Annotated in this window: 65 protein-coding genes and 3 tRNA genes (1 of these 68 only partly in view); 27 read left to right on the top strand and 41 right to left on the bottom strand. The window is 30.6% G+C overall.

The genetic code is table 11. The annotated features are described in order from the left end of the window. The 9 genes from KA468_RS03660 to def form a co-directional block, all read right to left on the bottom strand. A protein-coding gene (locus KA468_RS03660) for a hypothetical protein (RefSeq protein ID WP_291241583.1) crosses the window boundary here: on the bottom strand, positions 1–616 show its 5' portion. It extends 182 nt beyond the left edge of the window; 616 of the gene's 798 nt are visible here — the first part of the coding sequence; it begins with the start codon at positions 614–616; its stop codon lies beyond the left edge, outside the window. 115 nt (positions 617–731) lie between these two features. Beyond that, complete coding sequence (locus KA468_RS03655; protein ID WP_291241582.1) at positions 732–1,619, bottom strand: hypothetical protein; 888 nt, start codon at positions 1,617–1,619, stop codon at positions 732–734. A gap of 636 nt (positions 1,620–2,255) precedes the next feature. Beyond that, positions 2,256–2,735: a hypothetical protein gene (locus KA468_RS03650; protein ID WP_291241581.1), complete on the bottom strand. Its 480-nt coding sequence runs from the start codon at positions 2,733–2,735 to the stop codon at positions 2,256–2,258. A gap of 268 nt (positions 2,736–3,003) precedes the next feature. Further along, positions 3,004–3,309, bottom strand: a complete 306-nt coding sequence (locus tag KA468_RS03645) for a helix-turn-helix transcriptional regulator (protein ID WP_291241580.1) — start codon at positions 3,307–3,309, stop codon at positions 3,004–3,006. Beyond that, positions 3,290–3,640, bottom strand: coding sequence for a type II toxin-antitoxin system RelE/ParE family toxin (locus tag KA468_RS03640; RefSeq protein ID WP_291241579.1), 351 nt, complete (start codon positions 3,638–3,640; stop codon positions 3,290–3,292). Before KA468_RS03640 ends, KA468_RS03645 begins: the two co-directional genes overlap by 20 nt. Before the next feature lie 323 nt (positions 3,641–3,963). Then, entirely contained in the window at positions 3,964–5,052 is a 1,089-nt protein-coding gene (locus KA468_RS03635; protein ID WP_291241578.1) for a serine hydrolase, read from the bottom strand. A gap of 77 nt (positions 5,053–5,129) precedes the next feature. Continuing rightward, on the bottom strand, positions 5,130–5,903 hold the full coding sequence (gene mazG / locus KA468_RS03630; protein ID WP_291241577.1) for a nucleoside triphosphate pyrophosphohydrolase: 774 nt from the start codon (positions 5,901–5,903) through the stop codon (positions 5,130–5,132). A gap of 287 nt (positions 5,904–6,190) precedes the next feature. Next, on the bottom strand, positions 6,191–6,613 hold the full coding sequence (locus KA468_RS03625; RefSeq protein WP_291241576.1) for a DUF5606 domain-containing protein: 423 nt from the start codon (positions 6,611–6,613) through the stop codon (positions 6,191–6,193). Positions 6,614–6,708: 95 nt separating this feature from the next. Continuing rightward, a complete protein-coding gene (def, locus tag KA468_RS03620) occupies positions 6,709–7,296 on the bottom strand; it encodes a peptide deformylase (protein WP_291241575.1) in 588 nt (195 codons plus the stop codon). A gap of 173 nt (positions 7,297–7,469) precedes the next feature. On the opposite strand from def, the gene KA468_RS03615 reads away from it, so the two are divergent. From KA468_RS03615 to KA468_RS03600, 4 genes are read left to right on the top strand one after another with little or no spacing between them, the layout of a single operon-like run. Further along, positions 7,470–7,904, top strand: a complete 435-nt coding sequence (locus tag KA468_RS03615) for a thioredoxin family protein (RefSeq protein WP_291241574.1) — start codon at positions 7,470–7,472, stop codon at positions 7,902–7,904. Further along, entirely contained in the window at positions 7,904–8,887 is a 984-nt protein-coding gene (locus tag KA468_RS03610; protein ID WP_291241573.1) for an FAD:protein FMN transferase, read from the top strand. Before KA468_RS03615 ends, KA468_RS03610 begins: the two co-directional genes overlap by 1 nt. A 35-nt stretch (positions 8,888–8,922) precedes the next feature. Beyond that, the gene (locus KA468_RS03605; protein ID WP_291241572.1) at positions 8,923–9,132 is read left to right on the top strand and encodes a DUF4266 domain-containing protein; all 210 of its coding nucleotides are present in this window, start codon (positions 8,923–8,925) and stop codon (positions 9,130–9,132) included. 9 nt (positions 9,133–9,141) lie between these two features. Beyond that, entirely contained in the window at positions 9,142–10,587 is a 1,446-nt protein-coding gene (locus KA468_RS03600) for a DUF3570 domain-containing protein (protein WP_291241571.1), read from the top strand. Between the two features lie 3 nt (positions 10,588–10,590). Here the strand turns inward: KA468_RS03600 and KA468_RS03595 are convergent, their stop codons facing one another. Beyond that, positions 10,591–11,781, bottom strand: coding sequence for a serine hydrolase (locus KA468_RS03595; RefSeq protein ID WP_291241570.1), 1,191 nt, complete (start codon positions 11,779–11,781; stop codon positions 10,591–10,593). Beyond that, complete coding sequence (locus KA468_RS03590) at positions 11,781–12,209, bottom strand: PH domain-containing protein (protein ID WP_291241569.1); 429 nt, start codon at positions 12,207–12,209, stop codon at positions 11,781–11,783. Before KA468_RS03590 ends, KA468_RS03595 begins: the two co-directional genes overlap by 1 nt. A gap of 130 nt (positions 12,210–12,339) precedes the next feature. Between KA468_RS03590 and KA468_RS03585 the strand changes: the two genes are divergently transcribed. From KA468_RS03585 to KA468_RS03555, 7 genes are all read left to right on the top strand, one after another. Then, on the top strand, positions 12,340–13,179 hold the full coding sequence (locus tag KA468_RS03585) for a 1,4-dihydroxy-2-naphthoyl-CoA synthase (RefSeq protein ID WP_291241568.1): 840 nt from the start codon (positions 12,340–12,342) through the stop codon (positions 13,177–13,179). 87 nt (positions 13,180–13,266) lie between these two features. Beyond that, complete coding sequence (locus KA468_RS03580; protein ID WP_291241567.1) at positions 13,267–13,524, top strand: hypothetical protein; 258 nt, start codon at positions 13,267–13,269, stop codon at positions 13,522–13,524. Beyond that, positions 13,524–14,420, top strand: coding sequence for a 1,4-dihydroxy-2-naphthoate octaprenyltransferase (menA, locus tag KA468_RS03575; protein ID WP_291241566.1), 897 nt, complete (start codon positions 13,524–13,526; stop codon positions 14,418–14,420). The genes KA468_RS03580 and menA overlap by 1 nt, the downstream gene beginning before the upstream one ends. Before the next feature lie 17 nt (positions 14,421–14,437). Continuing rightward, complete coding sequence (locus KA468_RS03570) at positions 14,438–15,115, top strand: metal-dependent hydrolase (RefSeq protein WP_291241565.1); 678 nt, start codon at positions 14,438–14,440, stop codon at positions 15,113–15,115. 41 nt (positions 15,116–15,156) lie between these two features. Beyond that, complete coding sequence (locus tag KA468_RS03565) at positions 15,157–16,347, top strand: hypothetical protein (protein WP_291241564.1); 1,191 nt, start codon at positions 15,157–15,159, stop codon at positions 16,345–16,347. Between the two features lie 77 nt (positions 16,348–16,424). Next, positions 16,425–17,459 (top strand): o-succinylbenzoate synthase, encoded by a 1,035-nt coding sequence (locus KA468_RS03560; protein WP_291241563.1) that lies wholly within the window; start codon positions 16,425–16,427, stop codon positions 17,457–17,459. Positions 17,460–17,528: 69 nt separating this feature from the next. Then, positions 17,529–18,020 carry a CIA30 family protein gene (locus tag KA468_RS03555; protein ID WP_291241562.1) on the top strand — a complete coding sequence of 164 codons (492 nt, stop codon included), beginning with the start codon at positions 17,529–17,531 and terminating at the stop codon, positions 18,018–18,020. Positions 18,021–18,092: 72 nt separating this feature from the next. Here KA468_RS03555 and KA468_RS03550 read toward each other — a convergent pair whose 3' ends face one another. The 13 genes from KA468_RS03550 to meaB form a co-directional block, all read right to left on the bottom strand. Further along, a complete protein-coding gene (locus KA468_RS03550) occupies positions 18,093–18,956 on the bottom strand; it encodes a hypothetical protein (protein WP_291241561.1) in 864 nt (287 codons plus the stop codon). 2 nt (positions 18,957–18,958) lie between these two features. Further along, the gene (locus KA468_RS03545; RefSeq protein WP_291241560.1) at positions 18,959–19,351 is read right to left on the bottom strand and encodes an SRPBCC family protein; all 393 of its coding nucleotides are present in this window, start codon (positions 19,349–19,351) and stop codon (positions 18,959–18,961) included. Positions 19,352–19,424: 73 nt separating this feature from the next. Beyond that, complete coding sequence (ruvX, locus tag KA468_RS03540) at positions 19,425–19,838, bottom strand: Holliday junction resolvase RuvX (RefSeq protein WP_291241559.1); 414 nt, start codon at positions 19,836–19,838, stop codon at positions 19,425–19,427. A gap of 115 nt (positions 19,839–19,953) precedes the next feature. Continuing rightward, positions 19,954–21,162, bottom strand: a complete 1,209-nt coding sequence (locus KA468_RS03535) for a peptidylprolyl isomerase (protein WP_291241558.1) — start codon at positions 21,160–21,162, stop codon at positions 19,954–19,956. 6 nt (positions 21,163–21,168) lie between these two features. Next, positions 21,169–22,245 carry a peptidylprolyl isomerase gene (locus tag KA468_RS03530; RefSeq protein ID WP_291241557.1) on the bottom strand — a complete coding sequence of 359 codons (1,077 nt, stop codon included), beginning with the start codon at positions 22,243–22,245 and terminating at the stop codon, positions 21,169–21,171. Positions 22,246–22,251: 6 nt separating this feature from the next. Further along, positions 22,252–22,800 (bottom strand): gliding motility-associated peptidyl-prolyl isomerase GldI, encoded by a 549-nt coding sequence (gene gldI / locus KA468_RS03525; RefSeq protein ID WP_291241556.1) that lies wholly within the window; start codon positions 22,798–22,800, stop codon positions 22,252–22,254. Between the two features lie 10 nt (positions 22,801–22,810). Further along, positions 22,811–23,833 (bottom strand): bifunctional oligoribonuclease/PAP phosphatase NrnA, encoded by a 1,023-nt coding sequence (locus KA468_RS03520; RefSeq protein ID WP_291241555.1) that lies wholly within the window; start codon positions 23,831–23,833, stop codon positions 22,811–22,813. After that, positions 23,833–24,204 (bottom strand): fluoride efflux transporter CrcB, encoded by a 372-nt coding sequence (gene crcB, locus KA468_RS03515; RefSeq protein WP_291241554.1) that lies wholly within the window; start codon positions 24,202–24,204, stop codon positions 23,833–23,835. The genes KA468_RS03520 and crcB overlap by 1 nt, the downstream gene beginning before the upstream one ends. Then, positions 24,201–26,189, bottom strand: a complete 1,989-nt coding sequence (locus KA468_RS03510; protein ID WP_291241553.1) for a T9SS type B sorting domain-containing protein — start codon at positions 26,187–26,189, stop codon at positions 24,201–24,203. Before KA468_RS03510 ends, crcB begins: the two co-directional genes overlap by 4 nt. Positions 26,190–26,205: 16 nt before the next feature. Then, on the bottom strand, positions 26,206–27,060 hold the full coding sequence (locus tag KA468_RS03505) for an ABC transporter permease subunit (RefSeq protein WP_291241552.1): 855 nt from the start codon (positions 27,058–27,060) through the stop codon (positions 26,206–26,208). Between the two features lie 93 nt (positions 27,061–27,153). After that, positions 27,154–28,047: an ATP-binding cassette domain-containing protein gene (locus KA468_RS03500; protein ID WP_291241551.1), complete on the bottom strand. Its 894-nt coding sequence runs from the start codon at positions 28,045–28,047 to the stop codon at positions 27,154–27,156. Positions 28,048–28,096: 49 nt separating this feature from the next. Continuing rightward, positions 28,097–28,561, bottom strand: a complete 465-nt coding sequence (locus tag KA468_RS03495; protein ID WP_291241550.1) for a DUF4375 domain-containing protein — start codon at positions 28,559–28,561, stop codon at positions 28,097–28,099. 62 nt (positions 28,562–28,623) lie between these two features. Beyond that, a complete protein-coding gene (gene meaB, locus KA468_RS03490; RefSeq protein WP_291241549.1) occupies positions 28,624–29,706 on the bottom strand; it encodes a methylmalonyl Co-A mutase-associated GTPase MeaB in 1,083 nt (360 codons plus the stop codon). A 235-nt stretch (positions 29,707–29,941) separates the two neighbouring features. On the opposite strand from meaB, the gene KA468_RS03485 reads away from it, so the two are divergent. Beyond that, positions 29,942–31,345, top strand: coding sequence for an FAD-linked oxidase C-terminal domain-containing protein (locus KA468_RS03485; protein WP_291241548.1), 1,404 nt, complete (start codon positions 29,942–29,944; stop codon positions 31,343–31,345). A gap of 10 nt (positions 31,346–31,355) precedes the next feature. On the opposite strand, the gene KA468_RS03480 is transcribed toward KA468_RS03485, so the two are convergent. After that, positions 31,356–31,745, bottom strand: a complete 390-nt coding sequence (locus tag KA468_RS03480) for a hypothetical protein (protein WP_291241547.1) — start codon at positions 31,743–31,745, stop codon at positions 31,356–31,358. A gap of 384 nt (positions 31,746–32,129) precedes the next feature. Between KA468_RS03480 and KA468_RS03475 the strand changes: the two genes are divergently transcribed. Together KA468_RS03475 and KA468_RS03470 are read left to right on the top strand one after the other, a co-directional pair. After that, positions 32,130–32,330, top strand: a complete 201-nt coding sequence (locus KA468_RS03475) for a DUF2007 domain-containing protein (RefSeq protein WP_291241546.1) — start codon at positions 32,130–32,132, stop codon at positions 32,328–32,330. A 79-nt stretch (positions 32,331–32,409) separates the two neighbouring features. Continuing rightward, on the top strand, positions 32,410–34,041 hold the full coding sequence (locus KA468_RS03470; RefSeq protein ID WP_291241545.1) for an ABC-F family ATP-binding cassette domain-containing protein: 1,632 nt from the start codon (positions 32,410–32,412) through the stop codon (positions 34,039–34,041). 42 nt (positions 34,042–34,083) lie between these two features. On the opposite strand, the gene KA468_RS03465 is transcribed toward KA468_RS03470, so the two are convergent. The 7 genes from KA468_RS03465 to KA468_RS03435 form a co-directional block, all read right to left on the bottom strand. Further along, entirely contained in the window at positions 34,084–34,530 is a 447-nt protein-coding gene (locus tag KA468_RS03465) for a sterol desaturase family protein (protein ID WP_291241544.1), read from the bottom strand. Positions 34,531–34,582: 52 nt separating this feature from the next. Then, positions 34,583–35,422, bottom strand: coding sequence for a phytoene/squalene synthase family protein (locus tag KA468_RS03460; protein WP_291241543.1), 840 nt, complete (start codon positions 35,420–35,422; stop codon positions 34,583–34,585). Between the two features lies 1 nt (position 35,423). After that, positions 35,424–36,884 carry an oleate hydratase gene (locus tag KA468_RS03455; RefSeq protein WP_291241542.1) on the bottom strand — a complete coding sequence of 487 codons (1,461 nt, stop codon included), beginning with the start codon at positions 36,882–36,884 and terminating at the stop codon, positions 35,424–35,426. A 21-nt stretch (positions 36,885–36,905) separates the two neighbouring features. Continuing rightward, positions 36,906–37,805: a MerR family transcriptional regulator gene (locus tag KA468_RS03450; RefSeq protein ID WP_291241541.1), complete on the bottom strand. Its 900-nt coding sequence runs from the start codon at positions 37,803–37,805 to the stop codon at positions 36,906–36,908. 93 nt (positions 37,806–37,898) lie between these two features. Beyond that, positions 37,899–37,980, bottom strand: a tRNA-Leu gene (locus tag KA468_RS03445). Positions 37,981–38,023: 43 nt separating this feature from the next. Then, a tRNA-Lys gene (locus KA468_RS03440) sits at positions 38,024–38,096 on the bottom strand. 43 nt (positions 38,097–38,139) lie between these two features. Continuing rightward, positions 38,140–38,212 (bottom strand) — tRNA-Lys (locus KA468_RS03435). 200 nt (positions 38,213–38,412) lie between these two features. Between KA468_RS03435 and KA468_RS03430 the strand changes: the two genes are divergently transcribed. Then, on the top strand, positions 38,413–38,928 hold the full coding sequence (locus tag KA468_RS03430) for a shikimate kinase (protein WP_291241540.1): 516 nt from the start codon (positions 38,413–38,415) through the stop codon (positions 38,926–38,928). On the opposite strand, the gene KA468_RS03425 is transcribed toward KA468_RS03430, so the two are convergent. The 3 genes from KA468_RS03425 to KA468_RS03415 are packed head-to-tail and all read right to left on the bottom strand — an operon-like array spanning position 38,920 to position 40,362. Next, entirely contained in the window at positions 38,920–39,414 is a 495-nt protein-coding gene (locus KA468_RS03425) for a phosphoribosyltransferase family protein (protein WP_291241539.1), read from the bottom strand. The two genes, KA468_RS03430 and KA468_RS03425, sit on opposite strands and share 9 nt — an antisense overlap. 3 nt (positions 39,415–39,417) lie before the next feature. Further along, the gene (locus tag KA468_RS03420) at positions 39,418–39,996 is read right to left on the bottom strand and encodes an SAM-dependent methyltransferase (protein ID WP_291241538.1); all 579 of its coding nucleotides are present in this window, start codon (positions 39,994–39,996) and stop codon (positions 39,418–39,420) included. 3 nt (positions 39,997–39,999) lie between these two features. Continuing rightward, positions 40,000–40,362, bottom strand: coding sequence for a S4 domain-containing protein (locus tag KA468_RS03415; protein ID WP_291241537.1), 363 nt, complete (start codon positions 40,360–40,362; stop codon positions 40,000–40,002). A gap of 87 nt (positions 40,363–40,449) precedes the next feature. Between KA468_RS03415 and KA468_RS03410 the strand changes: the two genes are divergently transcribed. The 4 genes from KA468_RS03410 (at position 40,450) to KA468_RS03395 (ending at position 44,438) form a co-directional block, all read left to right on the top strand. Continuing rightward, positions 40,450–41,382, top strand: a complete 933-nt coding sequence (locus KA468_RS03410; protein WP_291241536.1) for a hypothetical protein — start codon at positions 40,450–40,452, stop codon at positions 41,380–41,382. Between the two features lie 78 nt (positions 41,383–41,460). Next, positions 41,461–42,276 carry a 2,3,4,5-tetrahydropyridine-2,6-dicarboxylate N-succinyltransferase gene (locus KA468_RS03405; protein WP_291241535.1) on the top strand — a complete coding sequence of 272 codons (816 nt, stop codon included), beginning with the start codon at positions 41,461–41,463 and terminating at the stop codon, positions 42,274–42,276. Further along, the gene (locus tag KA468_RS03400; RefSeq protein WP_291241534.1) at positions 42,276–43,316 is read left to right on the top strand and encodes a glycosyltransferase family 9 protein; all 1,041 of its coding nucleotides are present in this window, start codon (positions 42,276–42,278) and stop codon (positions 43,314–43,316) included. The genes KA468_RS03405 and KA468_RS03400 overlap by 1 nt, the downstream gene beginning before the upstream one ends. Continuing rightward, positions 43,317–44,438 (top strand): glycosyltransferase family 1 protein, encoded by a 1,122-nt coding sequence (locus KA468_RS03395; RefSeq protein ID WP_291241533.1) that lies wholly within the window; start codon positions 43,317–43,319, stop codon positions 44,436–44,438. On the opposite strand, the gene KA468_RS03390 is transcribed toward KA468_RS03395, so the two are convergent. From KA468_RS03390 to KA468_RS03365, 6 genes are read right to left on the bottom strand one after another with little or no spacing between them, the layout of a single operon-like run. Next, positions 44,404–45,156: a glycosyltransferase family 2 protein gene (locus tag KA468_RS03390; RefSeq protein ID WP_291241532.1), complete on the bottom strand. Its 753-nt coding sequence runs from the start codon at positions 45,154–45,156 to the stop codon at positions 44,404–44,406. The genes KA468_RS03395 and KA468_RS03390 overlap by 35 nt on opposite strands. Continuing rightward, the gene (locus KA468_RS03385) at positions 45,146–45,976 is read right to left on the bottom strand and encodes a glycosyltransferase family 2 protein (protein WP_291241531.1); all 831 of its coding nucleotides are present in this window, start codon (positions 45,974–45,976) and stop codon (positions 45,146–45,148) included. Before KA468_RS03385 ends, KA468_RS03390 begins: the two co-directional genes overlap by 11 nt. A gap of 6 nt (positions 45,977–45,982) precedes the next feature. Beyond that, on the bottom strand, positions 45,983–46,765 hold the full coding sequence (locus KA468_RS03380; protein WP_291241530.1) for a polysaccharide deacetylase family protein: 783 nt from the start codon (positions 46,763–46,765) through the stop codon (positions 45,983–45,985). After that, positions 46,762–47,697, bottom strand: a complete 936-nt coding sequence (locus tag KA468_RS03375) for a glycosyltransferase family 2 protein (protein WP_291241529.1) — start codon at positions 47,695–47,697, stop codon at positions 46,762–46,764. Before KA468_RS03375 ends, KA468_RS03380 begins: the two co-directional genes overlap by 4 nt. After that, positions 47,690–48,850 carry a glycosyltransferase family 87 protein gene (locus KA468_RS03370; RefSeq protein ID WP_291241528.1) on the bottom strand — a complete coding sequence of 387 codons (1,161 nt, stop codon included), beginning with the start codon at positions 48,848–48,850 and terminating at the stop codon, positions 47,690–47,692. Before KA468_RS03370 ends, KA468_RS03375 begins: the two co-directional genes overlap by 8 nt. Further along, positions 48,847–49,569, bottom strand: a complete 723-nt coding sequence (locus KA468_RS03365) for a lipopolysaccharide kinase InaA family protein (protein WP_291241527.1) — start codon at positions 49,567–49,569, stop codon at positions 48,847–48,849. The genes KA468_RS03370 and KA468_RS03365 overlap by 4 nt, the downstream gene beginning before the upstream one ends. A gap of 75 nt (positions 49,570–49,644) precedes the next feature. Here KA468_RS03365 and KA468_RS03360 point away from each other — a divergent pair, with 75 nt between their 5' ends. From KA468_RS03360 to KA468_RS03325, 8 genes are all read left to right on the top strand, one after another. Beyond that, positions 49,645–50,613, top strand: a complete 969-nt coding sequence (locus KA468_RS03360) for a hypothetical protein (protein ID WP_291241526.1) — start codon at positions 49,645–49,647, stop codon at positions 50,611–50,613. A 29-nt stretch (positions 50,614–50,642) separates the two neighbouring features. Then, positions 50,643–51,644, top strand: a complete 1,002-nt coding sequence (locus KA468_RS03355) for a hypothetical protein (protein WP_291241525.1) — start codon at positions 50,643–50,645, stop codon at positions 51,642–51,644. 43 nt (positions 51,645–51,687) lie between these two features. After that, positions 51,688–52,656: a glycosyltransferase family 2 protein gene (locus tag KA468_RS03350; RefSeq protein ID WP_291241524.1), complete on the top strand. Its 969-nt coding sequence runs from the start codon at positions 51,688–51,690 to the stop codon at positions 52,654–52,656. Positions 52,657–52,681: 25 nt separating this feature from the next. Next, positions 52,682–53,440, top strand: coding sequence for an FkbM family methyltransferase (locus tag KA468_RS03345; RefSeq protein WP_291241523.1), 759 nt, complete (start codon positions 52,682–52,684; stop codon positions 53,438–53,440). Beyond that, positions 53,440–54,009: an L-threonylcarbamoyladenylate synthase gene (locus tag KA468_RS03340; RefSeq protein WP_291241522.1), complete on the top strand. Its 570-nt coding sequence runs from the start codon at positions 53,440–53,442 to the stop codon at positions 54,007–54,009. Before KA468_RS03345 ends, KA468_RS03340 begins: the two co-directional genes overlap by 1 nt. Positions 54,010–54,102: 93 nt before the next feature. Next, positions 54,103–55,524 (top strand): HD domain-containing protein, encoded by a 1,422-nt coding sequence (locus tag KA468_RS03335; protein ID WP_291241521.1) that lies wholly within the window; start codon positions 54,103–54,105, stop codon positions 55,522–55,524. Between the two features lie 65 nt (positions 55,525–55,589). Then, complete coding sequence (locus KA468_RS03330; protein WP_291241520.1) at positions 55,590–55,949, top strand: four helix bundle protein; 360 nt, start codon at positions 55,590–55,592, stop codon at positions 55,947–55,949. A gap of 45 nt (positions 55,950–55,994) precedes the next feature. Next, the gene (locus KA468_RS03325; RefSeq protein WP_291241519.1) at positions 55,995–57,011 is read left to right on the top strand and encodes a COX15/CtaA family protein; all 1,017 of its coding nucleotides are present in this window, start codon (positions 55,995–55,997) and stop codon (positions 57,009–57,011) included. Positions 57,012–57,039 lie beyond the last annotated feature (28 nt).

The following is a 57,039-nucleotide window of genomic DNA, read 5'->3' as shown; positions in this document are numbered from 1 at the left end:
TTGACTCAGTTGAAATTAAGCTATCATCAACATTATAAGTTTCTATTTTTATTACATAACCTTTATCATCGTATGAGTTTTTAGAATAATTGAATAAAATTTCATCTTGGTATCTTTTTTCTAATTCAATATTTCCTTTTGAATCATAATAGAATACATTTTTTTGTATACCATCTGAATCAAATCTAAAATGTTCTGTTTTTTGACCTTTATCATTATATATGAATGTCCATTTCGTATTTAGACTACCATCACTCTTATATAAAATATATTCAATTTCATTTCCGTTTTTATCGTATTTAAAAATGGTTTTTTCAATTAATGAACCATCTAAATTATAAAGATTTCTTTCTACAGGATGATTAGCAATATTAAACTTTGTAGTTTCTTTAACGTTTAAATAAGTATCATAGGGATTTTCTGATTTTGATAAATAAGAAATAGCATTACCTTTTTTGTCATAGTAAATAGTACTCTTAAAAGTTAATTCACCTTTTTCAATTTTTCCAAATTTATTTAAACCTTTATATGTTTCCGTAGTTTCTTTCTTAACTATATTCTGTCCCACACAATATTGAAATGAATATAGTATTATAGTTAATATTATCTTATACATAGTAAATGTTTTTATTTATTGTTAATACAAATTTTAATATATTTTGTGCAGCGTGGTACAAATCTTCAACAAAGTAATAATACCCAGCTTGCAAAACGGCTGTTGCCGGTAGTTTTTATTTTTTCTGATTTTTCGAATAATATCGACTTAATTCAATATCTATTTCCTTGAGCATTTGTTGACTTTTCCTTCTTATCATTATGCTATTTGAACGTTCCATCGATTCGTATAATTTTCTCTGAATTCTATCAGAAAAATCTCTTACAATTTGTTCTGGAGCATCGTTATTTATTAGGTGATTTAATTCTTGAAATTCCATTCTAGCTCTATCATACTCAAATGAAACTTCTTCCTTTTCTCTGAGTAATAACTCATTTCTTTCGTCAAATCGCCTTAATGTTTTCCTGAAATCACCTCTTAAATCATTCATTTCAGCCATTACAATTTGAAGCATTTTTGCAGTATCTTTTTCACCAATATCTTTTAATGAAGCAGGACTTGATAGAGATAATAAGTTTATCAAACTATTTATTCCTTCTCCTGCATCTGTTGCTTTTTTTGTTGCTACAATAGCATCTTCAAGTGCTTTTTGGTCTTCAAGAACATCACGATAACTTAATTCTTTTCTATATTCAGTATAACGTAAAGGTGATATGTCAAAAATTTTGGGAGTTCCGCATTCTTGAACTAAAACAGTCGGTTTGTCGAAAGCCTGTCTTAAACCAAGTTCAAATAAAACATTTGGATTTCTATTCGAAAGGTCGCAAACCGCCATTGGTGATTCAATTAGTTTTTTCAAAATATCCAAATGAATTAAATTAGTCTGTTTTACTTCATCCGCCCTTACAGGATTAAATCCTGCATTCACACAAGAAACACTAATTATATCTTCATATACTTTTTTAAAATGTCCTTTTTCATAACCTTCAGGGTCAGCAATCGGCATAATAATAAAACAATCTAATTGTTTTTTGTTATCGATGATTTCTTCTTTTTTTGTCATTTTTCTAAAATTACTTTCAACTTGTATATTGTCTATTAAAATCAGACATAGCTACCCAATTTCGGATGGATATGTCTGACAAATATTTTATATTTCATAAAACTAACTACTTTGTTTTACACTAAGTAATCGAATATTGACATTACCTATCGAATAGTCGCATTAGTTTTATTGTGTGCAAAAACCTTATGTTTTACAAAGTAATATTATGTTGTATTGCTATTTTCAAATCTATGATTTATAATTTGTACTTTAAGTCAAATCAATGTAGAATGATTCCTACAAAATAGGTGTGGGGTTATGGGTAAAAGTTTTAGGATGAAGGGTTTGGGGTTATATGTATCTTATTTTTTGTAGAACTTTTATTTAGGTTGCGACTTCAATTTTACTACAAATAGTGGATAACCTGAAATTTCACGTTCCGAACGTGAAAATTTAGGTTGTCTAACGTAAAATTTCACGTCCTGAACGTAAAAATTGGGGTGGTATAACGTAAAATTTCACGTCCTGAACGTAAAAATTGGGGTGGTATAACGTAAAATTTCACGTCTCGAACGTAAAATTTCAGGTATTTAACAAAAAAAACCTTTGGCAGTACACCAAAGGTTTTCAAAATGTAAGAGGGTTTGCTTATTCTTATTCGGTTTTAGCTGCACTACTCGAATTAGTTGCTGAAAAAAACTGCCCAATTTCGGCTACTTTTTGGCTAAACCCCTGCGCATTAGCGTTCGATTTGTATTTGGCATAATCATAGTCTGTTAGTGATGCCTGGTAATTGTCAAAATCTTGTAAAATTTTCGAATTTGAAATTCCATCAATAACGGTTTGCAATCGGATTATAATGTTTTGTTTAAAATTTCGGTCATCAAAATCGGCTAAAAATTCTACCCAATCCACCTCTGGACTTGATAAAGCAGGCTGATTATCTCTAAAGTCTTTTACTTTATTAATAATTAGCTTGTTTTGTTCGTTTACACTACCATACTTTTGGCGCTCTTCTGGGGTTAGGTTAGCGGTTTTGTTTACCAATGCACCCTCTACTTGCGTAAGTAATGTGCTTAACGCTGTTTTTTCAGCAGTAGTAAAATGTCTGTTTTCTAAATTGTTAAATGGCATAATTAAAAAAGTTAAGGTTACTAAATAAATTTTTAGGTAGCATTGAGGGCTGATGTTCTCGTTATTGTACCTAATTTCAAATTTAAATAATAAACTTTAAATTTTTGTGTAGAATGTTTCCGACAAAAAGGGGGAAGGGTGTTTGGTATTTGGTGTTGGGTAAAGGGTAAAGGGTAAAGGGTGAAGGGTAAAGGGTGTAAGGCATAAGTCCATACTTTGCCACTTTGCTACTCTGCCACTTTGAAACTCTTTACTGCAGCGTCTTTATTTACAACTTTATCGCAAGTTCTAATTTTCCGCCCAATCCTAATTCTACTATTTTTTGCAAAGTGGAAAATCGTACTTCTTTTACGTTGTTCTCAATTCTTGAAATATAGGATTTTGTGGTTCCGCTTTTATGAGCAAGTTCTTCTTGAGTCAACCCTTTTTCAATTCGAGCTTCGTGTATTAATGCGCCAAGTTTGAACTGTTCATACCCTTTTTCTAATTTATCACGTTTTTCAGTTCCTGATTTGCCATAAAACTCATCTTTGAATTCGGCAAGCGTTTTTAAATTATTTGTTTTCGTTTTCATATTCTTTTTTTATTTTTAATGCTTTTTCTATTTCTTTTTTTGGTGTTTTCTGTTCTTTCTTTTGAAATCCATTCGCAAGAACGATTAATTTTCCTTTGTCAAAAAAACAGAATATTCTAAAAATATCACTTCCTTGTTTCACTCTTATTTCATATAATCCATCTGTGTTTTCTATATGTTTTAAATACGTTTCTGGAATTTTCTCTAAATGTTCAATTAATTGCAACGTCCAAGTTATCTTATCTTGAACCTTTTCTCTTTGTTTTATAAAAAATTCGGTAAAGTACTCTTTGTAAAAGGTTACTGTTCTTATTTTCTTTTCTTTATCCAAAATACAAAATTAATAAAGTTGCTCTAAAGGACAACATTTTAAATCAATTATTTTCAATATAAATTGATAAGTTTCTATTTTACTTGATTTTTCGGTGTTTTCAACCACTCATTTATATATTACAAAACATTATATAACCAATAAGCTGTAGAGGTCAGATAATCGTAAGTTTTGTTTTATCAAATGTATTAAATCAATTCCAAACTTATTTGTAGAATGATTCCGACAAAAGGGTATTGGGTGAAGGGTAAAGGGTAAAGGGTAAAGGGTGTTAGTCTATACTTTGCCACTTTGCCACTTTGCTACTTTGCCACTCAGAAACTCTAATTCACCACCGCATTAATCTTCTGCCAAAGTACTTCGTCAAAATCAGATAAGGCTGGATTACTGTTGTCTGCGGCATTGCCCATTCTGATAATAACTAATTTGCGGCTAGGCACTATGTATATTTTTTGGTCGTCCATGCCTAATGCGCAATACATATCTGCTGGGGCGGTAGTGATGATACTACCATTAAATTGCAATTGACTTTGAGGAAGATGAAAGCTGCTTTTTCCGTTTAGCCACCACAAATAGCCGTACGCTAAATTAATTTGTTGAGAAGTTGTTGTGGCAGCATTCATATAATTTGAATTGATAATTTGTGTACCATTCCAATTGCCATTGGCTAAAGCCAGTAAGCCAAAACGCGCCATACTTCGGCTGTTACTCCAATAGACACTTAATGCCGTTGGATCGGTAACCCAAGCGCCAGTCATCCCAATTGGGTTGCGTAATTTGTTGTTAAAGTAAGTGTCCCACGTTTGATTGGTGGCAGTGGCTACCACATCTTGTAATTTTACATATACATTATGATACGCCCATCGGGTGCCTGCATCGGCTACGTATTGTAAATTATTGGGTGTTACTGTATCGCCTAAAGCATCGTTTAACCCAGAATTCATACTTAATAAATTCTTACAAGTAATTAAGTTTTCCTTAGCTAAAGGCGCACTCGTCCAGCCCGTTCCTATATAATCGGATACTTTGTTGTTAATATTTATTAGTCCTTCTTGCGCTGCAATCCCTGTAACGGTTGAAGTTAGCGTTTTTCCTGCACTTGCCCAATACCATGGGGTAGTAGCGGTATGTCCGTTGTAATACTTTTCTAAAACTATTTTTCCGTTGTGTAAAACAATAAAACTTTTTGAGTGTTTTTCAATTAGGTAGGCGTCAAGTGCCGCAATGTTTGCCGTATTCCAACCTAAATTTTCAGGTGCTATGGTTTCCCAAGTAGTACCAGAATTTGGTGGAAAATACATAGGTTCCACTGGTGGAGTAGTACAACCACAATCCGTTTCACCACAAGAAATGAATAGAATACTTAATAATAGACTACTTAGACGGATTAGATTTCTTAGATTTTTAGACATATTAGACATATTAGACTTCTTAGATTGTTAGATTGTTAGACTTCTTAGATTTTTCCCTTAACCTTTAACCCTTCACCTTAAACCCTCTTCGCTTCCTCCCAAAACACATCCATTTCGGCTAATGTCATATCAGATAACGATTTGCCTAATGTGCTGGCTTTACTTTCTAAATACTTAAAGCGTTTGATGAATTTTTTGTTGGTGCGTTCTAAGGCGTCTTCTGGGTTGATGTTTAAAAAGCGGGCGTAGTTAATCATAGAGAATAACACATCGCCAAATTCGGCTTCCATTTTATCTTGATTGTTAGCGGCTATTTCCACTTGTAATTCGGCAATTTCTTCTTCTACTTTTTCCCAAACCTGTTGCGTTTCTTCCCAATCGAATCCTACACCTTTAACTTTATCTTGAATTCTGCTGGCTTTTACTAATGCTGGTAAACTTTTTGGTACACCTTCTAACACCGAAGTTCTGCCTTCTTTTAATTTCAGCTTTTCCCAATTTTGTTTTACTTGTTCTTCGTTTTCCACCACCACATCGCCATAAATATGTGGATGACGGTCTATTAACTTCTCGCAAATGCTATTGGCCACATCGGCAATGTCAAAATCATTTGTTTCTGAACCTATTTTGGAATAAAACACAATATGTAGTAACAAATCGCCCAGTTCTTTTTTAATTTCAGGTAAATCATTATCTAAAATAGCATCACCTAATTCATAGGTTTCTTCTATGGTAAGATGACGCAAGCTTTCTAACGTTTGCTTTTTATCCCACGGACATTTCTCACGTAAATCGTCCATAATATCCAGTAATCTTTCAAAGGCTTGTAGTTGTTGGGCTCTTGTGTTCATTCTTTTATTTCAAAATTCAAAATTCGTTGTTGGTTATTCAAAATTTAATGGCTTTCAGCTTTTAGCGATTAGCTTTTAGATTGTTAGAGTTTTAGACTTGTTATAGTATCAAAGTTGCAGAGTGGCAAAGTTTCAAAGTATTGACTTTCGACCTTAGACTTATGCCTTATACTTATCTCTTAACCCTTCACCCTTTACCCAATACCCAAAACCCTTGTGTCAAAGATAAAAAAATATCCCAAACTAAATTAAGAATGGGATATACTATATTTCTTTATGGAAAAAGCTTATTCAGCGGTTTCTTCTTTTACTTCTGCATTTAAAGCATCTAAAGTCACATAGCCCTTAGGTTGTAAAATATTATACCAATTGAATATTTTTTTAATATCCGAAGTGTATACACGGTCTTCGTCATATTCTGGTAAAATTTCACGGAAATAGCTTTTTAATTTGTCGTCTGTTTCTTTGTGCGAAATAGTAGCTTCTCCGTTTTCTTTGGTAGCTATTGATTTAAAAATATCAATTAGTTTTACTTCTTCATTATAAGTAAACACGGCAATTTCAGATAATAAACTTACGTTACTTCTTAATCCTACAGTAATTTTTTTACCATCTAATAAGGATTCTGCCACAAATCCTGAACGGGTTTGTACTTTTAATTCGTATAATCCTGGCTTTCCAGAAATGGCTAATATTTTTTGAAAACTCATAGTTTTTTGTTTTTTTATGGTCGCAAATATATATTTTAAAAAATGAATTTCCAATTTGAAAATCCAAAATAAAACATAAAATTTTTAGGTCCGATTTATTTGATTTTTAAGTTGGCAAATTTCATTCTATAATCGGGTCTGGCTTTGCCTTCCATAATATTTTGAAGTTTCTTACCTACTAATTTTTTCTTTAACATAGATAAATGGTCGGTAAATAAAACGCCTTCAATATGATCGTATTCGTGTTGTATTACTCTAGCAATCAATCCGTTGTAAACTTCTGTTTTTTTTTCGAAGTTTTCATCGTAATATTCAATAGTAACGGTTTCATGACGCAAAACGTCTTCACGCACATCGGGAATACTTAAACAACCTTCATTAAATGCCCAAATTTCACCTTCTTCTTTTAAAATTTTAGCATTAATAAACGTTTGTTTGAACCCTTTTAATTGTTCGGATTCCTCTTTAGTAACTTCGTCGCTATCTGCAAATGGGGTAGTGTCAATTACAAATAATCGGATGGCTAAACCTACTTGAGGTGCTGCCAAACCTACGCCATAAGCATTGTACATGGTTTCATACATATTGCTTAATGTTTCGGTTAAGTTTGGATACTCTGGTGTAATGTCTTCGCAAACTTTTCTTAAAACAGCTTCGCCATATCCGTATATAGGTAAAATCATGGTTTCTTTTTTTTGCAAAATTAGCAAATTTTCTTTTATTCTTGCTTATTAATTTTCTGAACCCTTTTATAATGTAATTACATAACAAAAAAATAACATTAGAATAAAGCAGTCAAACAATAAAATTCGTATATTTGTGTTATAAATAAAACATTAAACAATTCTTAAAAGCCATGAAAAAAATAATTCTATTTGCATTTATATTTTCAGCTTCACTGTCTTTTGCTCAAAATTGGACTACTTCTTTAGATTCGGCCAAAACGGAAGCAATATCTTCGAATAAAAATATTCTTTTGGTTTTTTCTGGATCTGATTGGTGTGCACCTTGTATAAAATTAGACAGGACTATTTTTCAATCTGATGTTTTTAAAACTGAAGCAGAAAAGAAATGGGTATTGTTAAAAGCAGATTTTCCAAAGAAAAAGGGAAATGCTTTATCTGAAGCACAAACAGAAAGTAATAAAAAATTAGCCGAAAAATATAATAAAGAAGGTAATTTCCCATTGGTAGTTTTGTTAGACGCTACGGGTAAAGTATTAGGAATTACTGGCTATAAGAACGTATCACCTACAGAATATGTGCAACTTTTAAATGCGATGGTAAACTAATGAAATTGAAATTTTGTCTCTTTTTGTTTTTAGGAACCTTAACTGCTTTTTCTCAAATTACGCACAAGAAAAAGTATGCTTTATTGGGCAGTCCGTTTGAAATTACTGTAGTAGCCAAAGACACGGTTGAAGGAAATTTTTATGTCAATTTAGCTGTAAATGAAGTAAAACGAATTGAAAATTTAATTTCAGATTGGATTCCGACTACACAAATTTCACAAGTAAATCAGAATGCAGGTATAGTGCCTATTAAAGTCAATAATGAAGTATTTGAATTGGTAGAACGTGCCCTTAAAATATCAAAATTAACCGATGGTGCTTTCGATATTTCGTATGCGTCAATGGATAAGATTTGGAAATTTGATGGTTCGATGAAAGAAATGCCTTCGCCTGAAGCTATTAAAAAATCAGTAGAACGAATTGGTTACGAAAAAATAATTTTAGACACCAAAAACAAAACGATTTTCCTTAAAAATTCAGGTATGAAATTAGGACTTGGCGGTATTGGTCAGGGATACATTGCCGATAAAGTGAAAGAAGTACTTCAAGCCAAAGGTTGTACTGCCGGAATTGTAAATGTTTCGGGAGATATAAACACTTGGGGAAGTCAAATCGATGGCAAACCTTGGACGGTTGGTATTGTTAATCCAGTAAATAAAAATAAAGTATTCGCTACGTTTCCGTTGGTTGATAGCGCTGTGGAGACGTCTGGGAGTTATGAAAAATATGTCACGTTTAACAACATTCGCTATTCGCACATAATTGACCCGCGTTCTGGATATCCAGCAACTGGCATAGTAAGTGTTTCGGTTTTTGCTAAACAAACAGAAATTGCAGATGCGTTGGCAACGGGTGTTTTTGTGTTGGGTGTAGAGGTAGGGTTGAACTTAATCAATCAACTAAAAGGCATTGAGTGCATCATTGTGGATGATAAAGGTAAAATTTTTACTTCAAAAGGAATTGACATTAAAAAATATGAATAAAAGCACTCCTTAATTGGTTTGTAAATAAATAAAATATGAGAAAGTTTTTAAAATTATCCGTGTTGCTTTTGGTTTTCCAATCGTGTAATTCGGTTAAAGAGTACGAAAAAGAAAAAATCAACGATGTAGATATGAAATTATCTGCTCGTGCTTCAGAACGTTACGAAACGTCTTTTCAAGTGTATCGTGAAGCGGCTGCTGGTGCCAATGGTGGAAAATCGGGTGGTGGTTGCGGTTGTAATTAATTTATAAAGATGAAAAAAATAGTATTCGCCCTAAGTTTATGTACGTTTTTATCGTACGCGCAACAAAAAAAAGACACCACCATTGTATTTAAAAAACGTGTTTTAGAAACTACTGAAATCGATTTTTTATCCAGTTATTACAAACAAGATGGTACGCATTCTTCTGTAGGTGGTGGAATTGGTTCTGAAAAATTAACCAATGCTACAGCCAACATAGTAATTGCTATGCCTTTAAATGACGATGATGTTTTGACAATTGATAGCGGAATTTCTGCATATACATCAGCTTCGTCAAGTAATATCAATCCGTTTAATGCTTCAGGGGCTTCCAGAGGTGGTGGTGGAGATGATGACGATAGAGTAGCTGCTGCTGCATTGGCTGCAGGTCCGACAGGTTCGCCTTGGCAAGCGTCTTCTGGTGCGTCACAAAGTGATGTGTTGGCTGCCATAAATGCCAATTACAGTCATAGTAGCGACGATAGAAATTTAATTTGGAATGCCGATGTGGCGTTTTCAAATGAATATGATTATACTTCAATAGGTTTTGGAGGAGGCATTTCGAAATTATTTAATGATAAAAATTCAGAAGTGTCCTTAAAAGTCAATGCTTATTTAGACCAATGGCGCCCAATTTATCCAACCGAATTGAGTGAGTTTGGTAAATTTGGCTCTGGTTTTCAGAGTAATGGTTATTTTGCTGGTGTAACGGTATACAATCAAAGTGGTGCTATTTCTTCGGCTTATTTACCAAATACGTTCTCAAAATGGAGTGCTGTGGGCAGAAACTCGTATTCGGCCTCTGTTGGTTTCTCTCAAGTGTTAACCAAAAAGTTTCAGTTTTCTGTATTTTTCGATATCTTAAAACAAGATGGAATGTTATCCACACCGTATCATAGAATCTATTTTGCAGATAAACCCAATTATTATATTGGAAATTCTGCAAGTATTTCTAATTACGAAAACCCTTCAAATAGTGATGTGTATCGCTTAGCGGATGATATTGAACGCTTACCAAACACTCGTTTTAAATTGCCAATTGGCGCACGATTAAATTATTACTTAAACGAGAGAGTCGTTTTTAGAACGTATTACCGCTATTATTCTGACGATTGGGACATACAAGCACATACGGCTTCTATTGAAATTCCTGTGAAAGTATCTGATAAATTTACCATTTTTCCAATGTATAGATATTATACGCAGATGCAGTCTAAATATTTTGCGCCTTTTGAACAACATCTTTCTACGGAAAAATTCTATACTTCAGATTTTGATTTGTCTACATTTAACGCCAACCAATATGGCGCCGGATTTACGTATACCGACATATTTACCGCTGCAAAAATTTGGAAATTTGGTTTAAAAAATATCGATTTCAGATTCAATCATTACGAAAGAACTGATGGTTTAAATGCGAATATTGCTACGATTGCATTCAAATTTGTAAATCAGTAACTCTTATTCATTAGCACCACCTACATCATTATTATCCAGTTTTACAGGATATTTAGGGTTAAATAACGCAATAAACTTTTTAGTTTTATAGGTGTTGTAAGTCATTTTATTTGACAATGCAATAATGGTTAATGTATCTGTTTTTTGAGTAATATACGATGAGGTATTTCCGTGCCACCAACCGTTATGATAGGTTAGAGTTGGTGCTTCTTTCCATTCACGTAAACGAATGCCTAATCCGTAATTTTTTTCACCTTTCGATTCGTAACTGTATCCTTTAAAAATTTCTTTCTTTAGTTTTTCGCTAAAAAAGTTATCTGAATACGTGGCTAAATCAAACTTTAATAAATCGCGTGCTGTTGAATAAATGTTTTTATCGCCATAAACCAAATCCAAATGGTCAAAAGCTAGGCGTAATCGATTCGATTTATAAGTTTGACTTACGGTGTCGTGGTGTTTTTCGTAGTCAAATACAAACGTGTTTTTCATTCCTAAGGGTTTAAAAAGTAGTTCGTTCATCGCTTCGTGATAACGCATTCCAGAAACCTTTTCAATAATAAGCGCTAATAAAGAATAGTTGGTGTTGCAATAGGCAAATCGCGTTCCTGGTTTACTTTCTAAATGAATTTTTCCAGAATTAATTAACTTTAAAATATCTTGATTGGTGATGCGTTTTGAACGGTCCCATTTCACATCTCGTTCAATAAAATAACCATAATGACGCAAGCCGCTTCGGTGATTTAATAACATTCTTACCGTAATATCTTTATGATAAAAACCTTCTAAGTAGTTGGAAACTTTATCGTCTAAACCAATTTTTTCTTGGTCAACCATTCTTAAAATAACCGCTGCCGTTAAAACTTTACTTACAGAAGCGATATGAATGGGCTTATTTTTTCCGTTTTTATCGTCTTTTTCTTTGTAAGCAAACCCTTGATAATCTTCAAACAAGATTTTTCCGTTTTTTGCCACTAAAAACTGACCGTAGAAATCACCTTTGTTAATTAATTTGTTGTATTGGTAACTGATTTCGTTTTTTTGTTTCTCGCAATACGCAGAATCTAATTCGTTAAATGCTACAAAAAAGTCGCTTTGGTCTTGTTGTGTGCCATTTTTTTTTGAAAATTCCGATGCATTGTCTTTGCAAGAAAGTGTAAATAAAATAAGTGATAAGAGTGTAAGGCGTATTCTCATTATTTTCTGATTTCTATAGTTGGATTTTGTTCGATTAACTGCTCAATAAATTGGTCTCTGTTGATTGGTGATATAAATATGTCGTCGTATTTGTGATAAACAATTTCAATACCTCTGTGATGAAAGCCTGGTTTGTAAAAATTTGTTTTCATTATAGAATTGGAATATTTTATGTTTTTAATTTCTGAAATTTTAATTTTTGTTTTGTAAAAAAACATAGAAACAACCAATACGTTTTCTTGAATTTCGTAATAGGTAGTGAAAAATGTTACTGTAATTAACACACTTGGAAACAAAATTAGAATACCAATAGGCGCCAAAACCATTTCAATAGAATCTCCAGATAAAAAAGCAATAAGCGACACGAGTACTGCAGGAAATAAGGGTATAAAGAAATTAATTTTACTAAAGTCCGATTTGTATTTCATCTATTGTTTTACTGTTTTTTTAGGGCAAATCACATTCTCAAAATATTAATTAAGTACGATTTTATAAAAATGTCATCTGCTTTTGCAAATTAAAGTATTTTTGAAGTATTTTTGATAAAAAATATTGAAAATGTCAACTATCAACTGGAAAATCGTAAAAGAGTACGAAGATATCACGTATAAAAAATGTGATGGTGTAGCGCGTATTGCCTTCAACAGACCTGATGTGCGAAATGCATTCCGACCAAAAACAACTGCCGAATTATTAGATGCTTTTAAAGATGCCCACGAAGATACTTCTATTGGAGTGGTTTTATTATCTGCAGAAGGACCTTCTTCAAAAGACGGAATTTGGAGTTTTTGTAGTGGTGGCGATCAAAAAGCAAGAGGCAAGCAAGGGTATGTAGGCGAAGACGGCTATCACCGATTAAATATATTAGAAGTACAACGTTTAATTCGTTTTATGCCAAAAGCAGTTATTGCTGTGGTTCCGGGTTGGGCTGTTGGTGGCGGACATAGTTTGCACGTCGTATGCGATTTAACTTTAGCAAGTAAAGAACACGCCATTTTTAAACAAACGGATGCTGATGTAACCAGTTTTGATGGCGGCTATGGTTCAGCATATTTAGCCAAAATGGTAGGACAGAAAAAAGCAAGAGAAATTTTCTTTTTAGGTAGAAACTACTCAGCACAAGAGGCCTACGAAATGGGTATGGTAAATGCTGTAATTCCGCACACTGAATTAGAATCAACTGCTTACGAATGGGCGCAAGAAATATTAGGTAAATCGCCAATGTCTATCAGAATGTTAAAATTCGCTATGAATTTAACCGATGACGGTATGGTGGGACAACAAGTTTTTGCTGGTGAAGCCACACGATTGGCCTATATGAGCGAAGAAGCTGTAGAAGGTAGAAATGCGTTCTTGGAAAAACGAAAACCTAATTTTGAGAAAAAGTACATTCCTTAGATGGGTGAAGGGTGAAGGGTGTTAGGTAAAGGGTGATAGGTAAAGGGTAAAAGTAAAAAGAGAAAAGAGAAAAGAGAAAAGTAAAAAGTGTTCACAAATAAAAAACTTCTTTTAGTTTTAAGTAGTTCAATGCTATTGTATTGGTTGCTTAGCAAAACAATTGATGTATATCAGATTACTATTTTAGGAGTTCTTTTTGAAATTATTTGGCTTCCAATGTTAGTGTTGTTTATTGTTTTGCCAATACTAAATACCTATTCACTAATTAAAAACAAAAATAGTTTGATGTCGTATTTTAGTTTGGCATTAAATGTAATTACACTATTAATCGTTTTCTTAGTTTAATGAAAAACACAATACAACCTTGGATTCAAGCGGCACGCTTACGAACGTTACCCCTTTCTATTTCTGGAATTTTGGTAGGAAGTGCGTATGCGTATTACCAACATTCATTTGATTGGATTATTTTTGTGTTGGCATTATGTACCACATTATCTTTTCAAATATTATCCAATTTCGCTAACGATTATGGCGATGGCATAAAAGGCACAGATGCCAATAGAATTGGCGAAAAGCGATTAGTAGCTTCGGGTGAAATTACGTCTGCCCAAATGAAAAAGGCAATTATCATCAACTCGGTTATAGCCTTTGTTTTAGCTGTAGCTTTAATTTATTTTGCATTTGGACAAGAAAATTTTGTGTATTCGTTTACTTTTTTGGTGTTAGGAATGGCTTCAATTGCCGCAGCCATAAAATATACCGTTGGAAATAATGCTTATGGATATAGCGGTTTTGGAGATGTTTTCGTTTTTATCTTTTTTGGATTAGTAGCTGTTATTGGAAGCAATTTTTTGTACTCGCAACATATCGATATTAAATTATTTCTTCCCGCTACGGCGATAGGGATGTTAAGCACCGCTGTATTAAACTTAAATAATATGCGCGATATTGAGAATGACAGAATCGCAAATAAAAATACGTTAGTGGTAAAGTTTGGATTGAAATGGGCTAAAAAATACCAACATTTCTTAATTATTGTTCCGTTTTTATGTTTGTTTGTCTTTTCAATAGGAGTAAAAACGAAAATATTTTTAAGCTTTTTTGTTTTTATTTTCTTTTTAATGCATTTAGAAAAAGTAAGAAAATCAACTTCTGCTGTAGATTTTGATCCTGAATTAAAAAAAGTAGCATTAGGAACATTTGTTTTAAGTATACTAATTTGGATTAGCTTTTTATATTAATAAAAATAATAGTAACTATGAAAATAACATTTTACGGACACGCGTGCTTGGGTATTCAAATCAATGATACTCATATTTTGGTAGATCCTTTTATTACAGGAAATGCAAAAGCGTCTCACATTTCTATAGATGAAATTGAAGCCGATTATATATTGCTAACACATGCGCATCAAGACCATATTTTAGATGTGGAAACTATTGCCAAACGAACAGATGCAGTAATTGTATCTAATTATGAAATTGCTTCACATTATGGAAATAAAGGATTTCATTATCATCCAATGAACCACGGCGGAAGTTGGGATTTCGAATTTGGGAATGTCAAATACGTGAATGCGATTCATACCTCCTCATTTCCTGATGGAAGCTATGGTGGGCAACCAGGTGGATTTGTAATTGAAGGTGAGCATAAAAACATATACATCGCTGGCGATACGGCTTTAACAATGGATATGAAATTGATTCCGATGCGAACCAAATTAGATTTGGCTATTTTGCCTATCGGAAGTAATTTTACAATGGATGTGGAAGATGCTATTATCGCTTCAGACTTTGTAGAATGTGATAAAATATTAGGCTATCATTACGATACTTTCGGTTATATCGAAATTAATCACGAAGAAGCCAAACGTAAATTCTTCCAAAAAGGAAAAGATTTAATGTTATTAGAAATAGGACAAAGCATCGATTTATAAACTTTGGTATCAAAATTGCTTAACAACAGAAAAACTATTTAATGAAAAAAATATTCTTATTTCTTCTTATTACTCAAATTTCTTTCGCTCAGAAAGATGGTTTTTGGGATAAAGAACGCGCGTTTACTAAAGAAATTAAACTTTCATCGGGCAACCGAACCTTAGTGAAAATTGACGACTTGCCTGAGGGTGCCTCTGAATTTGTATTCCGAATTTCATTAATTGATGAAAACGGAAAAATCACAAATAGCTTGGCATCTATACTAAAAGCCATACCAGATCCTACAGGTATTAGTCAAGGCACAGCAGGCGCTATTGTATTAACTAATTCTCTTTCTGGCGACGATACTTGTGTTTATGGAATTTACACATCTGAGAAGGCCGGAAATCAGTTTTTAAAAGACGGAAAGTTAGAAACGGCTTGTTATTTCAGTAAAGAACCCATAAATAAAGACAGTAAAGTAATTTCTATTAAAAACACAAAATGTTTTGAAAACACACCAAATATTTGGTTTGTTTTTGAAAATAAAAACTGGGTATTAAGCACCAAAATAGTATTGGAAGTGGTTTCTTGGATAGATTATTCAGCCAGTAGAGGTTGGAATTTAGAAACAAAAAAAGAAATAGTTACACTTGGAAAAAAATTAGATTGGTATAAAAAATCACCAAAAGAAGCCGTTTTTTTAGCTCAATTTGTAGCAAGTTTTACAGAAAAATACAAATATTCTGAGTACAAACAATTGATAGCAGTAGAGAAATCTAAAGCAGTTGCTGAGGTACAAGAAATAGCTTTAAAAAAAACCAATCAATTTGATTTGTATTTAAATACGATACGAATAGAAGCCGTTCAGTTAAATAAGAATAATAAAGTTGATGAAGCCATTTCAAAAATTCAAGACGAAATTATATTTAAAAAAGCAGCCAGTCATATCGATTATGGTTTATTGGGAAATTTCTACTTATTTTCAAAACAATTTGCTAAAGCAGAAGATAATATAAACAAAGCTATAGCTTTAGAAAAGAACGATTTAACACATCAATTGCAATTGGCTCACGTGTATTTATTTACAGACCGTGTTTCGGAAGCTAAAGACCTTCATAATCAATACAAAACGCAAAACATTGCCTCAAATACAAGTTGGGTAAATCAAACGAAATCTGATTTTTCTGAGTTTGAAAAGAAAGGCTTTCCAATAAATAATTTTAAAAAAATACTAAGAATCCTTGAATAATTATTTCGCAGAGACGCACGAAGAATACGTAAAGTCACACAAATTTTGCGAATCTTTGCGAAACTCTGTTTAACAAAATGAAAGCTACCTATAAAAAATACATCCTAAACTTTAAACGTCCAAGCGGTACCTCTCGTGGTGTGATGACGGAAAAAGAAACCTGGTTTTTACTATTGGAAGAAAATGGTAAAATTGGAATAGGTGAGTGCGGATTGTTGCGTGGTTTATCAGTTGATGACCGACCAGATTATGAAGAAAAATTGAAATGGGTGTGTGAAAACATTCATTTAGGTAAGGATCAATTATGGGATGCATTACTTGAATTTCCTTCCATTCAATTTGGTGTTGAGATGGCATTTTTATCTTTACAAGCTAAATCTCTATTTGAATTGTTTCCTTCTGAATTTACCCAATCGAAAGATTCAATTTTAATTAATGGATTGGTTTGGATGGGTGAGGAAGCGTTTATGAAACAACAAATTGAAGAAAAATTAGCGGAAGGTTTTACCTGTATAAAATTGAAAATTGGCGCTATAGATTTTGAAAAAGAATTGGGTTTATTGCGATTTATTCGTCAACATTTTGATGCAAAAACCATTGAAATACGTGTAGATGCAAACGGTGCTTTTGATTCAAATGAAGCTTTAAATAAATTAAATCAATTATCTGAATTTGAATTACATAGCATTGAGCAGCCTGTTCAAAAAAACAACACTGACAAGATGTCAGAGCTATGCAAAACCACACCTTTTCCAATAGCGTTAGATGAAGAGTTGATTGGTGTTTTTAAATATGAAGCTAAAGCAATGCTTTTAGACGCCATACAGCCACAATATATTATTTTGAAGCCCAGTTTTATTGGCGGCATAAAAGGTAGCTTAGAATGGATAGAATTAGCTGAAAAACGAAATATTGGTTGGTGGATTACTTCGGCATTGGAAAGTAATGTGGGATTAAATGCGATTGCACAATTTACGTACACGTTAAACAATAAAATGCCACAAGGATTAGGAACGGGTGGTTTGTATACTAATAATTTCGCTTGTCCATTAGAAATTAAAAACGGCAAGTTATTTTACGTAAAGGAACGAAATTGGGAATTTAAATTGTAAGTTTACAAATAATTCCTATAAATTATACGTGTTATGAAGTTACTTTTATTACTTTTCTTTTGCTTTACTATGAATACAATTTCAATTTATGATTTTTCTAAAAACTCAAACGTTTCCGACTGGTTAATAGTTGATGATGTGGTAATGGGCGGTCGTTCCAATGGTCGGTTTTCTATCGATGATGATGGGAATGGCGTATTCTCGGGTACAGTGTCTACTGAAAATTATGGAGGATTTTCGTCTGTAAGGTATCAATTTGACAAAATTAATACTAACGCTGACAGTAAAATTACTCTAAAACTAAAAGGCGACGGCAAAGACTACCAAATTAGAATTAAAGACAAAATATCAAAATATTATTCTTATATCTCCACATTTAAAACTAATGGAGACTGGCAAGAAATTAATATTAATATGAAAGATTTATACCCTTCTTTTCGTGGTCAGGATCTAAATCTACCTAATTATAACAGCAATTCATTTGAAGAATTGATTTTTTTAATTGGCAATAAAAAAAATGAGTCTTTTCAATTGGTAATTGATAAAATTGAACTGAATTAAATACTTTCTTAAACTAAAATCACTTTAATACATAATCCAAAAAAAAACGACAAAATTAATTGTCGCTTTTTCTTATTTACACATAGTTTTATAACTCTCAGTTAGTTTTATAAAAGGATCTAAATAATAATTAGCAAAAACGGTACTTTCAAAATCTCGTTTTTCTTTTTTAGTTTTTAAGTTTTTCTTTCCTTCGTTTACGTCGCTTTGCATTTTCTGATATTTTTGTATGGCGTCTTTTTTCATTTCTTCTGAAACATCCATCTTTTGATCGAGTATTTTCTGAAACTCTGGACAATCATTAGTAACGTGCTTAATTGCATTTACTACTTCTTGCCCAATTTTACTTTGATTTTTGAATAAGTCCATCATACTAAAATCTAAAGGATTAATAGCTAAATTATCTTTTGAATTATTTAAATAAAAAACTGTTCTAACATATTTGCCTTGCGCTATCATATTATAACCATAGAAATTTATCGAATCTTTTTTAATTAAAGGCAAAAATATAACACGGTCAGTTTTTTCAATCTTGCCATTGTTATTTGTTGTCAAAATATTTAATCTTTTAAATTCTTTGATATCTTTTGTCTCTATATCAAAGTGCGTAATATAATTTATTGAATCTGCTGAAATTTGAATTGAAGTATCATCTGCATTTTTTCTAAATCTAATTTTTTTTCTATTATAATTAATATCGTTTTCTAGATCACTAGGTTTAAACCCAAAATCTCTGATCTCAATTATGTTTGGAGAATCAAAATCTTGAACTTCACCCATTAATGTTTTCCCATTAGTTAGTTGAACCGTTGCAGGTACATAATCTTTTTTTCCAAAATAAAATTCAACACCAGATGTTTGTTGATTCATTCTACCATTTTGAGCAAATGAATTTAATGCTATCGCAATAAAAAACAATAAAAATAGTTTCTTCATAACTATAATTTATCCATATTACTTGATAAAGTTTCAATAAACTTAGTAATAGGTCCTTTTACCATCATCGCCATCATTGCATTAAATTCACCTTCAAAAAACAATTGTATATCGGTTTCATTTTCTGAAATCGCATCTATTTTTGCAGTTAAAGTAAACGGTAATTTACTTGATGCAGCACCTAAAATAATTTCTGAATTTGGTGTGCTTGCTTTTTTTACCAATTTAATTTCAGGCATACCTTTTAAACCAAATTCAAAGCAATTTTCATCAATAACTTCAAATTTTGCCATATTTTCAGGCATTAATTTTTCGAAATTTTTAATATCTGATAAGGCATTAAAAATGTATTCAGCTGATTTTTTTACGTTTGTTTTTGGACTTTCTAAATTCATTGTTTTGTTTTTTTGTTTCAGGTTTTAGGTTTCGTAAATCTAAACTCGTAAATCTTAAATTCAAATTTACGCTTTATTTTTTGTAATTCAAATAATCTTGCAATAGTATTGTTGCGGCAATTTCGTCAATTAATCCTTTGTTTTGGCGTTGTTTTTTCTTTAAACCGCTATCAATCATAGTTTGAAATGCCATTTTTGAGGTAAAACGTTCATCTACACGTTCCATTTTCATATTTGGAAATTCGGTATGAAACTGCGTTATAAATTTTTCAATAATTTCTGTGCTTTCACTTGGTAAGCCGTTCATTTGTTTCGGTTCGCCAATGATTACAGTTTCCACATTTTCTTTAGAAAAATAGGTTTTTAAAAAAGCAATTAAATCTGTAGATGGAATAGTGGTAAGTCCGCTTGCAATAATTTGAAAGTCGTCTGTAACCGCAATTCCTGTTCGTTTTTGTCCGTAATCTATGGATAAAATTCGTGCCATTAAATTAATTTAAATACAAAAGTAAGTAAAACCTTAAGTAAATGTATGAATTACTACAAATAAAAAATCTCACCTTGATAAATCAAGATGAGATATTAAATATATATTTCTGTATTTATTGTTTTGCAGTTGGTAAACTTTCTAAAATTTCCACTTCAAAAATGATATTACTGTTTGGTGGAATCACGTTCCCAGCACCTCTTTCTCCATATCCTAATTTAGCTGGAATAAAGAAAATTGCTTTATCATTGAAATTCATATTGTTAATTCCTTCTAAAAATCCAGGGATTAAACCCCCTTTGCTTCCGTATTTAAATGGAAAAGGTTGGTAACCGTTTTGATTGGCTCTGTTTAGGTCAAATTTACCATACATTTTGTTTATGGCTTCGTAGCTACTGTCAAAAAGACTCCCATCTTCTAAATATCCTGCATAATGCACATAAATATCTTTACCTTCTGCTGGTTTTACGCCTGTTCCTTTTTGTAAGATGCTATATTGTAAACCAGAAGCCGTAGTTGTTGTTTTTGCTTTTAAAGCAGCTAATTCAGCAACTTTAGCAGCTAAAAGCGGACCTAATTTTTCTTTCATTTCTTTATCAGCAATGGCTTTTGCTTCCGATTCTTTTTGTTTTCTTTCTGCTTCTAATTTTGCATTTGCTTCTGCCTTAATTCTGTTTTCTTCTGCTTCTTTTTTATCTAATTCAGGTTTCATTTTCATATATTCTGAAAATACTTTTTCTGCATTGAAATTTTTAGCTAATTTTCCTTTTCTAACAATTACTACTTTTTCAATTACATCGTCCTGAGCAATAGCATCTACTACTTTTTGCCCTTCAATAACGTGACCAAAAATACTGTGTTTGTTGTTTAACCAAGGTGTATCTTTATGTGTGATGAAAAACTGAGACCCATTTGTTGCAGGTCCAGAATTTGCCATAGATAAAATTCCTGGCTTGTCGTGTTTTAAACTTGGATCAAATTCGTCTTTAAATTTATATCCAGGATCTCCTGCTCCAGTTCCTAAAGGACAACCACCTTGAATCATAAAATTCGCAATAACTCTATGGAATTTTAAACCATCGTAATAAGGTTTTCCTTTTCTGTCGTTGGTTACAAATTCATTTTTACCTTCTGCTAACGTAATAAAATTGGCAACAGTAATAGGTGTTTTTTGAAATTCTAATTGTAAGGCAATTTTACCTTTGTTGGTATAAATTTCTGCAAATATACCTTCCAAAACTACTGGTTTTGGTTTTGCATTTTTAGTTTGTGCTAAAGAAATAGTGGCAGTTAATGCACACAATAATACTACTAACTTTTTCATTTTTAATTAATTTGGTTTTTCTAATAATTCTACTTCAAATAATAATGTGGCATTAGGCGGAATGGCGCCATACCCTTGTTCGCCATATCCTAAATGCCCGGGTATTAATAAGGCCATTTTATCGCCAAATTTCATATTTTCTAATCCTTCAATAAATCCAGGAATTAAGCCAGTTTTACTTCCGTAAGTAAATGGAAAAGGTGCATATCCGTTTGCTTCTTTTCTGGCTTCATCTAATACGCCATTTTCTTCGGCTACATTCGCATAACTTGTGTCAAACAGCGTGCCATCAACAAAAAATCCTGCATAATGTACAAATACTTCTTGGCTATAAACTGGTTTTTTTCCTTTTCCTGAAGAAATTAATTTATAAATTAATCCTGTTTTGGTTTTGGTTCCTGTCGCTTTAATATCCTCAATTTGAGCTACTTTTTTGATTTTAACTTGCTCAAGTACTTTTTGTAATTCGACTTGTTTATCAAAATATTCTTTAAAGACTTTAACCGCGTCGAATTTTTTAGCAGCATCACCATTTCTGATGATTTTTACAGTATTTATTTTATCGCCAACCACAATTGTACTTACAATATCTAATCCTTCTACTACTTCGCCAAAAACACTGTGTTTTCTATCTAAATATGGTGTTTGATCTGTTGTTATGAAAAACTGAGAACCATTTGTGTTAGGTCCTGAATTTGCCATAGATAATATTCCCGCTTTTCCGTGATTTAATTCTGGGTGAAATTCATCTTTAAATTTGTACCCAGGTCCGCCTTGCCCAGAACCTAAAGGATCACCACCTTGAATCATTGGCGGATTTGCTTCGACTCTGTGAAAAGTTAATCCGTCGTAGAAGTGAATGCCTTTGTATTTGGAGTTCACATAATTATTTTTTCCTTCAGCTAATGTAACAAAGTTTGCTACTGTAAAAGGCGCTTTTTCGAATTCTAATTTTATAGTAATATCTCCTTTAGATGTTTCAATTAAAGCATATAAACCATCTGATAAATTACCATTTTCAACTTTGCCTGTACAAGAAATAAATAGCGTACTAAATAAAAGGAATGTAAGTATCTTTTTCATTTTTAATTATTCTGGGGTTTCTGTTTTTATTTCATTTAACGTTACGTGACAAATAATAGGCTGATTCGTCCCGATTTTTTTATCATCACCGTGATATCCGTATGCAGATTGTGAAGGAAAAATGAATTTCACCTTGTCGCCTTTATGCATTAATTTGATACCGTTTCGTAAACCACTCATAATATTTTGTTTGTCTACATAATAGGTTTGTGGTTTTAATTCTTCAGCGGTATAAATGATATTTCCGTATAAATCGGTAATTTCATAATCAAAATTCACTACATCGCCTTTTACAGGAAATACATTTTCAGTACTTTTAGTTTCATAAGCATACCAAAAGCCTTTTTCTGAACGATTGTATATAAATGCAGTATCTTTTTGAATGATTTTTGTGATGGCTATTTTTTCTTGTTCATTTAACTTTTTATTTCTGTCAATGGATTCTTTCATAAAAGTTCCAGAAGTTTGAGAAATGGGTTTACGCGCTTGCTTTTCAGAACACGAAGCAATGAAAATGGTTGCTGCAACAAGTAAAATATATTTGAATGAGTTCATTTTTGTTAATTTATTTTTTTTCGACTGCTAAAATAGCAATAAATTTAGTTATTGTGTCTTCTAAACTATCAAAAGATTTCCCACCAGCTGCATTTTTGTGTCCGCCACCATTAAAATGATTTCGGGCAAACTGATTTACATCAAAATCACCTTGTGAACGAAATGAAATTTTAACTATTTTTTCTTCTGAAACTTCTGTGAAAAACGCTGTAAAATCAATTTTTTTAATGGTTAAGCCATAATTTACTATACCTTCTGTATCGCCTTTTTTAACTTGTAGTTCGTTTTGTTCTTGTTGCGAAAGTGCAATATAACTGGTTTTGTATTCCGGTAACACTTTCATATTTGATAGTGCTTTTCCTAAAATTTGTAGTTTATTATAATCGCCATTATCGTATAAATTTACGTGAATTTGCGAATTATTCACGCCGATATCAATTAAATTGGCTACAATGCGATGTAAGTTTCCGGTAGTTCTTGGAAAGCGAAATCCACCAGAATCTGTTGCGATTCCTGTATATAAGCACGTAGCTGCATCTAAATTTATGTAGTCGCCAAGTTCTAATTTTTGGATGAATTCATACACCATTTGGCAAGTGGAACTATACTCAATATCTGAAAACATATATTTTGCATAGGCATCAGGTTTCTCGTGATGGTCAATCATTATAAATGTTGTAGAAATAGTTTTTAAAACCGTTTCCATTTGCTCACCTGTACGATGAAATGCATTAAAATCTAACGTAAAAATTAGTTCTGCTTCTTTTAAAACAGAAATTGCTTTATTGGTATGCGCGCCTTCAAAAATTAGTGTTGCGTCATTTGTACCTGGAATCCATTGTAAATAATCTGGAATTTCATTGGGCACAACAACCGTAATTTGGTGATTTAATTGTTTTAAAATATGATATAACCCAAGCGTAGAACCCATTGCGTCACCATCCACATTTCTATGCGGAATGATAGCAATTTTTTTTGGAGTTGCTAAGAGTTGTTTTATTTCAGAAATTTGACTTTCGTTTATATGTTGCATTAGTTAAATAGTTTAAAACCAATTAGTACACCTAAAAAACCAATAAAAATCGATGATATTGTGTATAAAAGCGCTAAGTTATAATTTTGATTTTGAATAAATTGAATGTTTTCTAAACTAAATGTTGAAAAAGTAGTAAATCCACCACAAAACCCAGTTATTAGTAAAAGTTTCAACGTTTCATTTTGTACATTATTTTTCTGAATATATCCAAAAAGTAATCCAATACATAAGCAACCTAAACCATTAGCTATGAAAGTTGCCCAAGGAAACTGAGTTGTACTGTTTCTGGTTAAAAAATAACTAAGTAAATATCTGACTACACTGCCAATTCCGCCTCCAAGAAGTACTAAAAATATGTTTTTTATCATCGTTTTAAACTAAAATGTCCTTTTATAATTTTACCGTTTGAAACTTCTATAACAAACCAATAATCTGTTGAAGGAAGCTTTTGATTATCGAAAGTGCCGTCCCAACTGGTGTTGGTTTTGTTAATTTCTTTTATGAGTTTTCCAAATCTATCAAAAATATAAATTTTACTGTTTTCTAACCCTTTTTTATCTAAATTTTTAATTTGCCAGATATCGTTAAAAGTATCTCCATTAGGAGTGAAAAATTTTGGATAGGAAATTGCGAAAAAAGTATCAGAAATTGTTCCGCATTGTTCTTCTTTTACATAAATACGGTATTCTCCAGGTTCAGGCAAGTTAAAAAAGGGTGTGTTTTGAAAATTTACATTGTCAATTGAATAAGTATAATTTCCATTTCCAATAATAGTAATTAAAGCCGTTAAATTTTCCTCAAAATCATTTACTTCAATACTTGTAATAGTAGCAAGTTCAGAATTAATTACAGTAAATGTTTTTGTATTTGTGCATCCATTCGCACTTGTTAACGTCACAATATAATTTCCTTCGTTTGAAATAGAAATTGTTTGTGAATTCTGAACTGGTAAAGTATTCCAACTATATGTAGAAAAGCCACTTGGAGCACTAATTGTAGTTGTTGAATTATTGCAAATATTTATTAATTCGGTTGTTAAAATACCACCAGATGATAATACGTTTAGCGTAATTGGAATGTTAGAATAGCAATTTTCAAGCGAAACAATTCTTGCATAAATAATTTGTTGATTTAGTGTAGTATTCGTAAAGTTTGCTAGTAAAGCAGTTGTTCCTGAGGGAGAATCAAATAATGCTACACTATAATTATTAGGTAAGTTGTTAAAAATTTGGGTTTTAATGGCGTTCAAATCAAAGTCGGCAAATCCATCAGAATTCGTATCACAAGCTGTAAAACTGGTAGTTGATGTAGTTATGTTAGGCGCATATTCTATTTCAATTGAACCTGTAATCACGCAAGTAGTATTGATGTTTATTTCTACAGAATAAGTTCCTGCTGAAGTTACGTCATAAGTGGCACTATTTGTTCCAACTTGATTTCCATTTTTGAACCATTTATAATTTGTAGCACCGGCTTGTGTGGCATTTAAAATTAATGTTTCGTTAGGGCATAAGGAATTTCCTGATGAAAGTAATCGATTAGGTCCTAAGTCTTTTTCTGATACAAAACTTCCAGCTTTTAAGAAAATCCCAGAATCAAATCGGCCATTTCCTTCATCGGCAATTACTAATTTTATATGATATAAAGTTCCAGGTATTACTGCTGCTTGTGCCGTTAAAATTTTAGTTTGCCCATCATAAGTAGTTGGGTAATTGCCTGAATTAAATGCATCAAAATATGCTTCATTCGCAGCAGGACAAATAGTTCCGCTTCCTCGAACCGTATTCACACGCACAGGAATAGTTGTGTTTGGAATTAATGCTAAGTTTTGATACGTAGAAGCAGTAGCTTCTTTGAGTAAAAAAGCAAAACCATCAGTATAATTGCACTGGTTTGAAGCTGGATTCAAAAGATATTGTTCGGATGCAAAAATATAATCAAAGCTGATAGTATTCGCATTCGGTATAAAATCGAATTCTAATACAGTAGCATTAAACGTGTTAGATAGACTTAATGCAGTATTTAAATCGGTGTCTCCATTCCAACTCATTCCAATACCTGAATCAGAAAAATTTGTATTAGGTCCAATTACGGAACTTAATTTTCCAGTACTTAAAACAATACCTTCTTGAAAAGGAAATACAGAACCATTAGCATTGAAATAACCAAAACTCATTTCACCCGCACTAAAATTTCCACCAGTTGCAGAAAAGTTACTTACAGATACGCAACCACTATTGACTAAAATGTTTTCAATTAGCTGTTGTGCTGTAAAGGTTTGATTTACAGTTATATTTTGCGAAACACCAACGTTAAATAAAACGCCAAAAAATATAAATATTATTCTTTTCATAGCATCAGCAAAGATACTATAAATCTCGTTTTTTAAGGATGTAAAAAGATAATAATAAGAATAAACAGGTCCAAAATAGTACTATTACAATACTAACAGGCTCTACGGCATAATTTTTCTCTATAGTTGCGCCCACTGTAGTGGTAACCGATTTCACAAAATTTAATCTCGTAAAAGGCTCTACAATTAAATTTGACATCGATTCTAAAGGAAATAATTTTTTTAGAAAATCAATTGGAGTAGTGTCTTTATCTAAATGTGTATAGCCTAAAATTTGATATTTTAAAATGGCGTGGCCAATATTTTCGCCTAAAAACCAAACAAAAATAAATCCTAATGTAAAAGCAGATCGTTTAATTAACAAGGCAAGAAATAAACAGAAAGAGAAAAACGCAACGTGTTTTAAAAAGTATGCAAACAAATATTCTAAATCCGAAAAAATAATGCCTATTTCTGTATACGAAGAATATTTTAAACCTAAAATTAAACTAATTACAAAAACTAAAGTTGTCGAAACTAATGAGAATACTAATATGGTATATACTTTTGATAATAAGAACTCTTTTTTGGACATTCCATCAATTAAGTTTTGTTTTAATGTGCCATAACTGTATTCATTGGCAATCATTGAAACAATAATTACAGCCAAAAATATTTTTAACCAAGAGGCAATATAAGTTGTGAAGTGCCAAATATATGGAAAATTGAAAAAGCCACTTTTTGCAGCTTCAAATTTAAACACACCAAAATCAAATTCAATTAAAGCTACCGTAGCTAATAACGAAAGCGATAAAAAATAGACTATGGTTAATATTCTACTGGCTTTGTTTTGCCAAATTTTTTGTAATTCTATAGAGAGTAATCTTTTCATTTTTTTAGTTTAATTAGTTTGAAAGTTGCCTGAGGCTCTCGAAGGCAAGTGTTGAATTAATTTTGTTGCCTTCGAGAACCTCAGGCAACAAAATTAATGTTTCGTTAATTCTAAAAACTGTTCTTCTAAACTATGCTTTCTTTTCACTAAATGTGTAAGTGTGATATTTTGTTTAAATAAGTGCGAATTTAATTCGGATGCTTCCAAATTAGCATTTAAATACACCAATACTTTTGAATCCTCTTCTTCAATTTTGTCAATTTGTGGAAACGATTGTAACGCAGTTTTTAATTGAGCTAAATTATCCGATTCCAATTCAAAGAATCCTTCATTTGCTGTAATTCCGTCAACCGTTCCTTGGTATAAAGTAACGCCATTTCTTATTACAATTACGTGTGAGCATACTTTTTCTACTTCGTCTAATAAGTGAGACGCTAAAAGAATTGTTGTGCCCTGATTGGCAATAATTCGGATTAAATCTCTAATTTGTCTAATTCCTTGCGGATCTAAGCCATTTGTAGGTTCATCTAAAATTAAAATTTCTGGATCGTTTAATAGGGCAGAGGCTATAGCCAAACGCTGCTTCATTCCTAAAGAAAACGTTTTAAATTTGCTGTCTTTTCTTTCTAAAAGACCTACTAATTCTAATTTTTCGGTGACTTTTGTAAAAGGAATGTTTTTTATTTTGCAGACTAATTTCAAATTGTCTTCCGCAGACATATAAGGGTAAAAGTTGGGACGTTCAATAATGGCACCCACTTTTTTTAGGGCTTCGTGTGTAGAATGTGCCCCATCAAACCATTGAAAATCGCCAGATGTTTTGTTTACTACGTTTAACACAATGCCCAATGTAGTTGATTTTCCAGAACCATTTGGTCCTAAAATTCCATATACATTTCCTTTTTTAATTTCAATAGAAACATTGTTTACCGCGTGAACTTTGCCGTATTTTTTATGAAGATTGGTGATTTTTAATATAGTTTCCAATAGTATTACGTATTTAATTTATAGGTAAGACGACAGAAACGGTATCCTGTTACACGTATTCGTTAAGAAATTTCGATTTATTTTTTCGAATAAAAGCAACAATTAATGCAACAACATCTTCCTCTTCTTCAGTAAAGAAAATTTCATCTAAGTCTTCCCAACCGGAGATGATTTTTTCATCAAGCTTTGTAATAACCTCTTGTCTTTTAGTAGTGTCTTCGGTATATTTTACTGTGAACAATTGAAAAGCTTTGGTAAGTAATGTTGCTGTTTTAGGCGCTTCAATCTCTTTATAAGCTTGGATAATTTCAGCGGCAAAATCGCCACTTTCATTGTTAAAGAAATAATGCAAACCACCTTCATTCATCGCCGCCTCAAAAATATCAATAAGTACAAATGTTTTTTCGGCGTGGTTTAAATCTGTTTTTTGTTTTTTATCCCAAATATGAGTACCAACGGCTTCAATAATAGCTATTTCGTCTTCTAATTGTAATACGGTTTCAATATTTTGCATATAAAAATGTTAAAGTTTGTTTGTTTTGTAATTTATAAAATTAGGAGTAAATAGTTGTGCTATTATTTCTTAAAAAGCTCCAATAAGTATTTTGCACCTATAAAAGGAGAGATTTCGTGTTGAAGTACTTGCTTTTTAACGGTTTCTAATTGTTTTATTATTTCTGGATGTTGGTAAAAGCTGTTTTTCAGTTGTTCATTAATTGTTTCCATCATCCAATATTGGTTTTGTGCCTCTCTGTTGGCATAAAAATAACCAGAATCAGTTGTTTGAGAAATATAAGCTAAAATAATCGCATACACTTCTGAAATACCATCTGAAGTAATTGAGCTGCAGGTCGTTACTTTTGGCTGCCATCCCGAATCTTTCATAGGAAACAAATGTAACGCTCTGTTAAATTCTATTTGCGCCATTTTTGCTTTTTGTATGTTGTCGCCATCGGCTTTGTTTATTACAACTGCATCCGCCATTTCCATAATACCTCGCTTAATCCCTTGTAACTCATCGCCAGCTCCCGAAATTTTTAAAAGTAAAAAGAAATCTACCATACTGTGCACGGCAGTTTCACTTTGTCCCACACCTACGGTTTCTATAATAATCGTATCAAAGCCACAGGCCTCACATAAAATTATGGCTTCTCGTGTTTTTCTGGCGACACCGCCTAAACTTTCACCAGAAGCGCTTGGTCGAATAAAGGCATCTTCATCTTTTACCAATTCTTCCATTCGGGTTTTGTCTCCCAAAATACTTCCGTGACTTAATGTGCTGCTTGGATCAATAGCCAAAACTGCAACTTTTTTTCCAATGTTGGTTAGGTGTTTTCCAAACGCTTCAATAAAAGTACTTTTTCCCACGCCAGGCACACCTGTAATACCAATTCGAACTGAATTATTCGCATAAGGCAAACAACCATTTATAACTTCGTTCGCTTTCTCAAAATGTATAGGATTGGTGCTTTCAATTAAAGTAATAGCTCTACTCAAAGCCACTTTATCGCCTAAAATAATTTTTTCAATCAACTCAGCCGCACTAACTTCTTGCTTTCTAAACGCTTGAATGTGCTTTGCTACCTGAGAACTTACTATTTCAGGTTTAATTATTCCGTCTTTTTCGGAAAGTGCAGATATTTTATTATTTTTACTCAATTAAAATTGCTTTGTGTAAAAGTAATATTTTTTTTTAAAAGAAGCCATTCCTGCTATCCGCTAAATCTTTTTATTTAAGTTACCTTCGAGTGCCTCAGGAAACTTAAATAAAAAGGATACCGCTCCTATCAGGGCTAGGGCATTCGTTTTCAAAAGAAATAAAATTAAATGTAAAAACAAAAAACTATTTACTATTCGATACTTTCGAAATTTAGTAGTAATAAAAAATAAAATTATGAATTTCAATACCGAAGCTTTTCAAAAATTAACCGCAATTGTAGGCGAAAATTATATTTTTACAGATGCCGAAACACTATCGCATTTTGGTCACGACGAAACGGAAGATTTATCATTTCCGCCACAAGTAGTTCTTAAACCTGCCAATGCACAAGAAATTTCTGAAATTTTAAAAGTAGCCAATCAATATAAAATTCCAACTACGCCAATAGGCGCAAGAACGGGTTTGAGCGGTGGTGCGTTATCTATTTTTGGTGGCATTGGCTTATCTTTAGAGCGATTAAATAAAATTATAGAAATAGACGAAAATAATTTGCAAGTCACTACCGAACCAGCTGTAATTACTCAAGTATTACGTGAGGCAGTAGCTGAAAAAGGATTGTTTTACCCTGTGGATCCAAGTAGTATGGGTAGTTGTTGGATAGGAGGTAATGTTGCCGAAAATGCAGGTGGTGCACGTGCACTAAAATATGGTGTTACTAAAGATTATGTATTAAATTTAGAAGTGGTTTTGCCCACAGGTGCTATTATTTGGACAGGTGCCAATACGTTAAAAAATTCAACAGGTTATAACCTTACCCAATTGATGGTGGGAAGCGAAGGTACTTTAGGAATTGTAACCAAAATTGTTTTAAAACTAATTCCTAAAAACACACATAATGTATTGCTTTTGGTCCCGTTTTATAAGGCAGAACAAGCTTGTGAAGCGGTTTCTGCTATATTCAGAGCCGGAATAGTACCGAGTGCATTAGAATTTATGGAGCGTGATGCGATAGATTGGTCGGTTACCTATTTAGATGGCATTTCTGTAGATGTAAAACCAGAACATCAAGCCCATTTATTAATTGAAGTAGATGGAAATTACCCTGAAATTTTAATGCAAGAAGCAGAAAAAATATTGGAAGTGGTAGAACAATTTGAAATCGATGAAGTATTATTCGCAGATACAGAAGATCAGAAAAATGCCCTTTGGAAAATGCGAAGAGGTGTGGCTGAAGCTGTAAAGGCAAATTCTATTTATAAAGAAGAAGATACGGTTGTACCAAGATTTGAATTACCAAAATTATTAAAAGGAATTAAAGAAATTGGTTCAAAATACGGATTTCAATCGGTGTGCTATGGACACGCAGGTGATGGAAATTTACACGTGAATATTATCAAAGGCACAATGACTGATAGCAATTGGAAAACTGAAGTTCCAAAAGGAATAAGAGAAATTTTTGAATTAACAGTTTCTCTAAAAGGAACTTTATCTGGAGAACACGGTATCGGATTGGTACAAAAAAACTATATGGATATTGTTTTTAACAAAGGTCATTTAGAACTTATGGAGAGAATAAAAGCTGTTTTCGACCCTAATAATATATTAAATCCTGGGAAAATTTTCCCTGACGAGTTGTAAAAAAATGGGTTTATTTTTTTAAGAAATCCAACAAAACTGGATCTGCGTTTTTAAACGTATTGTCCATTTCAGTAATGGTGGCAATTCGTTTTTTATTTAATTTTATTAGAATGTCTTTTTCAGTTGTAAATAAAATTACAGTTAAAAACGGATTGTTTAGGTATTGATTTAAAAGCATCACTACATCTTCAATAGGTTTTATTTCAATAATTTCTTCTGATAAATATCTGAACGTTACATTGAATTTTAAAGCATCATTATCTACAATCGTACGGAAATATATATTTGTTAATTCCGTTTTCCCAATGGTTTTTCCTAAGGTTAACTTTGCGAAAGTCCCATTTGATAAACTGGTTTTTAGGTGTTCGTATATTGCATTTATTTGTTCAGAATAGCTCATTCAGTTTTTTTTGTAAAAGTACTAAAAGTTTAGCATAAAAAAATCCTCAATTATTTCTAATTCAGGACTTGTTTTTTTAATCTCGTTTTGGATTGTTTCTTTTATCTCTTTTTTCTTCCTTTTTTTCTTTAGCGGTTTTTAAAGGTTCTTTTTTTTGTACTTTTTTTGCGTCTTGACTTTTAGCCATAATTTTTGAATTTTCTAATTACTTCGCATTATTTGTTTTGTAAATATAACTTCTTTTATTGATGTTCAACCTATTCAAATCTGGTTTTACCAATTATTATTAATAAAATGCAACACAATAATTTATTAATCTTTCAATTTTGTCTAAAATTATTGAAATAGACTATATTTGCACCTCAAAAATCCAAACATATAAATATGGGACTTATTAAAATTTTTTCTGGAAAAGAAACAATTGCACAAAAATTACAATCTGTAATAGAATCGGGTAATGTATTTGTAACACAACGAGAAAACAAACAAAATTCTGGAACAAATAAAATAATTGAATTGTTTATTGAAGAAGATGATTTTATGAAAGTGAGAGACGCAATAGAAGATTTTAAAATGAATATGTAATTTTAGTGATTAGTAAAAAGTGAAAAGTTTTATATAATTTACAAATCCTTTAACCCATAACCTTTTACCTTAAAATAAAATGATTACAGTTAATGATATCGCCGTTGAATTTGGCGGAACCACTCTTTTTAGCGAAGTAACTTTCGCCATTAATGAAAATGATAAAATTGCCCTTATGGGTAAAAATGGTGCAGGAAAATCAACCCTTTTGAAAATAGTTGCAGGCGAAAGCAAAGCCACACGTGGAAGTATTTCTGCTCCAAGTGATGCGGTAATAGCTTATTTGCCTCAGCATTTATTAACTTCAGACAATTGTACAGTAATGGAAGAAGCTTCTAAAGCTTTTGCTGAGGTGCTAAATATGAAAAAAGAAATTGACGATATTAATGAGCAATTAACCATCAGAACGGATTATGAAAGTGATGCGTATATGAAATTAATTGAACACGTTTCTGAGCTTTCTGAAAAATTTTATGCTATTGAAGAAGTCAATTATGAGGCAGAGGTAGAAAAAGTTCTAAAAGGTTTAGGTTTTGAAAGAGAAGATTTTACTCGATTAACGAAAGAATTTTCTGGAGGTTGGAGAATGCGTATTGAATTGGCTAAAATTTTATTAAAAAAACCAGATTTAATTTTGTTAGATGAGCCAACCAATCATATGGATATTGAAAGTATTCAGTGGTTGGAAGATTTTTTAATTAATTCTGCAAAAGCGGTAATGGTAATATCGCACGATAAAACATTTGTAGACAATATTACGAATCGTACTATTGAAGTTACAATGGGTAAAATTTACGATTACAAAGCCGTATATTCTGAATATTTAGAATTAAGAAAAGACAGAAGAATTCACCAACAAAAAGCATTTGACGAACAACAAAAATTCATTGCTGACAATCAAGCATTTATAGATCGTTTTCGAGGTACATTTTCTAAAACAGATGCGGTACAATCTCGTGTTAGAATGTTAGAAAAAATTGTGCCAATTGAAGTGGATGAGGTCGATACTTCGGCATTAAAGTTGAAATTTCCACCATCGCCTCGTTCTGGACAATATCCAGTGGTAGTGGAAGAATTATCAAAAAAATATGGCGACCACGTTGTATTTAAAGACGCCAATATGGTTATTGAAAGAGGGCAGAAAGTAGCTTTTGTTGGAAAAAACGGAGAAGGAAAATCTACAATGATAAAAGCCATTATGAAGGAAATTGAATTTGAAGGCAAATTAGAAGTGGGACATAATTCACAGATTGGTTATTTTGCACAAAATCAGGCTTCTTTATTGGATGGAGAAATGACAATTTTTGAAACAATAGACCAAATTGCAGTAGGCGATGTTCGTACGAAAATTAAAGATTTATTAGGTGCTTTTATGTTTAAAGGTGACGATATTCAAAAGAAAGTAAAAGTGCTTTCTGGAGGAGAAAAAACACGTTTGGCAATGATAAAATTATTATTAGAACCAGTGAATGTCTTAATTCTGGATGAGCCAACCAATCATTTAGATATGAAAACTAAAGATATTATTAAAGATGCTTTACGCGATTTTGATGGTACATTAATTTTAGTTTCACACGACCGTGACTTTTTAGATGGTTTGGCAACAAAAGTTTTCGAATTCGGAAATAAACGTGTTAAAGAACATTTTGAAGATATCAAAGGGTTTTTAGCGTATAAAAAAATGGAAAGTTTAAAAGAAATTGAAAAATAGAAATATATTATTTTAAAAAAAAAGCTCCAAAAGGAGCTTTTTTTATGCGTTTTTATAATGTTTAAACGGAAATAATAACATTCCAAAACATTCTCCTTGATGTTTTCCAATATGTTTATGGTGCATTTTGTGTGCACGTCTTAACGCTCGAGCATATTTGCTATTTGCGTTTCTGAATAATTTAAATCGTTGGTGAATAAATATATCGTGTACTAAGAAATAGGTTAATCCATAAGCAAAAATCCCAAGTCCAATTGCCAATCCGATTGCTAAAATTCCATTTTGCCACAAAAAGAAAAAGGTCATACTTACTACAGCGTAAAATATAAAGAACGCATCATTTCTTTCAAACCACGAATCGTGGTCTTTTTTGTGATGGTCTGCATGTAAACTCCAAAGGAATCCGTGCATTATAAATTTATGTGTAAACCACGCCATAAATTCCATCATAAAAAATGTTATAAGAAACACTACTATATACAACCACATAATTTTTTAATTTAAAGTTTTAATGTTAAAAATGTATTTAATTTTTTACTGATTAAAGTAAATTCAATCTATATTTTACATAACAACGCGCTAATAATTCTACTTTTTGATAATCAGGCACTCTGATTCTTGCATTTTTGATTTCTGTAGAAGGCGTTGTTTTTAAACGTGTTAATAGACGTTTGTAATATCTGTATGCGGTATATACACCAAATTTAGCTTCAATAGGTAAACGTAAAATTCCTTCGTATGCCATTTTAAAATCAGCTTCAATATCTTCAATAATTTCTTTTTTTGAAGTTTCTGTTAGCTTATTTAAATCGGTATTTGGAAAATAAGTACGATTTAAACCTTCAAAATCAGCTTTTAAATCTCTCAAGAAATTCACTTTCTGAAAAGCAGAACCTAATTTCATAGCAGATGCTTTTAGTTCTTCATATTTTTTCTCATCGCCATTTACAAAAACCATTAAGCACATTAAACCCACAACATCCGCACTTCCATAAATATATTCGTGATATTCTTCGGTAGTTTTGTATTCTTGTTTTACTAAATCAAGCTTCATGCTTTTCATAAACGCATCAATCAAATCTTGACTAATATTGTGCTTATTGACAGTATGTTGGAACGAGTTTAAAATTGGATTTAAACTAATTTTATTACGAATTGCGTCTTCTAATTCTATTTCAAATTTTTCAAACAATTCCTCTTTGTTGTAATCATGAAAACTATCTACAATTTCATCAGCAAAACGAACAAATCCATAGATATTATAAATATCTTGTCTAATTGATGGCGCAAGCATTTTTACTGCAGATGAAAAAGAAGTACTGTACGCTTTGGTAACTTTAACGCTACATGCGAAAGAAACGGTATCAAATAATGCCTTCATATTATTGGTATTTTTTTATTAATTGTGAAACTAACTTTCCTGATATTAATGCAGGAGGAACGCCAGGTCCCGGAACAGTTAATTGTCCCGTAAAATATAAATTTTTAACTTTTTTACTTTTCAATTTCGGACGTAAAACAGCGGTTTGTAATAATGTATTAGCCATTCCGTAAGCATTTCCTTTGTAGGAGTTATACTCTGATTTAAAGTCGTTTACACAAAAAGATATTTTAAAGATAATGTTTTTTCTAACACTTTGTTTTGTAATGTGTTCAAATCGACTTATTATTTTTTCAAAATATTCTTCTCTTAAAGCTTCCGTATCTTCTAAATCCGGCGCAATTGGAATTAAAAAAAAGCCATTTTCACAACCTTCTGGAGCGGTTTGTTTGTTTGTTATAGAAGTAAAATTTGCATAAAACAAAGGATCTGAAGGCCATTCTGGATTGTCGTAAATTTCAACAGCATGTTTCTCAAAATCCGAATCAAAAAATAAATTATGATGACATACATTTTCTAATTTTTTATCAAAACCTACATAAAATAATAGGGAAGAAGGTGCAAAAGTTTTTTTATCCCAATACGCTTCAGAATATTGTCTGTTTTCGATGGGTAATAAAGTTTCCGTATGATGGTAGTCTGCTCCTGAAAGTACTACGTCTGCATTCAAAATTTCATTATTTATTTCTATACCTGTAGCAGCATTATTTTCTACAATAATTTTAGAAATAGCGGCATTTGTGTGATACGTTACGCCCAATTCAGTTCCTAATTTCACCATAGCTTGAACTACATCAAAAAAACCATTTTTTGGTTGCCAAGTTCCTAAACCAAAATCAGCATAATTCATAAAACTATAAAATGATGGTGTGTCTGATGGTTTTGCACCTAAAAACAATACAGGAAATTCTAAAATTTGCTGTAAATTTTTATTTTTTATTTTTTTACGAACATCTCTTTTGATGTTTGAAAAAAATTGGTCGATTTTAAGTGCGGTTTGAGGTGTAACTAATTCAAAAATACTTTCGCCAGGTCTATATACTAAATCTTTAATGGCTATTTCGTAATTTTTTTTAGCGTTGTCAATAAATTCGCTTAATTTTTTACCGCTTCCTTTTTCTAATTTTTCGAAATCGGAAATAATAGTATTTAAATCATCCGAAATATCAAAATGCGTGTTGTCTTCAAAAAACACTCTATATCCTGGAGATAATTTTTCTAAACTATAGTAATCAGATGGTTTTTTATTAAAATCTGCAAAAAAACTTTCAAATACATCGGGCATCCAATACCAGGAAGGACCCATATCAAAAGTAAAACCATCAGCAGAAAATTGTTGGGCACGCCCACCTAAATTCGTGTTTTTTTCAAATACTGTTACCTTATTCCCTTCTTTAGCTAAGTAACACGCAGCAGCTAAAGATGAAAATCCAGATCCTATAATATGTATTGTTTTTGGCATGTAAAAGTTATAAGTTTAAAATTATAATGTAAATAAAAAATCTTTGATATTCTCTATAGATTTTATATTCTCAGGAAGTTTTGAATTGTCTAATATCTGGGCTTTTCTTCCAAATATCAATAACTCGTTTGAATTGTCTTTAAGTATCGTATTTTTAAAAACCTGAATGTAATTTTCTATTTCATCTTCGTTTGGTTCTACTGTTAAATAGGTGATATACGTTATTTTCTTAAAATGATTATTTAATTCCAATAAATTCTCAATAGGTAAACTTCTTCCTAAGTATATAGAATGATGCCCTTTTGTTACTATTTCATGATGTAAAAATAAAAGCCCTAAATCATGAATTTCTTTGAAAGGTAAGTATAAAATATAAGTTTGATCTGAAACGCTGTTTTGTTTAATTTGATATTTTTCAACTTCAATTAATATCTTTTGTTTTATTAAATGAGAAATAAAATGTTCGTGAGCAGGTGATATTGTGTTTGTAGTCCATAATATTCCAATTTCTTCTAAAAGAGGTATAAATGTTTCAAAAAATACGGCGCTAAAAGTTTTCTGACTAAGTAATTCGTTGTAAGTTTTTACAAAAAGTGGCTGATCAAAATTCAACATCGCCATTTTAAAACTACTTAAAACGTGATTGTTAACCGTTTTTTCGGTTTGAATTTTAACTACAAATTTTTCAATTTCTGTTTGATTAAGTTTAGAAATTTTAGAAATTTTATATCCAAAATTAGTTAACAAAACCACATTTAATAGTTTTTGAAGATTTTTTAAATCGTACAATCTAATATTAGTATCAGTTCGCATAGGTTCAAGTAAATTGTACCTTTTTTCCCAAATACGAATCGTATGCGCTTTAATACCTGAAAGATTTTCTAAGTCCTTGATACTGAATGTAGATTTTATGTTGTTCATTTTTTGTTTAAAAAGTTTAAACAAAAATACATAAAAAATAGAAACAATTGTAATAAAAAGAAAAAAAAATCTCGCAAACGCAAGATTTTAAAGTGACCAAAATGGGATTCGAACCCATACGCCTTGCAGCACCACCCCCTCAAGATGGCGAGTCTACCAATTTCTCCACATGGCCAAAAATAAAAAAAGAAGCTAAGCGGTTGCTTAACTTCTTTTTGTGACCCCGCTGGGATTCGAACCCAGGACCCCTACATTAAAAGTGTAATGCTCTACCAGCTGAGCTACAGAGTCGTAGCAATGAAGTTGTAATTTTGTATATTTTGAAATATTTTTGTGACCCCGCTGGGATTCGAACCCAGGACCCCTACATTAAAAGTGTAATGCTCTACCAGCTGAGCTACAGAGTCTAAAACTATTTCTTCATTGCGGGTGCAAATATATGATGATTTATTTATTTTGCAATAGCTTTTTTGTAATTATTTAATATTTTTTTTAAAATTATTTATAACCCCTTAATTAAGAAGTCTTTGATAGGTATTTGGTTTAGATTATGATTAAAATTCCATTATTTTATTATACTTTTATACCATAAAATTTCAAATTAAATATGAAAATAATTCTTATTGGCTATATGGCTTCTGGAAAAACAACTATTGGAAAAATACTTTCAGAATCTTTGGAATTGCCTTTTTATGATTTAGATTCAATTATTGAACAAGAATTAAAAACAACAATTAATGAAATTTTTGAACAAAAAGGGGAGCTTTTCTTTAGAAAAAAAGAAAGAGAAGTTTTGGAAGTATTTTTAAATAATACAAATAATTATGTTTTAGCTTTAGGTGGCGGGACACCTTGTTATTATGATAATTTTAATTTATATCAGAACGACAATATTAAAAGTTTTTATTTGAAAACATCTGTAACCACTATAATTGAACGTTTGAAAAAACAAAAAAATACGCGACCAATTGTAGCTAATTTAAATGATGAAGAATTAACAGAATTTGTAGCAAAACATTTATTTGAGCGCAATTATTTCTACAACCAAGTTCAAACAATTATTACTGTTGACAATAAAAATGAAGAGGAAATTGTTTCAGAGATTGTATCTAAATTAGCTTAAATAAACATAAGAATTTTGATCTTCAAAAACTACTTGGACGTGTTCCTGTAAAGAAGTAGATAACGACAATCCTTTAAAATCAGCTTTTACAGGGTATTTTTTATGATTTCTGTCAATTAAAACTGCAGTTTTAAATTTATTTAAAGGAACGTTTAAGAAATGTTTAATGGCGTAAATTAAGGTCGCACCAGAATTTAATACATCATCTACTAAAACTAAGTTTTTATTAGCATACGCTTCTTCTGATAATGATGTTGTTATTGTGTCAGAAGGATTTTGCTTGTTGATATTTACTTCACAAATAGTAATTTTAATATCACTTATAGATTCTAATTGTTTAGCAATTTTTTGAGCAAATACAAAACCACTATTTGAAATTCCTGCAATAACCAATTCAGAATCGTTAGCAAATGTTTCGTATACTTGATACGCAATACGTTTTGTTTTATGTTCAATTTCTTTGTGAGATAAAATAATGTGTTGCATGGTTTATTTTTTTTCAAATGTAAAAAACAATTCTTTATTAGCACGAGGTTTTATAGAATTAAATGCAAGTTCTAATGTTTTAATCGAAAACGTATTAGAAAATAATTTCACATATTCCTCTTGACTTCCCCCAAAAGGCGGACCTTCTTCGGTTAATGGAAAATTAAATAATAATCCAGAAATTTTTCCTTTTTCGTATAATAAATCATACATTTTCGCAACATAATTTGGTCTTAAATTTGGCTGTAAGGCACAAAAGAAGGTCTGTTCTAAAATTAAATCATACGTACCAATATGATTAAAAAAATCATCGTGAATTAAATGTTTTTCTAATGATTTATTTCTTTTTATAATAGTGTCTAATGGATGTTTTGCGTAATCAATTACGAAAACATTTTGGAAACCATTTTCAATTAGATAATCTAATTCATATGCATTTCCAGCTCCTGGAATTAAAATTCGAGTATTTTTATCTTTTAATTGGTCAATATATGCTTTTAACGGAGTAGAAACATCTCCAACATCCCAATTTGTAGTTGCTGATTCGTATCTTTCTTCCCAATATTCTTTATTTAATACCATAATTTATTCGGTATAATCGTCAATATCTCTTCGGTCTTTTTTAGTTGGTCTTCCTTCACCTTTAGCTCTATAATGTTCTTTTGAAAGTTTAATGAGTTCTAAATGTTCAAAAGATTCTGGTGGTGTTTCATCTTTTCTATATAAATCTACAATTTTTGCTGCGATTCTACTTGGTGGAATGTCTAAAACTTTAATGATGTAGTTTATTTGGTCTCTTCTTAACGTAATTTTGTCTAAAGGAAACACATCTCTTGATGCTTTTGCTTTTACATTATTTACTGAAACATGTCCTTTTTTTATGGCTTCTGCTGCCAAACCTCTAGTTTTAAAGTATCTGATGCACCATAAATATTTATCAATTCGCATAAAAATCAAAAATGAATGTTAATATTTGTACAAAAATAAATGAAAATCGTATCTTGCGACCACTTTTTTAAATTAAATTTTTACAAAATGAAATTATCATTAAGATTATTGCTTTTATTACCTTTTATATTTGTTATAGTAGGATGTCCTGCAGATGATGAAACCACACCAATTCAATCAAGACCTTATTTAGAGGTATATAATGAAGATATAACTGAAATTGAAGACTTTATGGAATCTCACTACATTACTGTTGATGCTAGCTATAATGTTTCTTTTACAAAAATTACTGCAACTTCACCAGGAACTCCAATATTTGATGCTTTAGATACTTCTGCAAGTCAAAACAATCCAGCAAAACCTTTAAAATTTAAAACTATTTCAAAAGAAGGTGTAGATCATAAATTATACTATTTAAAACTTAATGAAGGAGCGGGCTCCAATCCTACAAGATTGGATTCAGTTTTTACTGCATATAAAGGATTTAAAACAGATTTAACCAGTTTTGATGCTGCTTCAAGCCCTACTTGGTTTCAATTACAAGATGTAATTCAAGGTTGGCAAGAAGTTTTTCCAGAATTTAAATCTTCTAATGGACAAACTATAAATACTGATGGAACAATTAATTTTACTAATTTTGGAGCAGGAATTATGTTTGTTCCTTCTGGATTAGCATATTATAGTCAAAGTGCAGGTACTATTGGTTCCTACACGCCAATTATTTTTACTTTTAAACTAATGAATGTTCGATACAAAGATCATGACGGGGATAAAATTTTATCGAAAGATGAATACGGAGGTCCAACATCTGGAACGGCTTTAGATACCGATGGAGATGGGAAACCAAACTATGCCGATTTTGACGATGATAATGATGGTAAATTAACAATAGAAGAAATTCGTGTTACAACAGGAGTTACCGGATGGTATTCTTATAATTTAATTCCTGATTGTTCGGGGTTAGTTTTTGGAAGTCCTGGTTTTAATAAACGAAAACATATTGACGCTTCTTGTCAATAATATTTAAATCCTGCTAAAAGCAGGATTTTTTATTTTGTATTACTAATTTGAAACTTTATCTTTGTTAAAAATAGTAGTATGACAAATTTACAATCAATTATAGAAAACGCATGGGATAACCGTGAGTTATTACAAGAAGAAACTACGCAAAGCGCCATAAGAGAAGTTGTAGAACTTTTAGATACTGGTTCACTTCGTGTGGCAGAACCAGTAGCTTCAGGTTGGCAAGTAAACGAATGGGTTAAAAAAGCAGTAGTTATGTATTTTCCCATACAAAAAATGGAAACATTAGAAGCAGGTATTTTTGAATATCACGATAAAATTCCGTTAAAGCGAAATTATGCTGAGCGAGGAATTCGTGTTGTGCCAAATGCTGTAGCACGTCATGGGGCATATATTTCATCTGGTGTAATTTTAATGCCATCTTATGTAAATATTGGTGCTTACGTTGATGAAGGAACTATGGTAGATACTTGGGCAACAGTTGGAAGCTGTGCACAAATTGGAAAGCATGTACATTTGAGTGGAGGAGTAGGTATTGGTGGCGTTTTAGAGCCTTTACAAGCAGCACCTGTAATTATTGAAGATGGTGCATTTATTGGTTCTCGTTGTATAGTAGTTGAAGGCGTTCGTGTGGAAAAAGAAGCTGTATTAGGAGCAAACGTTTGTTTAACTGCTTCCACTAAAATTATAGATGTTACAGGATCTGAACCAATTGAATACAAAGGAGTTGTACCTGCAAGATCTGTAGTAATTCCTGGTACGTATACTAAGAAATTTCCTGCTGGGGATTTTCAAGTGCCTTGCGCTTTAATTATTGGACAAAGAAAGGCTTCGACAGATTTAAAAACCTCTTTAAACGATGCTTTACGCGAATATAACGTAGCGGTATAATGAAAATTTTAGTAATTCAGAAAAAAAGAATTGGAGATGTACTTACAAGTACTATAATTCTGGAAGCGCTTAAAGAGTGTTTTCCAAATGCTGAATTACATTATTTAGTATACGAAAACAGTTACGCCGTTGTAAAAAACAATAATTTCATTGATAAAATAGTTGTCCTTGATGAAAAATCAAGAAAAGGAAAATTGGCTCTTCTTGCTTTTTTATTTAAAATAAGAAAAGAAAAATACGACATAGTTATTGATGCTTATGGAAAACCAAATAGCGTGATATTAGCTTGGTTTTCAGGTGCAAAAAAAACAATTTCATTTGAAAAAAGTTATTCAAAATTACTTCTATCTGATGTTGTTAACAGAAATGTTACTACAGAATCAAATGCATCTAAAGCCATCGAACACAGAATGGCTCTACTAAAACCATTAGGAATTGATTTTAATTTAATTGCGCCAAAAATATTTTTATCTGATGAGGAAATCAGTATAGGTAAACAAAAAATAATAGATGCTAAAATTGATATTTCTAAAAATATAATTATGATTAGCGCTTTAGGCAGTCAGGATATCAAAAATTATCCATTGCAATATATGGCGGAAGTTTTAGATTACATTGTGGCTCAAAAAGAAGTTCAAATTTTATTTAATTACCTTCCGTGGCAACAAAATCAAGCAATAGAAATTTTTAATTTATGTAATGAAACTACGAAAAAAAATATTTTTATTGATTTTTTTCAAGACGATTTACGTGAGTTTTTAGCGATTTTATTTCATTGCAAAGCATTAATAGGTAATGAAGGTGGCGCTGCAAATATGGCTAAAGCGCTACAAATTCCTACTTTTAGTATTTATTCACCTGGAATTACGAAAACAGATTGGAATGTGTTTGAAAACACCACCACTAATATTTCTGTTCATTATGATGATTATGCAGATGAATTGCCTAACGAAGGAGATTTATTTCAAAAATACAGTAAATTTAAACCCAATTACTTTTACGATAAGTTACTTGATTTTTTAAATTTTAATTGTAAGTAAATGAATTTCGGATTTGAAGCAAAACGAGTTTTTCATAATAAAACTGGATTGGGTAATTATAGTCGAGATTTAGTTCGGATTTTAAGTAATTATTTTCCAGAGAATAACTATTTTTTGTACAATCCAAAAAAGAATAAAAAAACGCTTTTTGTATCAAATAATACGAATGTATTCGAAAGAAATCCGATTTCAAAATTCAATCAAAAATTTAAAAATTATTGGCGACAAAATACGGTTGTTAATGATTTAATTAAGGATGAAATCGTTTTATATCATGGGCTTTCAGGTGAATTACCTTCAGGTTTAGCTAAAAAAGGTATTAAATCTATTGTTACTATTCACGATTTAATTTTTGTTAGATATCCTAAATTGTATTCTTTTTTTGATAGAAAAATTCATTTTTATAAGTTTAAAAAAGCAGCCATTAATGCCGATTTAATTATCGCAATTAGTGAACAAACTAAAAAAGATATTATTACGTATTTAAATATTGATGCTAGCAAAATAGTAGTCGTATATCAAGGTTGTCAAGATGTCTTTAAAAAAGAATATTCAGAATTAGATAAGCAACTTGTTTCCAAAAAATACAATTTACCTCAAAAATTTGTTTTAAACGTTGGAACAATTGAAGAAAGAAAGAATGCGTTAACCATTGTAAAAGCAATTAAAAATTTAGATATTGATTTAGTTTTGATTGGAAAGCAAACAGATTATGCAGATAAAATTTACCAATACATTATTGAAAATAAATTAGAAAAAAGAGTTCATTTTTTGAAAGGATTATCAGGTACTGACTTAGCAATCATTTATCAATTGGCATCTGTTTTTGTATATCCATCTGTATTTGAAGGTTTTGGTATTCCTATAATAGAAGCATTATATTCAAAAGCAGCTGTAATAACAACAAAAGGATGCGTTTTTCCTGAAGCAGCAGGACCTAATTCGTTATATATTGAGCCATTTGATGTGAAAGATTTAACTGAAAAAATTACACTTGTTTTACAAGATTCGTCACTTGCTTCAAAAATGAAAGAGGAGGGATGGCAATTTGTACAACAATTTAATGATGAAGAAATTGCAAGAAATATTATGAATTGTTATCAGCAAGTTCTTTCAACTTAGCATATTTAAGATAATTGCTAAATGCAGCAAACATACTCCAGGTAAAACCTTCATACCCATTTAGGAAATTGCGTTGAAAAATATAATATCTTATAAAATCAAATGGGAATTTGATTATAATTTTCAAAACACTACTTTTTTTCTTTTTTTCGTGAAGCAATTCTCCACTTAACAAAGCATATTTAATTTGTTTTTGTATGGCAGTGTTTATATCAAATACGGTATAATGAAGCATTTCTTGTTGTAGCTTTCCAATCGCACCTTTTATTTCAATGGTTTCGTGCACTTTATTTGGAGTAAATTTGCCGAAACTTTTATCAAACAATCTTAAAATTGGTCGTTTACTTTCGGCACCATTTTTAAAAATTTTATTTAAAAAAACATGTGTTCTGGGGATGGTATATGCCTTTACATTTTCTTGATGATTAATATTGTGTATTTCTGAAATTAATGCATCAGACAACACTTCATCTGCATCTAATGAAAGTACCCAATTATTATTGGTTTGTTCTAAAGCAAATTGTTTTTGTAAACCAAAATTCTCAAATTTGTGCGATATGACTTTTGCTCCAAAAGATTCACATATTGAAACTGTAGCATCTGAACTTCCAGAATCCACAACAATAATTTCATCAAATGTTTTTAATTTTTCTAAACATTTTGCAATGATATGTGCTTCATTATAAGTAATAATAAATATTGAAATTTTATGCTTCATTGTTCAAATATTTAGATAAACCATTTTGTATAGCAACCACTTTATGTTGTTTGTTGTATTGTCTTATATTGTTGTTATTCAGCCAAATGTCATTAGTTGCATAACTTCTATCATGGTTTAAATGCAAACAAATGGCACTATATCTTATTTGTATACTTCTTATATTATTGTGAAATAAACGTTCGCCAATTTCTCTATCTAATCCGCCGTATTTCATGTCTTCATTAAATCCATTAACAGCAAATAAATCTTCTTTAAAACAAGAAGTATTGTGCCCATTAAATGTTTTTTTAGTTGGAGTAATCCAATTCATAAAATAAGCAAAAAACTTATTTTTAGTAAGTTTTATTAGTTTAAAATTCCATTTTAAACCGTTTTCTAATAGCCAGTTAGTTTTAAAACAGCTTTGATCTTTTATGTCTATTTCAGAAATTGAATTAGAGACAAAATCATTTAATTTAAAATAACCACCAGATAAAAAATTGCCTTTTTTTTGATATTTTACATGTGTTGCTACAAAGTCATTTCGTGGGATGCAATCTCCGTCTGAAAATAAAATATAGTCGCAAGACGCTTTTATTATGGCTTTATTTAAGATTTTGGTTTTTTGAAATCCTTCGTCCTTTTGCCATACATGAATAATTGGGTTTTTAAATTCGGCTTGAAATTTTTCAATTAAAATTTTTGTTTCATTTGTTGAGCCGTCATCTGCAATTATTAATTCAAAATCGTTATAGGATTGCATAGTATAACCCCATAAAACTTTTTCTAACCAAGTTTCAGAATTGTATGTGGTAAGTATTATCGAAATTGTACTCAAAAAAGATTATTTTAAATTTTTTAGAATTAAAAATTCTTTGAAAGTACCAAATATATATTTTTTTTCTTTCATGGCTTGTATAAAATTACTTAATCTTTCCGTCATGGCATAACCAGTGTTTTTACTAACATATTTAGGAAAATTATAAGCGGTTTTATTATCTAACGGAGTAAATTCCCATGGATGAAAATATATATTTAAATATCCGTCATTTTTATATGTCCATTTTGCTAAGAATTTATAAATTGGTAGAGGTAAATTATGAAATGATAGCCAAAATAAAGGAAATCGAACTAAAGGGCTAACAGATGCAGGTATTTGCCAAACATTGTGTAAATTAAAATAGGTTCTTGGTTTGTCTAAATGATTATATCTTCCTGGTAAAAATGTTGGATTAATAGATGAATTATATAAATATCCAGCATTTTCGATTTCTCGTTCATCTACAGGATACATTCTGGGCATTCTAAACCCAACAACTTCACTTTGCGAAAGTGTTTCCAGAGCATCTTTGGATTGCTTTAAGTGGTCAACTTCAAAATTACTGTGATAATAGGTATGAGAAGCCAATTCATGCCCTTCATTAATAATTCGTTTAATTAAATGAGGTACTTTTTCAGCAAAAACAACCGTAGAAAAAAACGTAGCCTTAATTTGATGTTTTTGTAATAATTTTAAAATGATTTCGGTTCCTTTTTCGGAAACGGCAATTTGATTTTCTAATGAAATATCTTTACCATACTCAAAAGGCATGTCGAACTCTTCTATGTCAAAACTAAGTAAAATCATTTGTAATTGGTACTGCTAATTAAATAATTTGGTCTTCCTTTAGATTGCATAAATAATTTACCAATGTAAACACCAATAATTCCTAAAACAACTAAATTTAAACCTCCAAAGAAAACAACTGTTGTTATTACTGAAGCCCAACCAGAAATCACATGTCCATAATAGACACTATATAAAACATATGCGATATAAAAAATAAATGCCATAACTGACAGGCTTATACCTAAAATAATAGCCATAGAAAGAGGTTTTGTACTAAAAGAAGTAATACCTTGAACTGCAAAACGCATCATTTTACCTACTGTGTATTTACTTTTTCCTGAATATCTTTCATTTGGTTCATAATGTATGGCAAATTGCTTAAAACCAACCCAATTTATAATGCCTCTAATGAATAATTCATTTTCTGTGAAATCCGAAAATACTTGTGCGACTTTTTTATCTATTAATCTGAAATCGGCAGTACCAGGTTCAAACTTAATGTCAGAAAGCTTATTCATCAAGCCGTAAAATAAATTGGAAGTTTTATTTTTTACGAAACCTAATTTTTTATCTTCTTCTCTAATGGTGTATACTACTTCAAATCCTTCTTCCCATTTTTGTATAAGTTTAGGAATAATTTTAGGAGGGTGTTGCATATCTCCATCCATAGAAATAATTGCGTCCACGTCATTTTTTACTAAATCTATCCCTGCCTTGAGTGCGTTTTGATGACCGAAATTTCTGGATAATTCTAAATAAAAAATATGCTGATGTTCTTTTGATTTTTCTTTCAAAATAGCAACGGTTTCATCGCTAGATCCATCATCAACAAAAATAAATTTAAAATTGTAATTTAAATTTTCAATGGTTTCATTTAAAGCATGTATTAAAACATCAATATTTGTTGCTTCATTATATGAAGGGATCACTATGGCAATGGATTTATTCATGAGCAATGGATGAATTTGATTCTTTTTTTAATGTTAGCAATTCGTAAATAATTTGAAACCAAATTAAAACACAAGGCAATGCTTTTAAGGCATAAGGTTTAACATACGTTTCTCGTATAAATTTAGGAATTATATCAGAAGGTGAAAAACTGGTTAAAATCATAGCAAATATAAACAAAAACCAGGTCCATTTTGTTTTTTCATCCTGAATAACGAACCAAATAGCTACACCAGCAAATGCAATGATATAGGTTGGACTTTCAGATCCTGAACTAAATATTACAGTAAAAATTAAAACGGATGACAATAATAATAATTGAAATTTTTTGTTCGAAAACATATTAAATCTTAAATAAGGTAATCCAAAAAGCAATAATCCTGGAAGTAAAAATAGCATGTTTGAAAGATGCGGCATATTTAATGTTTTTCTAACCATACCCATAATTGAAATGTCTTGCATAGAAGTTAATGCGGCATTTTCATTGTTTTTCTCAACCAATCTAGCAAACCATTCTGAATAACTATTTAGAATAAATTCTGGAGACGAAATTGCCATTGGAAGCACAAAAAACACAACAGACCAAAATACCAATGATGCGATGAATTTTAGTTTTTGTTTAGAAAAGAAGAAAAACGCTAAGCCAACAATGCCATATAATTTTATAAATGTACCCAATACAATTAAACAAGCAGACCAAAAATCTTTCTCTTTCTCAATTAACACATAAGACAAAATAATGATACTTGTCATAATAGGGTTAAATTGTTGTCCTAAAATAGCGGTTAAAAATTCATGAGCACAAATCCATAAAATTAAGTTGATTTTAGAGCTTTCTAAGTTTATTTGACTAATTGCATATACTAAAACTAAAGCATTAAATATGCACCATAAAACCATGCCAATTCCATCTGGTAAGATTGCAAAAGGTGCAATAAAAAGACTAAAAATAGGCCCGTAATGGTTGTGGTCAAAGTATAAATTCGGATAAGTTGCGTATAATGATTTTTGTTCTAGAGTATGATTAAAAACATTTTTAAAGATAAGGTAATTGTTGTTATTGCCTATTAAATATTGTTTTATTGCAGAAATTGTTGCTAATAAAATCCAAATAGCCAGTATTATTTTTTTATTATTTAAAAGCTTTGCAATCATAATCCCAATCTTTTTTTGAAATTCCTTTTTTTAAGTGCTTTATTAAAAAAAGCATCCGTGTATTTCCACATTAATTGAAAAACTTCTTCTTTAGGTTTGTTATAAAGTTTTGCATATTCGTAACTTATAACTTGAACCATATATTCTGAAGGCGTTAATCGACAAAGATTTTTCATTCTTAAATTGAAATCCATTTCTTTATGAAACGTCATTCGATTTAAATCTATAAGAAAAAAATCATATGTACCAGATTCATTTTTTTTAATCAAAGTATTTCCAGGCGAGTTGTCTTTAAATTCAATACCAGCTTCATGAAGTTGGAAATTAAATTGAGCTATTTCTTTTAAAATTTGAAGTGAATTTTCGTCCCATTCTTTGTGAAACAAATCTATAAAAACATAATCCACATTAATATGTTTGCAAACATAGTAACTATCTAAAAGTCGAAAAAAGTTTTTGTTTTCATAATAACCTATTGGTTCAGGTGTACCTATGTTTTTTTGTCCTAAAATAGTTGCATGTTCAAATGATCTTCGGGCTTTTGATTTTCTAAAATATCTATAAATTATTCCATTAATTAGAATAGGAATTTTAAATGATTTTATGTTCAAAACCAATTGGTTATGTTCAAATGTTTTTATAGTATTTCTTTTGCCAGCAACCAATAAATTGCCTTCGGAGTCAAAATTTTTAATAATGTTTACTATCGATTTATCCATAGGTTGTGTTTGATTTACAAATGTAATTGAAATCTTTGTAAAAAAACAATATCTTTGTTTTTTAAAAGTGTAAATATGTTGCAAAAAATTGCTGTAATTAGTTTTGATCATTGGAATTACGATGCCCATATTGTAAGCGCTTTGCAAAGAAAAGGAATACAAAGTTTTCATATAAAAATCGGCAATTTTAAGTATAAAAGTACCTGGGAACGAATTCAGAACACATTGAGCAAAGTCTTTTTAGGAAAAAACCCTAAACTGAAAAAGCGTCAAGAATACATACTTCAGCAACTTCAAAAAAACGGATTTCAAAATCAAATTTTAGTAATTAATCCAGAATTAATTGATTTAGACTATCATTTAGAAATTAAAAAACATACCGAAAAATACATTGCTTATTTGTATGATAGTGTTTCGAGATGTCCAGTAAAGCATCTTTTAGAAGGTGTTTTTGATGAAATATTTTCCTTTGATAAAAATGATGTTTTAACTTACGGATTTTCAGAAACTACTAATTATATTTATTTTGATACTCCTGAAAAAGTCGCTATACAAAAGCAAAATTTCATTTATATTGGTTCGATAGACAATAGATTAAACTATTTAAATAATTTTGCTCAGATTTTAAAAAAACAAAATCAGTCTTTTTTATTCTATGCTATTGGAAAAAAAGCTTTTGTAAATCAATTGAAACAATTGTTTTTAGGAAAAAATAAGAATATAATCTTCCAAAAGAAAAGATTTTCTCAAGAACAAACTTTGAAAATGTATAATGAAAGCGAAACTATTGTCGATTTAATTCGTGATAATCAATCGGGTTTAAGTTTTAGATTTTTTGAAGCTTTGGGTTTACAGAAAAAAGTAATTACCAATAATATATCGGTTCAAAATTATGATTTTTATTTGCCAAATAATGTTTATTTAATCAATGAAAATAGGGAATTTGACTCTAATGTTTATACTGCTAAATATGAAATGTTGCCACAGAATATATATGATAAATATTCTATTTCGGCATGGGTTGAATCCGTTTTAAAATTATAAAGATAATTGTTTTTTAAAAATTTTAACAGATGAAAAAAGTATTAGTATTGATGACTGCAGATGTCAGAATTTGCGATTGTGTAGAAGAAAACATAAAAAACAATAACTTTGAAGTAGTTTTATTAGCCAATACTAGTTTTAAATATAAAAACATTAAAGACCGCCTTATAAATTTTTATAAAAAAATAGTTGAAAAGGATAAAAGTTATAAGAGACAATTAATTAGAGCTTATGAAGAAAATCAAAATTTATTTTTTTTGAATCAACAACAAACAATTTTTGATTATACATTAGTTATTCGGCCAGATAAATTTAGCTTAAAAGTTCTTGAAGCGGTTAAAATAAAATCTAAAAAAATGGTAGCTTATCAATGGGATGGCTTGTCAAGATTTCCTGAAGTTACAGAAACTATTGATTTTTTTGATGAATTTTATGTTTTCGATAAAAATGATATCGAAAGCAATTCTAAAAAGTTGTCTTACACTACAAATTTTTACTTTGATTGTTATAACAATTTATTTAAAAACGAAATTAAATATGATGTATATTTCATTGGTTCTTATGATAGTAGAACCCAAGATTTGATTCGTATGTGTGTAGAATTAGAAAGTATGGGATTAAAAATAAATGTTTTGTTAGCTACTTCTCCAAAAAAGCATTTAAAAAAATATAAATTCATTACCTTTCTAAAGAAATCATTAACGTATTATGAGAATTTAGAAATTTTGTCTCAATCAAAAATAATTATAGATTTAGCTCATAAAGAGTTGCATACGGGCTTGTCTTTTAGAGCATTCGAGTCTGTAGGATATAATAAAAAAATGATTACTACAAATAAAACAGTTAAAACTATGGATTTTTATAATCCACAAAATATTTTTGTTTTTGACGATGATAGAACTGATTTAATTGAATTTGTTAAATCAGAATACATTTCTATTCCGGAAACGATTAAAAATAAATATAGTTTCTCAAATTGGTTTAATTATATGTTTAAAATTGAACCTTTTGAGAATATAAATAACGATTAAATTGAAGTTATTTAAAATTATCTTCAAAAAAAATTCAAAATAAATGAAAGTATCTGTAGCACTTTGTACTTATAATGGTGAAAAATATATTGTAGAGCAATTAGATTCTATATTAAATCAAACAAAGCCAGTTGATGAAATTGTTATTTGTGATGATATTTCAACCGATGAAACTCAAAATATTATTAATAAATATTGCAATAAATTTCCAAATATTATTAAGTTTCATATTAATGAAACAAATTTGAGAAGCGTAAAAAATTTCGAAAAAGCCATTTCAATATGTACTGGCGATATAATTTTTCTTTCCGATCAAGATGATCAATGGTTACCGGATAAAGTTGAAGAAATAGTTCGTCATTTTGAATTAAATCCTCAAATAAGTGTGGTGGCTACTAATGGTAATTGTATAAATGATAATTCTGAATTAATTGAAGATTTTTTGGTTTGGGATGTTCCTCAATTATTTATAGATAACAAAATACATCTTGATTTTTATTACTTAATATCTTGTTTTTTTAATATTGCCACAGGTGCAACAATGGCAATTAGAGGAAAGTTTATAAAAGAATGTATGCCTTTTCCAATAATTCCAAATTTTCATCATGATGAATGGATTGCAAGGGTTGCATGTTCAAAAGGTCAATTTTCTTTTTTGTCAAAAAAATACATTAATTATAGAATTCATGAAGCTCAGCAAGTTGGTGGGATTATTTACGAATTAGATGATGAAAATAAAAATTTAAATGATCTTTTATATTTGTTAGATTTAGATAATTATAAAATCAATTTTCTTCAATATAAAACAAAAATTAAAAGACTATGTAATGCATATTATATTAATGATAAATTTGCAAAGTTTGATATAAATAATGAAATTTTCAATACTACTTTGTTTGATATTAAAACCTTAATTGAAAAATACAAATTAAATATGAAGAAAAAATATCCTATATCTGCATTTTTTCTAAATTACACAGATAAAATTTTAAACAAAAGACAATTAAACTAAAAAATAAACTTAAAAATCACAAATCATGTTAAAAAAGTTAGTAAAACTAAGATTATTAAAAAATCATTTTTCACTAAAAGACGCTTTGTCTCTTTACTTCGGGTTAAAAAAAAATAAAGAAGAAATATATCTTTCTAATCTAGGAAGAAAAATATATTTAAGGAACGATACTAAAGATACAGAAACATTTGAAGAAATATTTTTATCAAGTTTATATAATACTACTTTACCAATTGTTCCTAAAACAATTGTAGATGCGGGTGCAAATGTTGGTTTAGCTTCATTATTTTTTAGAATGAAATATCCAAAAGCAAGTATTGTTGCAATTGAAATTGAAGATAATAATATTTCAGCTATACAAAAAAACACGGCGAATTTTACTAATTTTGAAATTAAACATAATGCTCTTTTTAACAAAAAAGCATTTTTTAAAATTACTGATCCTTACAATGCCACAAATAGTTTTCAAATAGTTGAAACAACCAATCCAGAAGAGGCTAATAGTACTTCAATTACTTTAGATGAAATAATGTCTTCCAAAAATTGGGAAACAATTGATATTTTAAAAATTGATATTGAAGGCGCAGAAAAACAATTATTTGAAAGTAATTATGAAAATTGGTTGCCAAAAACTAAAATAATTATGGTTGAAACCCATGACAGAATGATTCCTAAATGTTCGTATACAGTTATGAAAACTATTAATGATTATAATTTTATTTTATATACGACAACTGAGGGAACCTTGATTTATTATAATTTAGATTTTATTAAAATTCCATAATGGTATCAATCAACATTGAAATTCACAATGCCTACGAAGTCATTAAAAATGGCGGAATTATTTTATATCCAACCGATACGGTTTGGGGAATTGGTTGCGATGCTTCCAACGAAGAAGCTGTTGCGAAAATATACGCACTAAAACAAAGAGAAGAAAGCAAAAGTATGATTTGCCTAATGAATGGAGAAAAAATGATGTACCATGTTTTTGCAAAAATTCCAGAAGTAGCATGGGAAATTTTAGACCATTCAGAACGGCCAACAACTTTAATTTTAGATCAACCAAAAAATGTGGCTAAAAATATTATCGCAGAAGATAATACCTTAGCAATCAGGATAGTAAAAGACCCATTTTGTTTTAAATTAATGGAACGAATGAAACGACCATTAGTCTCCACTTCTGCAAATATTTCTGGAAATGCTACACCAATGAATTTCAAAGAAATTTCACCAGAAATTATAAAAGGAGTCGACTATGTTGTAAATTTGCATCACGATAAAGTTTGCAAAAAACCTTCAGCTATAATTAAATTAACTTTAGATTGTCAGGTAAAGGTGATTCGCAAATAAAATGTGCCAATATTTCAAATTGTCAATTAGCCAATAATTTTGTTTGCTAGAAAATTGGCACATTGACTAATTGTCAAATTGACTAATTAACAAATGAATTACAAACAACATTTAGAAAATAAAATTTTCAAAATCATTTCGCAAGCCGCTCAAGAACTTAACTTGGAATGCTATGTGATTGGTGGTTTTGTTCGCGATATTTTATTGGATAGAAATCATAAAAAAGACATAGATATTGTTGCTGTAGGTAGCGGTATTGAATTAGCTTTAAAAGTTTCAGAATTACTTCCAAACCAACCTAAAGTTCAAGTTTTTAAAAACTACGGAACAGCTATGTTACGTTATAAGGAAATGGATATTGAGTTTGTAGGTGCAAGAAAAGAATCTTATACACACGATAGCAGAAATCCTTTAGTAGAAAATGGAACTTTAAAAGACGACCAAGAACGTCGTGATTTTACCATTAATGCGATGGCTTTCTCATTAAATTCTGATAATTTTGGTGATTTAGTAGATCCATTTAATGGTGTTGCCGATTTAGAAAACAAATTATTAAAAACGCCATTGGATCCAGATATTACCTATTCTGATGATCCATTGCGAATGATGCGAGCTATTCGTTTTGCTACACAATTAAATTTTGAAATTGAAAGTGAATCGTTATCTTCTATTGCAAAAAACAAAGACAGAATCAATATTATTTCAGGAGAGCGAATTGTAGATGAATTGAATAAAATTTTGTCATCAGAAAAACCATCTATCGGATTTTTACATTTGTTTCAAACCGGTTTATTAGATTTAATTTTACCTGAATTAACCGCTTTAAATAACGTGGAAGAAGTAGAAGGGCATACACATAAAAATAATTTTTACCACACGTTAGAAGTTGTAGATAATATCTGCCCAAATACAGAAGATGTATGGTTACGTTGGGCTGCATTATTACACGATATAGGAAAAGCACCAACTAAAAAATTCAACAAAAAGCAAGGTTGGACGTTTCATGGCCATGAATTTTTAGGCGGAAAAATGGCTAAAAAAATCTTTGAAAGACTTCATATGCCTTTAAATCAGAAAATGAAGTTTGTTCAAAAAATGGTTATGATGAGTTCACGACCAATTGTAATAGCTGAAGAAATTGTTACCGATTCAGCCGTTCGTCGTTTAGTTTTTGATGCAGGAGAAGATATTGAAAATTTAATGACACTTTGCGAAGCCGATATCACTACAAAAAACAGTAAAAAATTTCAAAAATATCACAATAATTTTAAAATTGTACGTCAGAAAATAGTTGAAGTAGAGGAGAAGGACCGAGTTCGTGTGTTTCAGCCACCTATTTCTGGAGAAGAAATTATGGAACTATTTGGATTAAAACCAGGTCGTGAAATTGGTGTTTTAAAAGAAGCCGTAAAAGAAGCTATTTTAGAAGGTGAAATTCCAAATGAATATGAACCCGCAAAAGAATTTGTTTTAAAGCGTGCTGAAAAAATGGGAATAGTTAGAGTTGCAAAGTAGCAGAGTTTCAGAGTAGCAAAGATAAAAATAGTGATTAATTGATAATTTTAGATATTTAAAAAACAGTGAAGACATTTAGAGACTTACTTATTTGGCAGAAAGCTATGACTTTAGATACAAACTGTTATGCTATATCTGCTGATTTTCCTAAGGAGGAACAATTTGGACTTACTTCACAAATAAGAAGATGTTCTATTTCAATTCCAAGTAATATTTCGGAAGGTTTTGGAAGAGGAACAAATAAAGATTATTATAGATTTTTAACTATTTCTTTAGGCTCACTTTTCGAATTTCAAACACAAGTTGAAATTGCATATAACTTGAACTATATTACTTTAGAAAATTTCAATACACTTTACGAAGATAGTAGAGAACTTGAACGTATGTTAACTTCTTTTATGAACAAAATAAAACAAACTCTATAACTTTGAAACTTTGCAACTCTGCAACTTTGAAACTTAATAAATCAAATGAAAAAATATTTTCTTACAACAGCAAAAACAGCATTAGTTTTAGTTTATTTAGTAATTCTTGCAGGTGCTTTGGTGCGAATGACTGGCTCAGGAATGGGTTGTCCAGACTGGCCAAAGTGTTTTGGATATTATATTCCACCCACAGAACAAAAAGAACTTGAATTCACGCCTAATAAAGCTTACGATAAAGGTCAAGTGATTATTAAAGACGAAGGCTTACTTGTGGCAAAATCAGATTTTATAGCTTCTACTTCCTTTTCACAAAACAATTGGGAAGCTTACACCAAACACGATTATGCTATTTTTAACCCAGCACATACTTGGATTGAATACATTAATAGATTGCTTGGTGCTTTGGCAGGAATTGCCTGTTTTGTAGCGTTTATTTTCGCATTTGGCTATTGGAAAGAAAACAAAAAAATAGTTGTCTATACTCTTTTGGTTTGTTTTTTGATGGGATTTCAAGCTTGGTTAGGAAAAACAGTTGTAGATTCGGTATTAAGTCCGGTTAAAATTACCACTCATATGTTAACTGCTTTTTTAATTGTGGGGTTACAGTTGTATGTTATATATGTGGTTTCGGCAAAAAATAGCATTAGAAAATACGATAAAAAGTTTAGTATAGCGCTTGTTGTTGTGCTACTTCTAACTGTTGTTCAAGTGGTTTTAGGAACGTATGTTCGTGAGTTTATAGATACAATTGAGAAATCGGGAGCTCCAAAATCATTTTGGTTGTTACAACCTGAAATCACCTTTTATTTTCACCGAAGTTTTTCAATTGTCGTCTTTTTGGCCAATTTATTTTTACTTCTTCGAAATAGAAATCTTCAATTGGGTTTTGAAAAAGTAAATTGGATCGTTAGAATTTTAATTTTCGAAATACTATCAGGTGTTATTATGGTGTATGTCGATTTTCCTTTCGGAAGTCAAACTATACATTTAGTATTGGCAACTTTCTTATTCAGCGTACAATTTTATTTACTGTTAGAAAATAAAAAAATAACAGAAAAATAATATTACTTTTGCAGTCCGACTATATTGT

The sequence above is a fragment of the Flavobacterium sp. genome (genome assembly GCF_017985075.1).
Taxonomy (GTDB): Bacteria; Bacteroidota; Bacteroidia; order Flavobacteriales; family Flavobacteriaceae; genus Flavobacterium.
The sequence above is the reverse complement of the archived record's forward strand: the minus strand, read 5'-3'. Positions and strand labels throughout refer to the sequence as shown.

Excerpts from the sequence above, each read along its gene's own strand:
- KA468_RS03655 (WP_291241582.1), bottom strand. The coding sequence starts at position 1,619 with ATGACAAAAAAAGAAGAAATCATCGATAACAAAAAACAATTAGATTGT.
- KA468_RS03650 (WP_291241581.1), bottom strand. The coding sequence starts at position 2,735 with ATGCCATTTAACAATTTAGAAAACAGACATTTTACTACTGCTGAAAAA.
- KA468_RS03645 (WP_291241580.1), bottom strand. The coding sequence starts at position 3,309 with ATGAAAACGAAAACAAATAATTTAAAAACGCTTGCCGAATTCAAAGAT.
- KA468_RS03635 (WP_291241578.1), bottom strand. The coding sequence starts at position 5,052 with ATGTCTAAAAATCTAAGAAATCTAATCCGTCTAAGTAGTCTATTATTA.
- mazG (WP_291241577.1), bottom strand. The coding sequence starts at position 5,903 with ATGAACACAAGAGCCCAACAACTACAAGCCTTTGAAAGATTACTGGAT.
- KA468_RS03625 (WP_291241576.1), bottom strand. The coding sequence starts at position 6,613 with ATGAGTTTTCAAAAAATATTAGCCATTTCTGGAAAGCCAGGATTATAC.
- def (WP_291241575.1), bottom strand. The coding sequence starts at position 7,296 with ATGATTTTACCTATATACGGATATGGCGAAGCTGTTTTAAGAAAAGTT.
- KA468_RS03615 (WP_291241574.1), top strand. The coding sequence starts at position 7,470 with ATGAAAAAAATAATTCTATTTGCATTTATATTTTCAGCTTCACTGTCT.
- KA468_RS03610 (WP_291241573.1), top strand. The coding sequence starts at position 7,904 with ATGAAATTGAAATTTTGTCTCTTTTTGTTTTTAGGAACCTTAACTGCT.
- KA468_RS03605 (WP_291241572.1), top strand. The coding sequence starts at position 8,923 with ATGAGAAAGTTTTTAAAATTATCCGTGTTGCTTTTGGTTTTCCAATCG.
- KA468_RS03600 (WP_291241571.1), top strand. The coding sequence starts at position 9,142 with ATGAAAAAAATAGTATTCGCCCTAAGTTTATGTACGTTTTTATCGTAC.
- KA468_RS03595 (WP_291241570.1), bottom strand. The coding sequence starts at position 11,781 with ATGAGAATACGCCTTACACTCTTATCACTTATTTTATTTACACTTTCT.
- KA468_RS03590 (WP_291241569.1), bottom strand. The coding sequence starts at position 12,209 with ATGAAATACAAATCGGACTTTAGTAAAATTAATTTCTTTATACCCTTA.
- KA468_RS03585 (WP_291241568.1), top strand. The coding sequence starts at position 12,340 with ATGTCAACTATCAACTGGAAAATCGTAAAAGAGTACGAAGATATCACG.
- menA (WP_291241566.1), top strand. The coding sequence starts at position 13,524 with ATGAAAAACACAATACAACCTTGGATTCAAGCGGCACGCTTACGAACG.
- KA468_RS03570 (WP_291241565.1), top strand. The coding sequence starts at position 14,438 with ATGAAAATAACATTTTACGGACACGCGTGCTTGGGTATTCAAATCAAT.
- KA468_RS03565 (WP_291241564.1), top strand. The coding sequence starts at position 15,157 with ATGAAAAAAATATTCTTATTTCTTCTTATTACTCAAATTTCTTTCGCT.
- KA468_RS03560 (WP_291241563.1), top strand. The coding sequence starts at position 16,425 with ATGAAAGCTACCTATAAAAAATACATCCTAAACTTTAAACGTCCAAGC.
- KA468_RS03555 (WP_291241562.1), top strand. The coding sequence starts at position 17,529 with ATGAATACAATTTCAATTTATGATTTTTCTAAAAACTCAAACGTTTCC.
- KA468_RS03550 (WP_291241561.1), bottom strand. The coding sequence starts at position 18,956 with ATGAAGAAACTATTTTTATTGTTTTTTATTGCGATAGCATTAAATTCA.
- KA468_RS03545 (WP_291241560.1), bottom strand. The coding sequence starts at position 19,351 with ATGAATTTAGAAAGTCCAAAAACAAACGTAAAAAAATCAGCTGAATAC.
- ruvX (WP_291241559.1), bottom strand. The coding sequence starts at position 19,838 with ATGGCACGAATTTTATCCATAGATTACGGACAAAAACGAACAGGAATT.
- KA468_RS03535 (WP_291241558.1), bottom strand. The coding sequence starts at position 21,162 with ATGAAAAAGTTAGTAGTATTATTGTGTGCATTAACTGCCACTATTTCT.
- KA468_RS03530 (WP_291241557.1), bottom strand. The coding sequence starts at position 22,245 with ATGAAAAAGATACTTACATTCCTTTTATTTAGTACGCTATTTATTTCT.
- gldI (WP_291241556.1), bottom strand. The coding sequence starts at position 22,800 with ATGAACTCATTCAAATATATTTTACTTGTTGCAGCAACCATTTTCATT.
- KA468_RS03520 (WP_291241555.1), bottom strand. The coding sequence starts at position 23,833 with ATGCAACATATAAACGAAAGTCAAATTTCTGAAATAAAACAACTCTTA.
- crcB (WP_291241554.1), bottom strand. The coding sequence starts at position 24,204 with ATGATAAAAAACATATTTTTAGTACTTCTTGGAGGCGGAATTGGCAGT.
- KA468_RS03510 (WP_291241553.1), bottom strand. The coding sequence starts at position 26,189 with ATGAAAAGAATAATATTTATATTTTTTGGCGTTTTATTTAACGTTGGT.
- KA468_RS03505 (WP_291241552.1), bottom strand. The coding sequence starts at position 27,060 with ATGAAAAGATTACTCTCTATAGAATTACAAAAAATTTGGCAAAACAAA.
- KA468_RS03495 (WP_291241550.1), bottom strand. The coding sequence starts at position 28,561 with ATGCAAAATATTGAAACCGTATTACAATTAGAAGACGAAATAGCTATT.
- KA468_RS03485 (WP_291241548.1), top strand. The coding sequence starts at position 29,942 with ATGAATTTCAATACCGAAGCTTTTCAAAAATTAACCGCAATTGTAGGC.
- KA468_RS03480 (WP_291241547.1), bottom strand. The coding sequence starts at position 31,745 with ATGAGCTATTCTGAACAAATAAATGCAATATACGAACACCTAAAAACC.
- KA468_RS03475 (WP_291241546.1), top strand. The coding sequence starts at position 32,130 with ATGGGACTTATTAAAATTTTTTCTGGAAAAGAAACAATTGCACAAAAA.
- KA468_RS03470 (WP_291241545.1), top strand. The coding sequence starts at position 32,410 with ATGATTACAGTTAATGATATCGCCGTTGAATTTGGCGGAACCACTCTT.
- KA468_RS03465 (WP_291241544.1), bottom strand. The coding sequence starts at position 34,530 with ATGTGGTTGTATATAGTAGTGTTTCTTATAACATTTTTTATGATGGAA.
- KA468_RS03460 (WP_291241543.1), bottom strand. The coding sequence starts at position 35,422 with ATGAAGGCATTATTTGATACCGTTTCTTTCGCATGTAGCGTTAAAGTT.
- KA468_RS03455 (WP_291241542.1), bottom strand. The coding sequence starts at position 36,884 with ATGCCAAAAACAATACATATTATAGGATCTGGATTTTCATCTTTAGCT.
- KA468_RS03450 (WP_291241541.1), bottom strand. The coding sequence starts at position 37,805 with ATGAACAACATAAAATCTACATTCAGTATCAAGGACTTAGAAAATCTT.
- KA468_RS03430 (WP_291241540.1), top strand. The coding sequence starts at position 38,413 with ATGAAAATAATTCTTATTGGCTATATGGCTTCTGGAAAAACAACTATT.
- KA468_RS03425 (WP_291241539.1), bottom strand. The coding sequence starts at position 39,414 with ATGCAACACATTATTTTATCTCACAAAGAAATTGAACATAAAACAAAA.
- KA468_RS03420 (WP_291241538.1), bottom strand. The coding sequence starts at position 39,996 with ATGGTATTAAATAAAGAATATTGGGAAGAAAGATACGAATCAGCAACT.
- KA468_RS03415 (WP_291241537.1), bottom strand. The coding sequence starts at position 40,362 with ATGCGAATTGATAAATATTTATGGTGCATCAGATACTTTAAAACTAGA.
- KA468_RS03410 (WP_291241536.1), top strand. The coding sequence starts at position 40,450 with ATGAAATTATCATTAAGATTATTGCTTTTATTACCTTTTATATTTGTT.
- KA468_RS03405 (WP_291241535.1), top strand. The coding sequence starts at position 41,461 with ATGACAAATTTACAATCAATTATAGAAAACGCATGGGATAACCGTGAG.
- KA468_RS03400 (WP_291241534.1), top strand. The coding sequence starts at position 42,276 with ATGAAAATTTTAGTAATTCAGAAAAAAAGAATTGGAGATGTACTTACA.
- KA468_RS03395 (WP_291241533.1), top strand. The coding sequence starts at position 43,317 with ATGAATTTCGGATTTGAAGCAAAACGAGTTTTTCATAATAAAACTGGA.
- KA468_RS03390 (WP_291241532.1), bottom strand. The coding sequence starts at position 45,156 with ATGAAGCATAAAATTTCAATATTTATTATTACTTATAATGAAGCACAT.
- KA468_RS03380 (WP_291241530.1), bottom strand. The coding sequence starts at position 46,765 with ATGATTTTACTTAGTTTTGACATAGAAGAGTTCGACATGCCTTTTGAG.
- KA468_RS03375 (WP_291241529.1), bottom strand. The coding sequence starts at position 47,697 with ATGAATAAATCCATTGCCATAGTGATCCCTTCATATAATGAAGCAACA.
- KA468_RS03370 (WP_291241528.1), bottom strand. The coding sequence starts at position 48,850 with ATGATTGCAAAGCTTTTAAATAATAAAAAAATAATACTGGCTATTTGG.
- KA468_RS03365 (WP_291241527.1), bottom strand. The coding sequence starts at position 49,569 with ATGGATAAATCGATAGTAAACATTATTAAAAATTTTGACTCCGAAGGC.
- KA468_RS03360 (WP_291241526.1), top strand. The coding sequence starts at position 49,645 with ATGTTGCAAAAAATTGCTGTAATTAGTTTTGATCATTGGAATTACGAT.
- KA468_RS03355 (WP_291241525.1), top strand. The coding sequence starts at position 50,643 with ATGAAAAAAGTATTAGTATTGATGACTGCAGATGTCAGAATTTGCGAT.
- KA468_RS03350 (WP_291241524.1), top strand. The coding sequence starts at position 51,688 with ATGAAAGTATCTGTAGCACTTTGTACTTATAATGGTGAAAAATATATT.
- KA468_RS03345 (WP_291241523.1), top strand. The coding sequence starts at position 52,682 with ATGTTAAAAAAGTTAGTAAAACTAAGATTATTAAAAAATCATTTTTCA.
- KA468_RS03340 (WP_291241522.1), top strand. The coding sequence starts at position 53,440 with ATGGTATCAATCAACATTGAAATTCACAATGCCTACGAAGTCATTAAA.
- KA468_RS03335 (WP_291241521.1), top strand. The coding sequence starts at position 54,103 with ATGAATTACAAACAACATTTAGAAAATAAAATTTTCAAAATCATTTCG.
- KA468_RS03325 (WP_291241519.1), top strand. The coding sequence starts at position 55,995 with ATGAAAAAATATTTTCTTACAACAGCAAAAACAGCATTAGTTTTAGTT.